The sequence below is a fragment of the Blautia sp. AF14-40 genome, from assembly GCF_003479665.1.
Taxonomy (GTDB): Bacteria; Bacillota; Clostridia; order Lachnospirales; family Lachnospiraceae; genus Fusicatenibacter; species Fusicatenibacter saccharivorans.
Genome location: NZ_QUHK01000007.1, coordinates 1 through 57,671 on the forward strand (window position 1 = coordinate 1; position 57,671 = coordinate 57,671).

49 protein-coding genes and 3 tRNA genes (1 of these 52 running past the window's edge) are annotated in these 57,671 nt (G+C 44.9%); 42 read left to right on the forward strand and 10 right to left on the reverse strand.

Going from position 1 to position 57,671, the window contains the following annotated elements; translation table 11 throughout:
• Positions 1-641 (reverse strand): ABC-ATPase domain-containing protein (locus tag DWW13_RS07050; RefSeq protein WP_243026066.1); only part of this gene is annotated, 641 nt, incomplete at its 3' end.
• Between the two features lie 140 nt (positions 642-781).
• The gene (locus DWW13_RS07055; RefSeq protein ID WP_118601010.1) at positions 782-1,795 is read right to left on the reverse strand and encodes a LacI family DNA-binding transcriptional regulator; all 1,014 of its coding nucleotides are present in this window, start codon (positions 1,793-1,795) and stop codon (positions 782-784) included.
• 352 nt (positions 1,796-2,147) lie between these two features.
• Here DWW13_RS07055 and DWW13_RS07060 point away from each other — a divergent pair, with 352 nt between their 5' ends.
• The 11 genes from DWW13_RS07060 (at position 2,148) to DWW13_RS07110 (ending at position 13,782) form a co-directional block, all read left to right on the forward strand.
• The gene (locus DWW13_RS07060; protein ID WP_118719683.1) at positions 2,148-3,548 is read left to right on the forward strand and encodes an L-fucose/L-arabinose isomerase family protein; all 1,401 of its coding nucleotides are present in this window, start codon (positions 2,148-2,150) and stop codon (positions 3,546-3,548) included.
• 5 nt (positions 3,549-3,553) lie between these two features.
• Positions 3,554-4,387, forward strand: coding sequence for a transketolase (locus DWW13_RS07065; RefSeq protein WP_118719685.1), 834 nt, complete (start codon positions 3,554-3,556; stop codon positions 4,385-4,387).
• On the forward strand, positions 4,384-5,316 hold the full coding sequence (locus DWW13_RS07070) for a transketolase family protein (protein ID WP_118719687.1): 933 nt from the start codon (positions 4,384-4,386) through the stop codon (positions 5,314-5,316). Before DWW13_RS07065 ends, DWW13_RS07070 begins: the two co-directional genes overlap by 4 nt.
• Before the next feature lie 92 nt (positions 5,317-5,408).
• Positions 5,409-6,896: an FGGY-family carbohydrate kinase gene (locus tag DWW13_RS07075; protein ID WP_118719764.1), complete on the forward strand. Its 1,488-nt coding sequence runs from the start codon at positions 5,409-5,411 to the stop codon at positions 6,894-6,896.
• Positions 6,897-7,370: 474 nt separating this feature from the next.
• Positions 7,371-7,472, forward strand: coding sequence for a DUF6783 domain-containing protein (locus DWW13_RS20125; protein ID WP_368249762.1), 102 nt, complete (start codon positions 7,371-7,373; stop codon positions 7,470-7,472).
• Between the two features lie 81 nt (positions 7,473-7,553).
• On the forward strand, positions 7,554-8,273 hold the full coding sequence (locus DWW13_RS07080) for a metallophosphoesterase (RefSeq protein ID WP_055266321.1): 720 nt from the start codon (positions 7,554-7,556) through the stop codon (positions 8,271-8,273).
• A 195-nt stretch (positions 8,274-8,468) separates the two neighbouring features.
• Complete coding sequence (locus tag DWW13_RS07090) at positions 8,469-9,125, forward strand: metallophosphoesterase (protein ID WP_055266235.1); 657 nt, start codon at positions 8,469-8,471, stop codon at positions 9,123-9,125.
• 18 nt (positions 9,126-9,143) lie between these two features.
• Positions 9,144-9,926 (forward strand): metallophosphoesterase, encoded by a 783-nt coding sequence (locus tag DWW13_RS07095; protein WP_055266237.1) that lies wholly within the window; start codon positions 9,144-9,146, stop codon positions 9,924-9,926.
• Between the two features lie 136 nt (positions 9,927-10,062).
• Positions 10,063-11,118, forward strand: a complete 1,056-nt coding sequence (locus DWW13_RS07100; protein WP_055266239.1) for an AAA family ATPase — start codon at positions 10,063-10,065, stop codon at positions 11,116-11,118.
• A gap of 19 nt (positions 11,119-11,137) precedes the next feature.
• The gene (locus tag DWW13_RS07105) at positions 11,138-12,967 is read left to right on the forward strand and encodes a vWA domain-containing protein (RefSeq protein WP_118719689.1); all 1,830 of its coding nucleotides are present in this window, start codon (positions 11,138-11,140) and stop codon (positions 12,965-12,967) included.
• A 125-nt stretch (positions 12,968-13,092) separates the two neighbouring features.
• Positions 13,093-13,782: a metallophosphoesterase family protein gene (locus tag DWW13_RS07110; RefSeq protein ID WP_055266243.1), complete on the forward strand. Its 690-nt coding sequence runs from the start codon at positions 13,093-13,095 to the stop codon at positions 13,780-13,782.
• A 112-nt stretch (positions 13,783-13,894) separates the two neighbouring features.
• Here DWW13_RS07110 and DWW13_RS07115 read toward each other — a convergent pair whose 3' ends face one another.
• Entirely contained in the window at positions 13,895-14,086 is a 192-nt protein-coding gene (locus DWW13_RS07115) for a YlcI/YnfO family protein (protein WP_118719766.1), read from the reverse strand.
• 516 nt (positions 14,087-14,602) lie between these two features.
• On the opposite strand from DWW13_RS07115, the gene DWW13_RS07125 reads away from it, so the two are divergent.
• The 9 genes from DWW13_RS07125 to DWW13_RS07165 all read left to right on the forward strand — a co-directional run bounded on the left by DWW13_RS07125 (position 14,603) and on the right by DWW13_RS07165 (position 27,426).
• Positions 14,603-18,451, forward strand: coding sequence for a PEGA domain-containing protein (locus DWW13_RS07125; RefSeq protein ID WP_118719693.1), 3,849 nt, complete (start codon positions 14,603-14,605; stop codon positions 18,449-18,451).
• 124 nt (positions 18,452-18,575) lie between these two features.
• Positions 18,576-20,495, forward strand: a complete 1,920-nt coding sequence (locus tag DWW13_RS07130) for a hypothetical protein (protein WP_118719695.1) — start codon at positions 18,576-18,578, stop codon at positions 20,493-20,495.
• Positions 20,496-20,773: 278 nt separating this feature from the next.
• Positions 20,774-21,793 (forward strand): hypothetical protein, encoded by a 1,020-nt coding sequence (locus DWW13_RS07135; RefSeq protein ID WP_147398316.1) that lies wholly within the window; start codon positions 20,774-20,776, stop codon positions 21,791-21,793.
• Between the two features lie 249 nt (positions 21,794-22,042).
• Positions 22,043-23,785 carry an AAA family ATPase gene (locus DWW13_RS07140; protein ID WP_118719699.1) on the forward strand — a complete coding sequence of 581 codons (1,743 nt, stop codon included), beginning with the start codon at positions 22,043-22,045 and terminating at the stop codon, positions 23,783-23,785.
• A gap of 123 nt (positions 23,786-23,908) precedes the next feature.
• Entirely contained in the window at positions 23,909-24,199 is a 291-nt protein-coding gene (locus tag DWW13_RS07145; RefSeq protein WP_118719701.1) for a hypothetical protein, read from the forward strand.
• Positions 24,200-24,223: 24 nt separating this feature from the next.
• Positions 24,224-25,072: a TIGR02452 family protein gene (locus DWW13_RS07150; RefSeq protein ID WP_118719703.1), complete on the forward strand. Its 849-nt coding sequence runs from the start codon at positions 24,224-24,226 to the stop codon at positions 25,070-25,072.
• 96 nt (positions 25,073-25,168) lie between these two features.
• Positions 25,169-25,561: a response regulator gene (locus DWW13_RS07155; RefSeq protein WP_055228083.1), complete on the forward strand. Its 393-nt coding sequence runs from the start codon at positions 25,169-25,171 to the stop codon at positions 25,559-25,561.
• Positions 25,558-26,262, forward strand: a complete 705-nt coding sequence (locus tag DWW13_RS07160; RefSeq protein WP_118719705.1) for a metallophosphoesterase — start codon at positions 25,558-25,560, stop codon at positions 26,260-26,262. Before DWW13_RS07155 ends, DWW13_RS07160 begins: the two co-directional genes overlap by 4 nt.
• Positions 26,263-26,682: 420 nt before the next feature.
• Complete coding sequence (locus DWW13_RS07165; protein WP_118719707.1) at positions 26,683-27,426, forward strand: hypothetical protein; 744 nt, start codon at positions 26,683-26,685, stop codon at positions 27,424-27,426.
• A gap of 84 nt (positions 27,427-27,510) precedes the next feature.
• On the opposite strand, the gene DWW13_RS07170 is transcribed toward DWW13_RS07165, so the two are convergent.
• From DWW13_RS07170 to DWW13_RS07180, 3 genes are read right to left on the reverse strand one after another with little or no spacing between them, the layout of a single operon-like run.
• Entirely contained in the window at positions 27,511-28,533 is a 1,023-nt protein-coding gene (locus tag DWW13_RS07170; protein WP_118719709.1) for a hypothetical protein, read from the reverse strand.
• On the reverse strand, positions 28,527-32,003 hold the full coding sequence (locus DWW13_RS07175) for an RNA dependent RNA polymerase (protein WP_118719711.1): 3,477 nt from the start codon (positions 32,001-32,003) through the stop codon (positions 28,527-28,529). The genes DWW13_RS07170 and DWW13_RS07175 overlap by 7 nt, the downstream gene beginning before the upstream one ends.
• Positions 32,004-32,036: 33 nt before the next feature.
• Positions 32,037-33,104, reverse strand: a complete 1,068-nt coding sequence (locus DWW13_RS07180) for a hypothetical protein (protein WP_147398317.1) — start codon at positions 33,102-33,104, stop codon at positions 32,037-32,039.
• 573 nt (positions 33,105-33,677) lie between these two features.
• Between DWW13_RS07180 and DWW13_RS07185 the strand changes: the two genes are divergently transcribed.
• The 21 genes from DWW13_RS07185 to DWW13_RS07270 all read left to right on the forward strand — a co-directional run bounded on the left by DWW13_RS07185 (position 33,678) and on the right by DWW13_RS07270 (position 51,306).
• On the forward strand, positions 33,678-34,166 hold the full coding sequence (locus DWW13_RS07185; protein ID WP_055266274.1) for an HAD domain-containing protein: 489 nt from the start codon (positions 33,678-33,680) through the stop codon (positions 34,164-34,166).
• A 19-nt stretch (positions 34,167-34,185) separates the two neighbouring features.
• Positions 34,186-35,004, forward strand: a complete 819-nt coding sequence (locus tag DWW13_RS07190; RefSeq protein WP_118666530.1) for an endonuclease/exonuclease/phosphatase family protein — start codon at positions 34,186-34,188, stop codon at positions 35,002-35,004.
• Between the two features lie 231 nt (positions 35,005-35,235).
• Positions 35,236-35,919, forward strand: coding sequence for a hypothetical protein (locus DWW13_RS07195; protein ID WP_147398239.1), 684 nt, complete (start codon positions 35,236-35,238; stop codon positions 35,917-35,919).
• Between the two features lie 96 nt (positions 35,920-36,015).
• Complete coding sequence (locus DWW13_RS07200; RefSeq protein ID WP_055228067.1) at positions 36,016-36,462, forward strand: hypothetical protein; 447 nt, start codon at positions 36,016-36,018, stop codon at positions 36,460-36,462.
• Positions 36,463-36,603: 141 nt separating this feature from the next.
• Entirely contained in the window at positions 36,604-37,179 is a 576-nt protein-coding gene (locus DWW13_RS07205; protein ID WP_055228066.1) for a hypothetical protein, read from the forward strand.
• Between the two features lie 60 nt (positions 37,180-37,239).
• Positions 37,240-37,437, forward strand: a complete 198-nt coding sequence (locus DWW13_RS07210) for a hypothetical protein (RefSeq protein ID WP_055228065.1) — start codon at positions 37,240-37,242, stop codon at positions 37,435-37,437.
• A gap of 22 nt (positions 37,438-37,459) precedes the next feature.
• Positions 37,460-37,903 (forward strand): DUF4253 domain-containing protein, encoded by a 444-nt coding sequence (locus DWW13_RS07215; protein WP_158579759.1) that lies wholly within the window; start codon positions 37,460-37,462, stop codon positions 37,901-37,903.
• A gap of 32 nt (positions 37,904-37,935) precedes the next feature.
• Positions 37,936-38,763 carry a hypothetical protein gene (locus DWW13_RS07220; protein ID WP_147398111.1) on the forward strand — a complete coding sequence of 276 codons (828 nt, stop codon included), beginning with the start codon at positions 37,936-37,938 and terminating at the stop codon, positions 38,761-38,763.
• Between the two features lie 374 nt (positions 38,764-39,137).
• Positions 39,138-39,242, forward strand: a tRNA-OTHER gene (locus DWW13_RS18800).
• A 54-nt stretch (positions 39,243-39,296) separates the two neighbouring features.
• Entirely contained in the window at positions 39,297-39,887 is a 591-nt protein-coding gene (locus tag DWW13_RS07225) for a GNAT family N-acetyltransferase (protein WP_055228064.1), read from the forward strand.
• A complete protein-coding gene (locus DWW13_RS07230) occupies positions 39,877-40,443 on the forward strand; it encodes a hypothetical protein (protein ID WP_117509817.1) in 567 nt (188 codons plus the stop codon). The genes DWW13_RS07225 and DWW13_RS07230 overlap by 11 nt, the downstream gene beginning before the upstream one ends.
• Positions 40,444-40,492: 49 nt before the next feature.
• Positions 40,493-41,803, forward strand: coding sequence for a hypothetical protein (locus DWW13_RS07235; RefSeq protein ID WP_055228062.1), 1,311 nt, complete (start codon positions 40,493-40,495; stop codon positions 41,801-41,803).
• Between the two features lie 14 nt (positions 41,804-41,817).
• Positions 41,818-42,642: a hypothetical protein gene (locus DWW13_RS07240; RefSeq protein WP_055228061.1), complete on the forward strand. Its 825-nt coding sequence runs from the start codon at positions 41,818-41,820 to the stop codon at positions 42,640-42,642.
• Positions 42,639-43,130 carry a DnaB-like helicase C-terminal domain-containing protein gene (locus DWW13_RS07245; protein ID WP_055228060.1) on the forward strand — a complete coding sequence of 164 codons (492 nt, stop codon included), beginning with the start codon at positions 42,639-42,641 and terminating at the stop codon, positions 43,128-43,130. The genes DWW13_RS07240 and DWW13_RS07245 overlap by 4 nt, the downstream gene beginning before the upstream one ends.
• Positions 43,131-43,233: 103 nt before the next feature.
• Complete coding sequence (locus tag DWW13_RS07250) at positions 43,234-45,291, forward strand: AAA family ATPase (RefSeq protein WP_117509819.1); 2,058 nt, start codon at positions 43,234-43,236, stop codon at positions 45,289-45,291.
• 207 nt (positions 45,292-45,498) lie between these two features.
• On the forward strand, positions 45,499-46,125 hold the full coding sequence (locus DWW13_RS07255) for an HD domain-containing protein (protein ID WP_117509820.1): 627 nt from the start codon (positions 45,499-45,501) through the stop codon (positions 46,123-46,125).
• A 345-nt stretch (positions 46,126-46,470) separates the two neighbouring features.
• Positions 46,471-46,593 (forward strand) — tRNA-Phe (locus tag DWW13_RS18805).
• A gap of 212 nt (positions 46,594-46,805) precedes the next feature.
• Positions 46,806-48,266 carry a DUF2828 family protein gene (locus tag DWW13_RS07260; protein WP_055266323.1) on the forward strand — a complete coding sequence of 487 codons (1,461 nt, stop codon included), beginning with the start codon at positions 46,806-46,808 and terminating at the stop codon, positions 48,264-48,266.
• A 449-nt stretch (positions 48,267-48,715) separates the two neighbouring features.
• Entirely contained in the window at positions 48,716-49,405 is a 690-nt protein-coding gene (locus tag DWW13_RS07265) for a hypothetical protein (protein WP_055266282.1), read from the forward strand.
• Positions 49,406-49,680: 275 nt separating this feature from the next.
• Positions 49,681-49,799 (forward strand) — tRNA-Phe (locus tag DWW13_RS18810).
• Between the two features lie 37 nt (positions 49,800-49,836).
• Positions 49,837-51,306, forward strand: a complete 1,470-nt coding sequence (locus DWW13_RS07270) for a DUF2828 family protein (RefSeq protein ID WP_118719718.1) — start codon at positions 49,837-49,839, stop codon at positions 51,304-51,306.
• Between the two features lie 120 nt (positions 51,307-51,426).
• Here DWW13_RS07270 and DWW13_RS07275 read toward each other — a convergent pair whose 3' ends face one another.
• From DWW13_RS07275 to DWW13_RS07285, 3 genes are all read right to left on the reverse strand, one after another.
• Complete coding sequence (locus DWW13_RS07275) at positions 51,427-52,614, reverse strand: pyridoxal phosphate-dependent aminotransferase (RefSeq protein ID WP_055266286.1); 1,188 nt, start codon at positions 52,612-52,614, stop codon at positions 51,427-51,429.
• Positions 52,615-52,816: 202 nt separating this feature from the next.
• Entirely contained in the window at positions 52,817-53,473 is a 657-nt protein-coding gene (locus DWW13_RS07280; RefSeq protein WP_226906326.1) for a glycerol-3-phosphate acyltransferase, read from the reverse strand.
• A gap of 5 nt (positions 53,474-53,478) precedes the next feature.
• Positions 53,479-54,594: an MGDG synthase family glycosyltransferase gene (locus tag DWW13_RS07285; RefSeq protein ID WP_055266288.1), complete on the reverse strand. Its 1,116-nt coding sequence runs from the start codon at positions 54,592-54,594 to the stop codon at positions 53,479-53,481.
• Positions 54,595-55,001: 407 nt separating this feature from the next.
• On the opposite strand from DWW13_RS07285, the gene DWW13_RS07290 reads away from it, so the two are divergent.
• A complete protein-coding gene (locus DWW13_RS07290) occupies positions 55,002-57,431 on the forward strand; it encodes a glycoside hydrolase family 3 protein (RefSeq protein WP_118719720.1) in 2,430 nt (809 codons plus the stop codon).
• Between the two features lie 206 nt (positions 57,432-57,637).
• Here the strand turns inward: DWW13_RS07290 and DWW13_RS07295 are convergent, their stop codons facing one another.
• Positions 57,638-57,671: the final stretch of an MATE family efflux transporter gene (locus DWW13_RS07295; RefSeq protein ID WP_118719722.1), read on the reverse strand. It continues 1,340 nt past the right edge of the window; 34 of the gene's 1,374 nt are visible here — the last part of the coding sequence; the start codon falls outside the window, past its right edge — the gene reads right to left on this strand; the stop codon is at positions 57,638-57,640.

The window sequence follows — 57,671 nt, forward strand, 5'->3', positions numbered from 1 at the left end:
TTATATTTTTTCAATTGTCTACTTGACGGGGAGCGGTTCATGAAGGCAGTAAGCCCTTTTTCTTTTAATGCGGAACGGATCGCCTGCTGATCCTCACAGAGATAGGCGACATTGGCACATGCTTTTGGATCCAGAGCACGGTAGAACAGTGATTTTTCTACGCAGCCGGGAAGAAAGTCGAAAAGAATGCGGATCAGCTCCTGCGAGGCGATGGTGCGGCCGTTAGCCGGAAAGCCGATTTCCATGTTGACGATAAGACTGCCGTCGGAAGGATTCAGAACACAGGCAGTACGCTCCAGAATTTCCTGCCCGCAGCGGCTTATCCCAAGCAGACCACTTTTGCCGGAGCCCTTTGCGCGGAACGAATACGGTGCGATAGCGCGCGCAAACTGGCGCAGCAGGTAATCCTGGAGGGCGACGCGCTTTTCATACGTATCATAGAGTGATGCCGGGAAAGCGGCAGTTCTTCCATTCACATGAACGCTGACGCGCGATGGAGCGGCGAACGGATCGCCCTGCACGTGGTCGATGGAGAGTGTGTAGCGCGGAAACTGATAGGCACCGCGGGTAGATTTATAGGCGGGATAGCTTTTGTGATTGATACTGAATAAAAGCTGTTTCAGGTCATTTGCAGATTGCATGAAAAAAACTCCTTTCAAAATAAAAAGGTGAGGCTGCCGTACAGAGCGTGTCTGAGAAAGGCTTTTCGCAAGCTGCGAGTTCCGGTTTGCGGAAATGATTTTTCAGACACGCGCTGGACGACAGCCTCATCCAAAAAGCTTTAACGTCTGGAAACACTCTGGCGCTTCACCAGTTTGGTTGCCATGCACATTTTCAGACATTCGCGTTTCGGATCGGCCACGCGGTCAAGCAGGCGCTGGACGGCAGTGGCGCCAAGCTCGCGTTTTCTGACCTTCATGGTGGAAAGCGGCGGAACCATCATATCGCACATCGGAACGTCATCAAAGCCGATGATGGAGACATCCTCCGGGATGCGGTAGCCGTTTTCACGCAGTGCACGCATGGCGGCCGCCGCGATGATGTCATTATCGGCAAAGTAAGCATCCGCGATCGGCGCTTTCGACTCGAGAAGGCGCAGCATGTCGCGGTAGCCTTCGTCCGAGGTCGGGGAAACCGGGTGGACATATGGATGTGAGGTGCTGATACCGTTTGCACGGAGCGCTTTGTAGTAGCCGTCGGCGCGTTCGGAGAAGTTGCTGATGTCGAGGCTCGAGTGAAAGTAGCCCACGTTTTTGTGTCCGCACTGAATCAGATAATTCGTGGCGTTGAACGCCCCCTGGATGTTGTTGATCAGAACGCAGTCGTAATCGAGCTCATCGTAATAGCAGTCCACGACAACGATCGGAACAGAAAAATCGCGGAACTTGCGGAAATCGGACGGAGCCATTTCGGTTGCAAGAAGAAGAATGCCCTCACAGTCCACAGCGCGGAGTGCATCGAGCTGGCTGTCAATATCCATGGTCTCATAAAAATAGGAGATATGAAGCGCACAGCCCTGGCGGGTGCATTCGGTGGAGATTCCTTCGGTCAGCTGGGAGAAGAACGGCGTGTCGGCAGCGACCTTTCCGTGCTTCTTATAATTGACCAGCTGAATAATGCGGGAGGAAGCGCCGGAGGATTCATTTTTTTTCGGCGCATAGCCATACTCGGCTGCAGTTTTTAAAACCAGCTCTCTTGTGGCATCACTGATGCCGGGTTTGTTATTGAAAACCATAGAAACCGTGGCAGGCGATACGTTGATCAGCTTTGCCAGTTCTTTCGCAGAAATATTCATAAGATTTCAGCTCCTGTTCGATAAAATCAGCCCGCATGGTGCTTTCGTTTGTTTTGTGCATGCGGGATGTTGAAATTTATTTCAGTATTTATCTGAAAAATATTAAACTTATGCATTGATTTTAATATGAATTAAAAAAGAAGTCAACTTCTGAACTGTAAAAAAAATGAAATATGAAGAAATGCATAAAAACAGCCATTCTTTTTTGTATAAATTACTAAAAAAGATTTAATAAAGCTGAATAGATGTTGACAAGTTCAAAAGAATTTAGTAATATAAGAGCCATAAAGAACAGGGAAATTCAAGACATAATTTAGCAGAGTTTAAAGAAAATTAAGTGGAGGAAATGAATATGAAATCAATTAAGATCGGATTTGCACCTACGAGAAGAAGCATTTTCAGTGCCCCGGATGCCGTAAAATACGCCAACCTGACGAGAGAGCGTTTAAAAGAGCTCGGCGTTGAATTTGTCGATATCACAGACATCAATGAGGAGGGTCTGTTTTACGATGAGGCGGACCGTGAGAAAATCCAGGAGAAATTCCGCCGTGAAAACGTAAAGGGAATTTTCTTCCCGCACGGAAACTTCGGAACGGAATATGTCTGTGCAAGACTGGCAAAGGAAATGGGGCTTCCGGTACTCCTCTGGGGACCGCGCGATGAGAGACCGGATGAGAACGGTGTGCGTCTCCGCGACAGCCAGTGCGGCCTGTTTGCAACCGGAAAAGTGCTGCGCCGTTTTGGTGTTCCGTTCACCTATATGACGAACTGCCGTCTGACCGATCCGGAATTTGAGCGCGGCATCAAGGATTTCCTTGCTGTATGTAATGTGGTAGATACCTTCCGCCACACCAGAATCCTTCAGATCGGACCGCGTCCGTTCGATTTCTGGTCCACCATGTGCAACGAGGGCGAGCTGCTGGAAAAATTCAACATCCAGCTTTCCCCGATTCCGCTTCCGGAACTGACTGCGGAGATGAAAAAAGTAAAAGCAGAGGGCAGCGAGGTAGAAAAAGTCGTTGCATACTGCAATACCAATATGTGTGTAAAGATCAAACCGGAAGAACTGGAAAATGTAGCAGCTCTGAAGGTTGCGATGAAAAATCTGACTGCAAAATATTCCTGCAATGCCATCGCGATCCAGTGCTGGAACGCGCTGCAGGGTGAGATCGGCATCATGCCGTGTGCGGCAAACTCCCTGCTGAACGAAGAGGGAATTCCGGTTGTCTGTGAGACCGATATCCACGGAGCCATCACCGCTCTGATGGTAGAGGCTGCCGGCAGAAACGACAAGAGAAGCTTCTTTGCTGACTGGACGGTACGTCACCCGGACAACGAGAACGGCGAGCTGCTGCAGCACTGCGGACCGTGGCCGATTTCTGTTGCACAGGAAAAACCGACGATCGGTTATCCTCTGGCATTCAGCCATCCGGGCGCTGTAGAGGCACAGGCAAAATTAGGTGAAATGACACTGGCGCGTTTCGACGGAGACAACGGAGAGTACTCCCTGCTGCTTGGAAATGCAAAAGGTGTCGAGGGACCTTACACGAAGGGAACCTACGTATGGGTTGAGGTACAGAACCTGAAACGCCTCGAGGCAAAAATCGTGGAAGGACCGTACATCCACCACTGTGTCGGTATCCACGAGAACGTTGTGCCGGTTCTGTATGAAGCATGCAAATACATCGGTATTGCCCCGGATTTATATGATCCGATCGAGGAAGATGTCAAAGCATATTTAAGAGGAGAATGAAAATCATGAGTGAATACAAGGAATTGAGTTGTCTGGCGTATGATCTGCGGAAGAAAGTAGTGGAAATGGTAGTTTCCGGCAAGGGCGGCCACATCGGTGGTGACATGAGTGTTATTGATGTGCTTGTAGCGCTGTATTTTAAAGAGATGAACATCAGCCCTGAGAACATGGACGACCCGGACCGTGACCGTTTTGTAATGAGTAAAGGTCATTCCGTTGAGGCATATTATGCAGTACTTGCGGCAAAGGGATTCTTCCCGATGGAAGAGGTCATCGAAAAATTCTCCAAATTCGGCAGCCCGTACATCGGCCATCCGAACAATAAACTGCCGGGCATCGAGATGAATTCCGGTTCTCTCGGCCACGGACTTCCGGTCTGCGTGGGAATGGCGCTGGCAGGAAAAATGGATAAAAAAGATTACCGTGTCTACACCGTTATGGGTGATGGCGAGCTGGCAGAAGGCTCTGTCTGGGAGGGCGCAATGTCCGCAGGAAACTACAAGCTGGACAACCTCTGTGCGATCGTAGACCGCAACCGTCTGCAGATCTCCGGAAATACCGAGGATGTCATGAAACAGGACAGCCAGGAGGAGAGATGGGCAGCGTTCGGATGGAATGTTCTTTCCGTACCGGGCAACGATATGGACGCGCTCGTTCATGCGTTTGAGCTGGCGAAACACTGCAAGGGAAAACCGACGGTTATTATTGCAAACACAACGAAGGGCTGTGGTTCTTCCGTGATGGAAAATAAGGCGGAGTGGCATCATAAAGTGCCGACACCGGAGGAAGTAGAACAGATCATGAAGGATCTGGATGAGAGAAAGGAGGCACTGTCATGAATAAGATTCCAAACAGACAGGCCATTTGCGAGGTTTTAATGAAACATGCCGAGACGGATAAAGATATCGTAGTGCTCTGCAGCGATTCCAGGGGAAGTGCTTCCCTGACACCGTTTGCAAATGCATATCCGGAGCAGTTTGTGGAGATGGGTATTGCGGAGCAGGATCTGGTCAGCGTTTCTGCCGGTCTTGCAAAATGCGGCAAGAAAGCATTTGCGGCATCTCCGGCGTGCTTCCTTTCTACAAGAAGCTATGAGCAGGCGAAAATTGACTGTGCATACTCCAACACCAATGTAAAGCTGATCGGCATCAGCGGCGGTGTGAGCTACGGCGCACTCGGCATGAGCCATCATTCTGCACAGGACATCGCAGCAATGGCAGCTATTCCGAACATGCGCGTTTATCTGCCAAGCGACCGCTTCCAGACAGCAAAACTGGTTGAGGCGCTTCTTACCGATGAAAAACCGGCTTATATCCGGGTGGGAAGAAATGCCGTTGCGGATATTTACAGCGAAGAAAATACTCCGTTTGAGATGGATAAGGCAACGGTTCTCTCGGAAGGCACCGATGTTTTACTGGTAGCCTGCGGTGAGATGGTCCGCCCGGCGTTCGATGCAGCTGCTATGCTGAAAGAAGAGGGAATCAGCGCAGGACTGCTCGATATGTACTGTGTGAAACCGCTGGACAAAGAGGGCCTGGTAGAGGCTGCAAAGAAGGCAAAAGTTGTCATTTCGATCGAAGAGCACGCTCCATTCGGCGGTCTTGGATCGATGGTGAGCCTGGTGGTCGGTGCGGAATGCCCGCGCAAAGTCGTTCATATGTCTCTGCCGGATGCGCCGGTCATTACAGGAACATCCAAAGAAGTGTTTGATTACTATGGACTGAATGCGGAAGGCATTGCAGCGAAAGCGAAAGAATTACTGAAATAATGATGTTTATGACGTTCCTGCGTGCCCGGACTGTGGAAGGCCCGGGGGTGCAGGGACGTTTCTTTATCTATAATAGTAATGGAGTTGGAAATATGGAGAAAAGGTATATTATCGGAATTGATCAGAGCACGCAGGGAACGAAAGCGCTGCTCTTTGATGGGGAGGGACATTTACTCCGCCGTACCGACCTGCCGCACCGGCAGATTGTCAATGAAAAGGGATGGGTGTCCCATGATCTGAATGAGATTTACCGGAATACAGTACAGACGGTAAAAACGCTGGTGGCAGAGTCCGGTGTTGCACCGGAAGAAATCGCCGGAATCGGCATCAGCAATCAGCGTGAGACGACGGCGATCTGGGACAAGGCGACCGGGGAACCGCTGGAAGAGGCAATTGTATGGCAGTGCGGCCGCGCAAGCGGCATTGCGCAGGAGATTGCGGAGCAGGGGCACGCAGAGGAGATCCGCGAGGCGACGGGTCTGCAGCTTTCGGCTTATTTTCCTGCTGCAAAGATGGCGTGGCTGCTTCGAAACGGCGGAGAAGAAAGACAGAAACGTGCTGCAGACGGGAAACTCTGCCTGGGTACGATTGACAGCTGGCTGGTTTACAAGCTGACGGGGGATCATGCATTTAAAACAGATTTTTCAAATGCGTCGAGAACGCAGTTGTTTAATTTGAAAACACTGGCATGGGATGAGAAGATCTGTGAGATGTTCGGGATTCCGGTCTGTGCGCTGGCCAGGGTGTGCGATTCCGATGCGGTGTATGGAACCACGACGATGGAAGGATTGTTTTCCGAGCCGGTTCTGATCTGTGGTGTATTAGGCGACTCTCATGCGGCTCTGTTCGGACAGGGCTGCTTAAAACCGGGCATGATCAAGGCAACATATGGAACGGGTTCTTCGCTGATGATGAACATTGGAGACAGGCCGATTCAGAGCAGCCACGGCGTTGTGACTTCGCTTGCGTGGGGAAGAGGCGGCAAGGTGGACTATGTGCTGGAAGGCAACCTGAACTACACCGGAGCGGTGATTACCTGGCTGAAGGATGATCTGAAGCTGATTTCTTCGGCAAAAGAGACGGAAGGACTGGCGAGGGAGGCAAATCCGGCAGACCGCACGTATCTGGTTCCGGCATTTACCGGGCTTGGTGCGCCGTACTGGGATGAGAAAGCAACGGCATCGATCAGCGGAATTACCCGCACCACAGGAAAAGCCGAGGTGGTAAAAGCGGCTCTCGACTGTATCGCCTACCAGATCACCGACCTTGCCCGTGCGATGGAGCAGGATACCGGCATGCGGATCGAGGAACTCCGTGTAGACGGCGGCCCGACACGAAACGGATATCTGATGCAGTTCCAGAGTGATATTACGAATAAACGCGTAAATATTCCGGACGCGGAGGAGCTTTCCGGGATTGGAGCGGCTTATATGGCGGGTATTTCGGCAGGTGTGTATGATCTGGAGAAGCTCGCGGGAAATATGAAACGAAGTGTGTATGAACCGAAGATGGACGATGAAATCCGGGAGAAAAAATATGCCGGATGGAAAGCGGCGGTCGACGGGGTATTAAGTAAATAGGGGACGGACGGTGTAAAAGGCCTCCCGCCCCACAGAGCACAAGTCCCCGGACAGGCACTGTTTCGGAGGGCAAGAGGCTCTGTGCGGCGGGAGGTTTTTTGCGCCTGACGGTGGGATGACGAAGGGGGGACGCGGGCATTACTGTACACTCGGCAAATACGCGTTTGTGATAAGAAAACGAAAACGCATACGTGCGTGATTGAGAAATTTGAAAAATAAAATAATCTACAAACAAAAAGGAACGATTTGGATAGAACGTTCCTTTTTTGCATATAGAGAATAAATTGTACAGAAATAAAAGGCGCTGTATAAACAGCGCGTAATGCTGATAGAATGCGAGAAAACAGCAAGAAAAAGAGGATTAAACTTGTAGTTCAATGAAGAAAAAAATAGATGTGGTATAGTATCAAGAAAAAGGGATTTCGCATGAAGGAAAGTTCAATAGAAGATGTATTAGAGCGTGTCTGAAAAATCATTTCCACAAACTGGGACTCGCAGCTTGCGAAAAGCCTTTTTCAGACACGCTCTAGAGTGTACATTATGCAAAAAAAGGAGGGACAAGAGTTTGTCCGGTAAAAAACAGGAAGTATGGTAAGATAAGCTGGTAATGGAGAACGTATGCAGATTCGTATGGATGAAAAAGGGAGGATTCTGTTTATGGCTACTTACGTTATTTCGGATATTCACGGTGAGTATGAGAGATTTATGGAGCTGCTGGAAGAAATTGAATTGAAAGATACAGATACACTCTATGTTCTGGGTGATGTTTTAGACCGGGGTGAGCATCCGATTAAGGTGGTATTGAAACTGATGGAAATGCCGAATGCGTTCTGTATCGTGGGGAACCATGAGGTGATGGCGCTGGAATGTCTGCGGTTTCTCTGTCAGGAAATCACAGATCTTGCCATCGAGAAAGTGGATGCTGAACTGTTGGACAATCTGGTTCGCTGGAAGTATAACGGCGGTGATGCTACGATCCGGGAATTTCGGGCGCTGGATCCCGAGATGCGGGAGGAAGTACTGAATTTTCTGGAGGATTTCAGTCTGTATGAGGAGCTTACAGTGGGAGAAAAACAGTATCTGCTGGTGCATGGAGGGCTGGGTGGATTCACACCGGAAAAGAGGATCGAGGAATATTCCCTGCACGATCTTGTATGGGCCAGACCAGATTATCAGAAGGAATACTTTGCGGATACAAATCTGGTAACAGGACATACACCGACGCAGACGATTCCGGAAAATGATAATCCCGGGTATATTTATAAAAAATATCACCACATTGCGATCGACTGCGGCGCATGCTTCCCGGGAGGGAGGCTGGCGGCAATCTGTCTGGAAACGGGGGAAGAGTTTTACAGTTCGGACAACAACAGGTGAACGATTTTAGACGTTCCATGATGCCAGAATCAGAAGACCGGGATTCGGAACCAGCAGAACAAGCGGGAAGATTTTTGAAACAGGACATGCCAAAACACAAGCAGGAAAGCCGTTTTGGGAAAAATGAGCGGATAACAAAAGCTTTGAAGATTGCAGGAGCTGACACGAAAGCTGCGAAAGAAAAGGAGATTTTGGATGCACTATATTATTACCGATATACATAACGACAGCTGGCGGTTCATGAAATTGCTGGAAAAAATGGATCTCAAAGAGGATGATCACCTGTATTTGCTTGGTGATTTGTTTGACCGCTGCATGGATCATCCAGACCCGGCGGGCGTGTATTTTCAGATATTGAAGCTGGGGAAAAAATGTACTGTGATCCGCGGCAACCACGATCATTGGCTTGCCAATTACATTTTCCGCTATTACGGAATGGATGAGAGAGACCGCGCCCTCCTGCAGCCGTATCCGTACAATTCCTTCCATCTTTTACAGGAACGCCTGACGGAAGTTGATTTAAAGCAGCTCGCAGAGCGCATCCTTTCCTGGCCGGTACAGGTGGAAATCGAGGTAGACAGTCAGCCGTATCTGCTTGCCCATGCCTGTACGGCAGAACCGGGAAAATGGAAACTGGACAACTATTATCTGATGGGGGATTTGTGGTACAAGGTTTTTCTTCATGAGGGAGTGCATGGATATATTTCCGTTTGCGGCCATCAGAACATGGGAAATGGATCCATCTGGAAGAATAAAAAAGGAAACGTTTATCTGTGTGACTGCGGCTGCGGCTTCGAGAATGGAAGACTGGGATGCCTTTGCCTGGAAACGAAGGAAACTTTCTACGTATAAACAAACAGAGGAAAAGCAATGAAGCGATATATGATGTCGGATATTCACGGATTTCTGGAGGCATTCGAGGCAGCTCTGAAAAAAACAGACCTTTCGGGGAAAAATCAGCTGATTCTGTTGGGCGATTACATAGATTATGGGCCAGATGGCCGGGCGATGCTGGAAAAAGTCAGGGCATTGCAGGAAAAATATGGTTCGGAAAAAGTCATTGCCCTGATGGGAAATCATGAAAAAGCATTGCTGGACTGGCTGGAAGAATATGCAGATGTCAACCGGCATATCGGCAGTGTGGAGCGATATCGCAGCCGGGAATGGCTGGCATCGGATGCAGATGGAGACTATGAAACGCTGCACAGCTTTCTGAAAGAAGAACATTTTCAAGAGTTTCTGGAAAAAGAAGCACACCTCTCAGAGGATTCCAGAAATGCAGAAGCAGTACGGCTGATGCTCGAAGATGCGGGGGATCTGATCACCTGGATGCGCCATTTTCCTTACTTTTATGAAACAGAGCGCCAGATTCTGGTACACGCCGGAATTGCCGAATGGGGCGGTAAAGACTGGCTGTGCGTGACCAGCAGGGAGCTGATGGTGGGGAAAAGAACGGTAAGCCGCGGAGCATTCTATAAGGATGTGATTGCAGGTCACATCTCCACGGCAAAAATCAGTGGAAACAGAATATATGACGGTATCTGGCATGACGGTCAGAGTCATTATTATCTCGATGGAACCACCTGGCGGAGTGGAAAAATTCCGGTGCTGGAATATGACAGTGAAACTGGAAAATACAGAGAAATATGGTGAGACACGTTGTAATGCAGTACAGTAAGATCACGGCAGGGCAGAAAAAGTGATTTAGTCAAATCAAGCAAGTGGTAAAGTGGATTGCGAATATCCGCTTTGAAAAGACACAGGATCGAAACAGAAAGGAGTACATCAGATGCATTTACCAATCAGTGTGACACAGGATGAATTATTAGAAGTATTGCTTCAGGTTGCGCCGGTGCGGCCGGTTTTTATCTGGGGTGCGCCCGGCATCGGAAAATCCGCGTTAGTGGAAAAATTCGCAGACGAAGTCGGTCTGCCGTGTGTGTCGCTCCTTGGAAGCCAGCTCGCGCCGGAGGATATCATCGGCATTCCGCAGATCCGGGGCGAGACATCGGAATTCCTTCCGCCGAAGATGATCGCCAGAAAAGAGCCGTATGTCCTGTTTCTGGACGAACTCAACGCCTGTACGCAGGAAGTGCAGAAAGCCTTCTATTCCCTGATCCATGAGCGGCGGATCGGAGAATACCATCTTCCGGAGGGAAGCATTGTGATCGGAGCAGGAAACCGTGCCGAGGACAGCGCGATCGTAAAAACGATGTCGTCCGCCCTTTTAAACCGTATGTTCCATGTGCAGCTGAAAGCGGATGTGGGACAGTGGATCAAGTGGGCGCAGGCAGAAGGACTCCATCCGTGGGTCATTGACTATATCATTCAGCGGCCGGATCACCTCTTTTCCGAACCGCCGAAAACCGAAGAACCGTTTTCCACCCCGCGTTCCTGGCATATGCTGAGCGATGCGTTGAAGGAATACCGGGCCGGGGAGCAGGATATTCCGCAGGAAACATTAAAAATGATGGCGTACGCCTGCCTCTTGGAACAGCATGCGGGGATGTTTCTTGCTTACACAAAAACACTGCGCAACACACATCTCCTGGATGACATTATCGCGCAGAAAGCAAAATGGCCGGACAAGCCGGAAAACCGGGATGTGCTGTATTTTCTCGCACAGTCCTTCCGCGCCAGACTGCTTGCAGAACTGCCGAAAAGCAAACAGGGAATTTCCGGCGGCATGCTTTCCTTTGCGTACCGCGCCAAGGGCATGATCAAAGAACTCGCAGTCATCAATTTCGAAATCGCCCAGATGACCGTCGCAGCTGATGGGGCGGAGGCACTGCCGGACTGGTTTATGATGGAAATCATCCGTGATCTGCCGCGGCTCGTCGGATGAAAAAAGGAAGGAGAAAAGGATGCCATACGTTCGAAGCAGGTATTACCGCGAAGAAGAAAAGCCGGCCGGGTACCGCAGAGTGGAGGCCGGCTTTGGTTTGCTGGAAAAAAATACACTGTTCCATCAACTGGATGGGTACATCACTGCAAAGCCCTCCCATCTGAATGCAAAAGGAAGTCTGGCCTGTGTTACGAAAGATGGAGATATCTACGTCAACATGCGGGCGAATCTGTCGCCGGAACAATGGTGCTATGTGATGGCACACAACCTTCTGCACCTGGCGTTCGGCCACTTTGACAAAGCGAGCATCCCTTCCGACTGCGAATTTGTCCCGGCACTCTGGAACAAAGCCTGTGATATCTACATTACCAGATTCCTTTATGACATCCGCCTCGGCGAGCCGATCTGCGCAGATCCGGCGGAAGCATATCCGATCAAACTGAACAGCGAGCAGAAAATTTATGAATATCTGTTGAAACACCAGGATAATGGTGCGCAGATCTGCGGGACAAACTCTGAAAAATTAAAGGATATGATCGGGGTAGAACGGCCGATCGTTTATAAAAAGGGAGAAAGAAATGCATATGCTGAAAAATTTTCCTATGCAGTCACTCATTCCATCAAATCTGCACTCTGCGATGCGGGAGGATACGATCTTAAAACGAAAAAGAATACCGTCATTTCCAGAGCAGCAGAATGGTTCCTGTCCCATTATCCGCTGCTCGGAGGTCTTGCAGCTACATTTAAAATTGTGGAGGACATTGAAATGTGCCATCGGTATGAAATCCATATTGCAGCGGTTGACGCAGAGCAGGGAATCATTTATGCCAATCCGTCGTGCGGATTTTCGGAGGAAGAGTGGATTTTTGTTCTCGCGCATGAATATCTCCATGCCGGACTGCAGCACCAGAAACGGTGCAATGGGCGTGACTTCTTTTTGTGGAACATCGCCTGCGACTACGTCATCAACGACTGGCTGCACGAAATGGAGATCGGCAGAATGCCGCCGGATGGGCTGTTGTATGATGAAACACTTCACAACAAATCGGCAGAAAGTATCTATGATCTGATCGTGAAAGAGATCCGAAAGTACAAAAAACTAAACACCTTCCGGGGCTTTGGCAGAGGTGATATGTTTAACGGAAACAGACCGCATTTTACTGGAAAAGAAAACGGGGTCAGCCTGGATGAACTGCTGAAAAATGCACTGCGGGAGGGATTGGATTACCATCAGGAGCACAATCGTGGTTTCCTGCCGGCCGGGCTGGTGCAGGAAATCAGGGCGCTTGCGATGCCGGTCATTCCCTGGGATGCCGCGCTGGCGAAGTGGTTTGACGTACAGTTTCCACCGCTGGAAAAACACCGTACCTATGCGCGGCCGAGCAGACGGCAGGGTGCCACGCCGGACATTCCAAGACCAGGATATGCGTATTACGAGCAGGATCTGGAGAGCCGGACCTTCGGTGTGGTCGTGGACACGTCCGGTTCCATGAGTGCAAAACAGATCGGTATGGCACTTGGCTCCATCGCCAGCTATGCCGCGGCGAAAGATGTTCCGTTCGTGAGAATCATTTTCTGTGATGCCAAAGCGACGGATGCGGGATATCTGGCACCGGAAGATATTGCCGGACGGGTAAAAGTCACGGGACGAGGAGGAACCATACTGCAGCCGGGCGTGGATTGTCTGGAACAGGCGAACGATTTTCCAAAGGACGGGCCGATTCTGATTATTACGGACGGGGAGATTGAGAATGACCTGAAGGTAAGACGAGAGCATGCATTTCTGCTTCCGAGAGGAAACCGGCTGCCGTTCCGGGCACGGGGAGAAGTGTTTTATTTTCGGGAATAGTGCGGCGTAGTCTGTGTCTCTGCAAGAAGCGATAGCAGCGGCAGAGAAAGCGGACAGAATTTGCGGATGATGTTTTGCGATACTTTAGAGAACAGAAACAGAGAACACGAGAGGAGACGCTGAGAATGAGCATTGTCATTACAGGCGATACCCATGGCACCTTTGATATTGAAAAAGTTGTACGCTATTTTAACGAGCACGAAGACGAGTACACCCGGGATGACTGTCTGATCATCTGCGGAGATGTCGGCATCTGTGGCTTTTCCGCAGCATACGAAGCGAATACGAGAGCCGTTTTCCGAAGTCTGCCGGTGACGACACTGTTTATCGACGGAAATCATGAGAACTTCGAACAGCTGAATTCCTACGCCGTGGAGCAGTGGAACGGCGGAAAGGTGCATATCATTGAGGACAATATGATCCATCTGATGCGCGGCCAGATCTTTACGATTGACGGGCTGAAATTCTTTACCTTCGGAGGTGCTTACAGCATCGACAAAATGTCCCGCGCGGAGGGAATTTCGTGGTTCCCGGAAGAAATTCCGTCACGGGAAGAGTACGAAGAAGGATGGGCAAATCTGGAAAAAGAAGATTTCCAGGTGGGCTACATACTGACCCACACAGCCCCAAGAGATGTGGCCGCGGCAATGGGGTATGGAGAGCTGTCTGACGATGAGGTGGAACTCCGCCAGTACCTGCAGCGCGTGGCGGATGAGACAGAATTTCAGAAATGGTATTTCGGACACTTTCATGAAGATGCGGAAGTGGAAGAGGTGTTTGTGTGTCTGTATGATGAGGTTGTGGAGTTGAGTTAGGACAGGATCTTGTCCTGAAAAAAATAAGAAGCATGGTAAGATAAAATAGAAGCAGAGAACAGCCAGAAAATGCACATCGAACCATAAAAATCTGCTTTGAAAAAAATAAAAGTTAATTGTGTTCTTCTGACGGGGCGTCCATGTGATCCAGCGCATACTCACACGCCTGAATCACAAAACTGGAAAAGGTAATGTCCTGGTCAGAATCGGAAATTGCCTGCTCGATCTGATCGATCAGGTGAAGGGGGAAACGGATGGTTTTATTTTCCGTTTCCTTGCGATTGCCTTTTAACTGAAATGCCATATCAAACTCCATTCTGCTGCCGGAGAATATAAGAACGGAGCATGCTTCCGGATCTTATGTGGAAACTACGGGCAGCATAAAACATAACAAAGGTGTTTCAAAAAAAGGTTCGACAAAAAAATAAATTTTTCGAATCTGCGAAATCGAAAAATGAAGAAAAAGCTGTTTTGGGGACAGCTTATTTCAGTGCGCTTTTTTCTGGCTGTATTCTGATTTTAAAGAGTACTGGAAGCCCAGTCTGTTTTATTGTATTGCATAACTTGCTTGAAATATGCATTGCAAAATGCATGACAAAATATATTGCAAATAAAGGGAGGATGTATTACACTAAAAGAAATACAACAGAAGAAGGAGGAAAATGAAATATTCATTGCTCTGCTCAGCTAATGATTGGATGCAGAGCAAGAAAAGCCGCTTTTCCATTGACGGAAGGCGCCAGGGATCCTGAAGACAGCATAAGCGGCAGACATTCAGAGAAAAAGGATCGAAATTTTACATTTACGAGGGAGAAGACGTATGAAAGTGTGGAAGAAATTACAAGTTGTCTTTCTGGCACTGCTTTTATGCACCGGAATGATGACACAGCCTGCTCTTGCAGCATCGCTGCTTCAGGATGGAATCGAAGCAGCCTTGACAACAGACAAAGAAACTTACCAGCAGGGTGAAGAAATCAAAGTTACTTTAACTGTAACCAATACAAATGATACAGCAGTAACGAATCTGTCACTGGAAAATGTTTTGCCGGAAAATTTTGTGCTGGCCGAAAATACGGAGACAACAAAAAAGATGGAATCTCTGCAGGCTGGAGAAACCGTTACGTTGACAACGGTTTGTACGGTAAAAGCATCAGATGACAAGAAGGATGATGAAAATAAGGAAAATCCTTCTGGAGATGACAAAAAGAATCCGACAGATAATGAAAAGCCAGGAAATGGAAACGTAGCAAATGACACGAAAAATCCTGGTACGACAACGGGCAGCAAGGATTCCGGAACGACATTAACAAAAGATCAGGGAACTGGAAACGCAAAGCAAAATGGCCAGTCCTTAAAGGCTGAGAAATTGAAATCTGCACCGAAAATGGGTGACAACACCAAAATTATTGTTTGGGTTGTACTGCTGGTGCTGGCAGGAGCAGCCATTGTTGTTGCACTGAAGAAAAAAAACAGAAGAAATAAAATGTTGGCGTGGTTTCTGTGCCTGATTATGACGGGAAGCACCGTTGCAGGCGTATTTCCGGAACGGGCAAGAGCAGAAGCACAAAGTGTAAACATAGGAAAGGTCATGGAGCTTTCCAAGAATATTCTTGTGGATCAGACTACCGTGGAGCTGAAAGCAAAAGTTGAATATACCTACGTGAAGTCAGATGATCCATCGGACGACACCAAAACATATACACGCGGTGAGTGGGTGCAGATGCTCGCTGAAAAGGTTGAAATGAACCTGGATACAGATCCGGATTCCTTAAACCATTATTATGCGGATACGGCAGGAAATGCGTATGGAGCAGCAATCGAAATCGCAGAGAAATATGGAATCCTGCCGCCACCGGATATCGAAGATCTGGAGCAGGATATCCCGTTTTTCTATCCAGATGAACCGGCAACACGTGAATTTGCGGCTTATACGGCAGTACATGCAATGGGATTCAATGGAATACATTCGTATGATACGAACAGTTGGACAGATTGGGATAGTATTACATATCAAAATGAAGCAGCAATTGCAGTAGGGAAAGGATTTCTGGAATTAAATACAGAAAACCAGTTCCAGCCGCATGCGTTGCTTTCCAAGAAAGATGTTAAATCGATTTTCTGTGAAATTGATGAAATCAGACAGGAAGACACAACAATTGGTGAAGAGCCGCATGATAATACACAGTACGTAGATGGTGTATTGAAAAAAGAACTGGAAAATATCACAGATTATACAGTTGTAGAGAATGCGGATGGAACCTATACAGTTACACTTCCGAAAACAACCGAGACAGAAAAAATCGGAGAAGGAAGTGTTATGATCCTTCCTGCGAATGAAGTTTATATTTCAGGTATCGCGCTCAAAGCAACTACGGTAACAGAGGATGGCGAGAAACTGATTCTGACATGCATAAAGCCAGAATTATGGGAAGTGGTCAGCAAAATTGATTTTGTCGGAGGCGGTACAGCACTTATCGGAGGAGCTGCTGACACGGATGAATACGGAATTGCAACACAGGCTAATATAGGAGCAGGTGGTGTTATTGATGTTGGCTACGAAAAGAATTTTGAATTTAATATTGGTTCGAATGATGAAGGAAAAGGAAAAATTGATTTTGAAATTCCTGAAATTCTGTGCGTTGTAAATGTTGACGTTGGAGTAAATGGTGTTTCGGTAAATGAACTTAAACTTGCTGTCACGGAAAATGCAAATGAAGATATTACGGCGGAAAAAGAATTTGCTGACAGTGGTCAGGTAGAATTAATGCGTTTTCCAATTACAATAGGGGCTACCGGTTTTACCTTTGATGTTGTACTTTTCTGTTCATACAAAGCAGATGGATCCTTACATATTTCATATAGCGTTGAATCAACACAGGGATTTGAATATAAAGATGGAACATGGAGAGGCATTTTCGATTTTCATCATGGTGTTGATACCCTTGAGGTAAAGGGAAATATGGAAGGCGGTATTGGCATAAAAGGTCTGTTGACTTTGTACAGTGTTTTTGATTTAGCAGGCTATTATGCAGATTTAGGCTTAGGCGTTGAGGCAGAATTTGCATACCATGATTTAGAAAATGGAAGTCTCGCATGCGAGGATATCAAGGTATATCCATACTCAACAAATGGACTCGATACAGATTCCCTGCTTGGAGATGTATTGAAGAAATATTTCGATTTTGATCTGGAATTCAAACCGCTTCAAAATGATGAAAACAACAACTTGAGAATAAAAATGCATAAGGAAAATGGAGTCCGCGTTGAAAAATGTACGTACGCCAGCGGCGGTATCACAGGATATGTTTACTCGAGCAAAACACGTTTGCCGATAGAAAACGCGAGAGTCAGAATTTCCAGAAAAGTCAGAGCAGGCAGCGGCAATGGTGGAAACAGCGTAGCCGGAGGCGGCAGTGGAGGCGGAAGCCATGGAGCCTGGAACCTTGAAACAGAAGAAAATGAAATTGCTGTTTTTTCAGGAGGAGCTGGAGCCTGGAGAGAGGAAGGAACAGAAACAGAAAGAATTCTCTATACCGATGTGTTTGGCAAGTACAGCACCAAAAATCTGCAGGATGGAACTTATGAAATTACAGTATCCGCAACGTCTTATCAGACGTACAAGGTTGCGGAAGTTCTGGTTCAGAAAAGTGAAATCAGATATGTAGAAGATATCTATATGGTGGAGCGCCATGATGATTTTAATACAGGTTCTGTAGAGGGAACGATAACCGATGCAGTCACGGGAGATGGTATTACAGAAACAGCCTACATTGTACGCAAAGGCTGGAACAATCAAACGGGTGATGCTGTGACAGAAGGAGTATTTGAAAATGCAGACTATACTCTTTCAATGGAAAATGGAAATTATACGCTTGAAATCAGCAAAGAAGGCTATGTGACGAATTACAAAAATATCACAGTAGCGGGAGACCAGATTGAAACAGCAAATATTGTTCTTGTACCGGGAGATGGGGACGGTGAAACCGCAGGAGAACTCCGCATCGTATTAACCTGGGGCGAAGAGCCGTGGGATCTGGATTCTCATCTTGCATGCTACTCGTCGGACAAACCGTATCATATCTGGTTCGGACAGACAGATTTCGAAGGAAATTCTGTTGGAAACTTAGACGTAGATGATACAAGTAGTTATGGTCCGGAAACCATTACAGTACGTAACGTAAAAGCAGACGAAAAGTTCAGCTATTTCGTACACGATTATACCAACAGTTACAGTGAAGTGGCCAATGAAATGTCTCTTTCCGGAGCAAAAGTTCAGGTTTACCTCGAAGGCAAAAACATTGCAACATACACGATTCCGACAAATCAGCCAGGAACCTTATGGCATGTTTTCGATTTCGATGGAGCGACCAAAACCATTAAATCTGTAAACACGCTTGAATATCAGAATGACCCATACACCATCGGTGGAATTGATCAGGAAATGGATGATGTGGATGACACAGAAGAGATTGAAATGTACGCTGGAAAGGTACGAAACAAAAAACAGCCAGAGCAGAAAGTGGTTGTTGAGGAAACTCCATTACCGGAAACAACATCAGAGAGCGTGATTTCGGAGTCGGAAGTAGCAGAACCTGGTGAAGCAGTATCCAAATCAGAATCAGAGCCAGATGATGAAAACGTGGCAGAAGATGAAACGGTAACTCCGTAATACAAAGAAGTTTAAAATGTGGTGAATCAGTAAATCTGATGCACCACATTTTAAACGAATCAAGTAAGTGGCGAAGCGGATTGCGAATATCCGCTTTGACAGGCAGAATAAGGAGCAGGTACAGATGAAAAAATGGATCCGCGCAGTATTGGCAGGCACAATCATTCTGGCATTGATTCTGTTTGGAATTTTTGCAGCTCAAAATACACAGAAGAGTACAAAGCCGGAACAGAATCCGGAAGAACAGAATACAAGTGTATCGGAAAACAGCACATCGGATGAGAGCACAGCAGAAAACAGTACGGATGATCCTGACATCATTGTAAAAGACAATGTAAAGGTGATTACCAATGAGATGAAATCAGAAGATCAGCCAACGGAAGTTTCTGACAACAGTCTCACCTTTGAAAAAGATCCTGGTTACCAGACCGGAGATGTTCTTGTTGCGGGAGAAATCAGTGCAGCGCCTTCTGGATTTATTCGAAAAGTAGTGCAGATAGAAAAAACGAATCAGGGTTACCGGGTAGAAACAGAGCCGGCGACCCTGCTGGATGTATTCGAAAAGGCACATATTATCAAACAGTTCCGGCTGACGGAGGATGGTGCAAGTGAAACAGGAAATAACAGCGCTTATATTATTAAAAGACTGTCCGAAGATGAATCGGAAGAAGAGACAGAGGAAGAAAACAGTGATTACGATTACAGTGTCTCAATCAATGTTGAAGAAGAACCCGTTCAGTTTTCAGGAGAGGCAGGATGGGGATTCTGGCTGGAACTTCAGATTGATATCGAAGACGGTGAAGTCCAGTGTGGAATTGCAGTAAGGAGCAAAGCCGGTATTTCCCTGGAATGCGGCGCAAACAGCGAGAAAGAATTTGAAAAGGAAAAAACCGTTTACGAACGAAAACTGCCGAATATCGAGTTCAACGCCGGTATTGTACCGATTGTTATTACAAATCATCTGGAAGCCGTTGTCGGGGCAGTGGGAAGTCTGGAGGGCGGTATTCACAGCTCTTATGGTGCAACAGCCGACAGCACCCTGGGATTCCAGTATGACAGCAGAACAGGCAAAGTAGAAGAAGTCAAAGAAGGAAATCTGAATTCAGACGGACTTGAGTGGAGTACGGTTGAGGTGAACGGAAGGCTGGAAGCATACATTGACATCCGGCTGAGCGCAAAATTATATGACAGCGCTGGCCTGAATCTTTCCGGCGGAGCAGTTGGAAAAGCAGGAGGCCAGGCAAAGGTATCCATGAAGGACGACCTGGGTGGATATGCGGGCTCACTGGAGCTTTCCATCAGCCCGAGAATCAAAGGAAAAGCAGTGGTTGATATCCCGGTCATTGATAAAAAAATGCAGGAAACAGATCTTTTTGACCGGACCTTTGATCCAATCTGGTCAAAACACTGGGAGTCAAGTGCAGACTGGCAGAAGGATATGGAATGGACGGAAACTGGAGAGCAGGGAGATATCTATGTTACACGGTATGGAGAAGTAAATCAGTGTGACAGCACGGCATTCCAGTTTGAAATCCCAAAAGGCTGGGAAATTCAGACGGAGGAAGTTGGCGGTTCCATGGATGCGGTCAGAGAAAACGTTGTTCTGACAAACGAGAGAGGTGTTACCGTTTCGTTTTGGTACTGCCAAGGCGCGCTTGGCGGCTATTCGCGTGATATGCTGAAGGCACAGGTTTCACAGGCAGACACTTCTAATTTCGTGCCTGGATATCCATGGGGAACCGATCGTGACTGTTCAGATCTTGGCGAATTTATGGTAGCACGAGTACATATCACAGGCGAGATGATGGCTGGCATTGATGATGATTATGTTCCTGTAGACAGCACGTTGTTCGCAGTGATACCGACATCCCGTCTTGGCGAGATTGAATTTGCAGGTCAGGCTGAGGACGTAGACGAATTTTCTTTTGACTATCCGACACCAGTTGCATTTATCGCAGAAGCACCAGACGGTACATTTACAGAAAAAGAAGAAGAACAGGTGATTCGCATTTTGAAGAGCTTTAAAGTGGCTGAATTAGATTAAGAGGTACCCCGGAGGGCAGGAAGAGATGAACTGTGTTCCGGGGTATTTCAACATCACGTAAGATAAGATGGAAGGAAAGTGTTATTTTAAAATCTTGTGAAATCAAAGAGTGAGGATTTTTTGGAAATTACATAAAAAGAAATAGTAAAGAAAAACGAGCTGCGATATAATGAATGTGATGAAAAAATGAGTAACGAAAAATCAATAAAAATATGGAAAAGAACATAGAAAACATGGATTTTTCGGGAAACAGAAAGAAAAAGGAGGAGTGTTTCGAGATGGAAACAAAGAACAAAAACAAAAAGACAGTCATCATGCTTGCTGTAATTGGTATTGCGATTGTCTGCATTTGTGTCATCGGAGTTTTTGCAAAGAAAGCGTATGACCGTCATCAGGAGGAGCTTCGCTTACAGGCAATTGAGACAAAAAACAGTGAGATTGATGGGGAATATCAGAGATTTGAAAAAGAAGAAGACAGAAATAAAAAACTGGAAGCATTGAAACAAGAGATGGAGAGTGCGGAAAAGTATAAAAAGACAGAAGGCGATTATGAGGAATGTTCTGCACACTATGAAAAAATTATTGCGCAGATGAAGAATTCCTTTGTCTCCGAATATGACGACACGATCAAAATAATTGCGGATAAAATTGGTGATGATGTTGAAAAAGTGGACGATAAGGAAGCACTCAAAAACGCTACCAGCGAATTTACGACATTCAAAGATATCTTGAAAAATGACTTCGAAAATTATAATACCGTTGAGCAGGACAGCTTTGACAAATATAACAGTACGATTGATGATTATGTAACAAAATACAATGATAGAGTAACTGCTATTGAAAAAGCCGAGGAAGAAGCTCGTAAGAAAGCTGAAGAAGAGGCTAAAAAGAAAGCTGAAGAGGAAGCAAAGAAGAAAGCAGAAGAAGAGGCTGCTGCTAAAGCTGCTCAGGAAGAAGCAGAAAGAAAAGCTGCCGAAGAAGCTGCTGAACAAAGTTCCGGATCATCTTCAAGTGGTTCTAGTTACTATGACGACAGTAATGATTATAGTTACAGTGGCGGAAGCTCAAGCTCTGATTATTCTGGTGGTTCTAGCTATGATTCTAGTTCTGGAAATGATTACAATGGTGGATCGAGTTCATCTGGTGGAAGTTATTATGGAAGTTCTGATAATATTAATCTTTGGCAAGAAGATAGTAACGGAAATAGAACTGAAGGTTCTTATAATCCTTCAACTGGTGATTCTTGGGATTCAAATGGAAATTATGAAGGAAATGTAAATGATTGGCTTTGGGATTAATATTTATAATTAAGTAATATAAATTTTTAATTAAATTATTTAAATAGGAAAAGTTTAATGCTTTTATTTTGCTTTCCTATTCAGCTCTTTTTAGTGACAGGAGCCAATATAAGATCATAAAAAATTGGACAGATTAGAAACCGATAAGAACCATTGCCAAAGCAAATAAAACCAGCTAAAATAGAGATCAGAACATAAGCACAGCTGCTGGTGTCAAAAGCCGCAAAAGTTGGAAAGGAAGGTTTCAAGATGAGAAATCCAAAACTCCCGACCGGGATTGACAACTTTAAAAAGATTCGCAATGGAAATTACTATTATGTAGATAAAACTTCCCTCATAGAACAGATTTTAAATAACGGAAGTGAGGTCACGCTTTTTACGCGCCCACGCCGTTTTGGAAAATCCCTGAATATGAGTATGATTCAGCATTTCTTTGAAATTGGAACGGATCCAGCACTTTTTGACGGCTTGAAGATTTCTAAGAATACAGAGATTTGTGAACAATATATGGGAAAATATCCCGTTATTTCCATCAGCTTAAAAGGAATTGATGCCGATTCCTATGAAAAAGCCCGTGCGCAGCTCATAAAAACAATCAATCGTGAGGCAAGAAGATTTCAATTTCTTCTGGAAAGCGACAAATTGAGCCGGGTTGATAAAGCACTTTTTTTAGAACTTCTGACAAGAAATATGGAAGAAGACACCATTACCAGCAGTCTTCAGGAACTGACAGAACTGTTGGAAGTTCACTATGAACAGCAAGTGGTTGTACTGATTGACGAATACGATGTTCCGATGGCAAAAGCCCATGAAAATGGATATTATGATGAAATGGTATTGCTGCTTCGAAATATGTTCGGAAATGTTTTAAAGACAAACAGTAGTCTTGCATTTGCCGTTTTGACGGGCTGCCTGCGCATTGCAAAAGAAAGCATCTTTACCGGACTGAACAATTTCAAAGTATATTCGATTACAAATACAGAATTTGATGAAACCTTCGGTTTTACAGATGAAGAAGTAAAGACCATGCTGCATGACTATGAAATGGATAACCGATACGACGAGGTAAAAGAATGGTATGACGGATACCGATTCGGAAAAGCAGATGTGTACTGTCCGTGGGATGTTGTGAATTACTGCAATGATCATATTCATAATCCAGAGGCCGAGCCGGAAAATTACTGGATGAATACAAGCGGGAACAGTGTGATTCATCATTTTATCGACAGTATCAATGAACCGGATATGCTCACAAAAACAGAACTGGAATGGCTGATAAATGGAAAAACAGTGATCAAACAAATCGATGAAATGGTTACCTACAATGACCTGTATTCGACCATGGATCATCTGTGGAGTACACTTTTCATGACTGGATACCTGACACAGCGCGGAAGAGAAAGCGATGGCCGCTATTGCCTTGCAATTCCAAACCGGGAAATTCGAAATATCATAACAGAACGGATTCTTACACTGTTTCAGCAGGAAGTGAAAAAAGACGGAAAAATGGCAGAACAGTTTTGCCAGGCACTGCTTGGGGGAAAATCAGCAGAGGTGGAAAGCCTTTTGAATTTGTATTTGCAGAAGACGGTCAGCGTACGCGATACCTTTGTGCGGAAATCACTGAAAGAAAATTTCTATCATGGAATTCTGCTTGGAATCTTAAGCTATAAAAATGACTGGCGTGTATCTTCCAATCGAGAATCGGGAGAAGGATTCAGCGATATTGTGATTGAAACGGGAGATGCAGAAACAGGAATTGTGATAGAAGTGAAGTATACAGATGAGAAAAAAGATCTGGAAAGAGATTGCCGGAAGGCATTGGAGCAGATTCGAGATAAAGATTATACGCAGACACTGTGGCAGGAGGGCTATAAAAAAATGGTGCGGTATGGGATTGCATTTCATTTAAAACAGTGTTGTGTGATGAAAGAAGAGATGCAGCGTAAGCGGAATCGAGAGGGGGCTCTGAATAGTTACAATTTGTTATAAAATTCAGGGCAGAGATATTGCCCTGAATTTTATATACGGACAAGTTTCTGTCAACATTTTCCGTTCGATATGAGATAAAATGGCAATATTCAAAAGAAAAAGCCTACCATGAGGAGAAAAAAGATGGAAGAAAAGACAGCAAACATGGCAGAGAATATTCGCGTTACATTCACCGGATTCCACTACATAAAGGATGGTGATTATCCAAATGACTTCGAGGTATGCTTACTGATCCTGAAAGACAACAGCTTATCAGCCGGCTGCTGGGATACAGGATTATATGCCACGGAAGGCGGCAAGCAGCCAGGTGCATTTCGACAGGCAAGGGGCTGTTTTATCGATGCGGACTATGTAAAAGCCTGGACGAAACTGGAGGATAAGGTGTATGATTTTCATCAGAACAGCATTGTGTGATTAGAATACGAGAGGAAAAGTGCAATGGACAAAAGAAGTAATAATATCGTGATATTTCAAGATTCTATGGATTTGATAAAAGCAAGCCAGAAGTTCCAGCAGGCAGTTCAGTTTTCGATTCAGAACCAAAAGCTGTATGTTCCATCGCAGGCAATTGCACTTCCAGAACCTGGAAAATCACCTTGCAAAACGATTGTTTCATCTAAAAGAAGCTTCGAAGCCGCCTCTGCATATGCAAAAGCCGGAAAACGAGTCTGTGTCCTGAATTTCGCCTCTGCAACCAACCCCGGCGGTGGTGTAACACGGGGAAGCACAGCACAGGAAGAATGTCTTTGCCGATGCAGCACACTTTATCCATGCCTGGACACAGAAACGATGTGGCATCAGTTCTATCAACCGCATCGGAAAGCAGGTGATCCACTCTATAATGATGATCTGCTGTATACACCAGGAATTGTCGTATTTAAGACCGACACCTCTGCGCCGGAACGAATGGAAGAAAAAGACTGGTATCAGGTAGACATCATTACCTGCGCAGCCCCGAATCTCCGAAAGAAACCAAGCAATGCCATGAACCCGTCTGCAGGAAATGCGCCGGTTAAGATTAGTGAGAAAGCACTGTACGAACTTCAGATGCAAAGGCTGGAACGTGTTTTTCGGGCGGCAGCATCGAACGAAGCGGAAGTTCTGATTTTAGGAGCGTTTGGCTGCGGCGCTTTCTGCAACCCGCCAAGAATTGTAGCACGGGCATTTCGGAGCGTACAGGAAAAATATGCATCCTATTTCGACACGATAGAATATGCGGTGTTCTGCAGCAGAAACGACACGCAGAATTATGATGCATTCAATATGGTGCTTGGAAGTAGAAAATAGAATCTAAATGGTGTTCTGAAAGAACACAAAAGCGAACAGAAGATACGAGCGTATGAAAAGCACAAACAACAAAAATGAGAGGGACGGCTGTAGAATATGAAAGTTCTGAACTTCGAGGACAGTGTTTATAAGGCAAATGCAATTCGAAAAATATTAGGTAATCGCTGTGGTGTGGCATCGGTTGAGCAGGTGTCTAATGTGGAAGATGGTCTGAAAATGTTGAAAGATGCAGAAAACGCAGGAGAGCCGTTCAATCTGATCATCACAGATATGCATTTTCCAATGAGGTCAGGAGCCATCAGCGACACAGAAGCGGGAGAAAAATTAGTTCAGATTCTGCAGGCGCAGGGAAATCAAACCAACATTATCGTATGTTCTTCAAGGAATATGAAACTTCCAGGTGTGTATGGATGTATCTGGTATTCGGAAATCAGTGACTGGGAAGAAGAACTTTGTGATCTTGTAAGAGAGATGGAAAAAAGCAAATGATTTATGCGATGAGTGATATTCACGGACAATATGAGCTGTTCAGGAACCTGATGGAGCAGATACCCCTTGGAAAAGATGATACACTCTATGTACTGGGTGACGTAGTCGACTGGGGGCCGGATTCCATGAATACCTTGAAATATATGATGGCAAACCCTAATATCATTCCCATTATGGGCAACCATGAGCTCATGGCTCTTCCGTGTCTGAAACTTCTGGTATCGGAACTTTCGAAGGACTTTCTTCATAAACTGTCATCACAGGCACATCAGTCCTTTGCAGAATGGACGTTGAACGGCGGAATCAGCACAATTCAGGAGTTCTTGAAACTTCCGCAGGAAGAGCGGCGACAGGTAGTGGAATATATAGAATCATTTCGTCCGTATGGGAAGAAGATCATAAATAATGGGGAATATTGGCTGATTCACGCAGGGCTGGAACATTTTTCGGAATCAAGGCGGCTTGAGGAGTATTCCGTGGAGGAACTTGTGTGGAAAAGAACCGATTTTGACATCGCATATTTCAAAAACATTACTGTGGTAAGCGGACACACTCCTACGCAGAATATTCTTGGAAACAGCAGACCAGGATATATCTTTAAGAAAAATAATCTCATTGCGATCGACTGCGGAGCAGGCGAAAACAATGGAAGACTGGCGGCGATTTGCCTGGATACAGGGGAAGAATATTATGCAGAATAAAATGCATCAGAACAAATTAGGTGGGCAGAAGAGAAATACTTTATGGTGGAAAATATGAGAACAGTATTGCGATAAAGTTGCAGAGAAATTTCTTGTTTTCGCTTGCAGAATAACGGAAAGTGCGACATAATTTGAGTAAGAATATTGTGGTGGTATAAAGAAGCGGTCTTAGCGTCTATGCAAATCTTGGCTTAGGCGGAATGATTGTTGATACAGATGAAGTTGTTGCCAGGGCAGAACTTTTCAAAGGCGAAACCTTTACAGCAGAGTAGGGAAAACAGTCAGAAAAAGAGAAAAACAAATGAGCCAAAAGAGATCTAGATTTAATTAAATAGGCAGGAAAAATTTGCAGAAGGTACAGAAGGAATTCTTTGAAAAAAGGACATATTGGTACCTTTCACAGAAAGGCGGGCTATAGAAATGAACCTAAAAATACTAGAAACAAGTTTGAATTTGCGAATAGAAACTAAACTTGGAAAAACAATTAAAGACTATAAGCATTGTGAAGAAGTTGGTAAAATTCAATATGAACAATGTGCTGACATTATTGCAAATGTTGAAGATATGAACTGCGATGCAACCGATTATAAAAGGTATTTAAAGGAGTACAATGCTATAGAAGCGTTAGAAGATTATCAGGAGAGAGGCGTTTCTTGTTATGTGAAAAATACATTAGCAGTTGAAAAAATTTCTTCATTTTCAAAACCACATTTTTTACATGTTAAAATTACAGGAGAAGATAAAAAAATAAATCTTATTATTTTTAGAGTTTTAGTATCTGATTCATCAATAGAGGATTTTAAAGATAGAAAAAAACAATTTGACAAAGTTATAAAGTATGTCGATGATTTAGAAGATAAAGATAATTTGATTTTAACTGGGGATTGGAACCACGGAGTGATAAATGAGAATGGTATATATAGCAAGGAGTGTTCAAGATATTATTTTAATTACCAATATATTGTAAGATCCTTAGAAGCTATAGATCTTACTTTGATACCGATTGACGGATTCTCATATAAAAACTATATGAAAATAGATCATTTGGCTGTTTCCAGTTCTATTGCTGTAGAAAAAGCTGATTATGTAGATTTGTATAAAGATAAATATGCGCAAATAGGAATTCCAGACCATAGCTGTATTTGTGCGGAAATTGTAATATAAAAACAGGAAAATCAGCTTCTTGTCATTCAGAGATATTCAAGTAATTAATCCAAAGGTGGCGGCTCGACACCGCCACCCCCTCAATTAGTTCTTCAAGCATCTCAGACTCTTAGCCCCATGCCCCATATCCTGGAGAATCCAATATTTAGACGTATCAACATCACAAGCCTGTGATGGCTCAATCAGATGGAAGTCAAAATAGGAGAGAAATGCCTGATTGATGGAAAATTTGATAAAATTCCATTGATTTTCTCGGCTGTAAACTTCCATAATTTGTTCCTTCGTTTCCAGCCCCCATACGCAGCGTGGGAAATACCAGGTGCTTCGCACTCCTTTTGCATCATCAATACCATACCAGTTGAGAAGCTGCTCTCTATGGAGCCATATAAATGTTTGACCTTTGGGATGGTATTTTTTACTTAAGAGATACACAGCTATATTTTTGAGTAAGCGTTCGCGTGTTTTTTCATACAGTGTGTGTATTTTGCCATCCGAATCAGCTTTCAGACTGTATAAATAAGAAAAACGTTCTTTTTTATTTTTCACAGGAGTGCCGGAAGGATCTTTTCGAAAGACCAAATACTGTTCTTTTAATGGCCCACGATTGAGTGCCTGGGCAATTACGGAATTCAATGTTATTTGATTTTCCCGATAATCGTTGACGGACAAAGTTTCGGTCCATTTGGTCTCCAGTTCCTTCCAAAGATTTTCTTTTTCCTTCTCGGTTTTCTCACAATGTGCCATCCAATATTTTTTAAACCATCCGTCTGCCTCACGAAAATAGTCTGTCCCATTTGAAGTTTGTCGGCGGGAAGTGGGATTACTTTCCGGAGAATCCGCATGATCAAAATGGAAGCCAAGCCAGCGTTGTAAAAAGAGTTTTGCATCACTCAAAAGTTCAGGGCGAACAAACCCATCTGAATAAATTTCATCTTCACGGTAAGTGTCAAAAATATATCCTCTTGCAAGTACAACCAGAATCTGTTCAATTCCATATAAACCGCAGTCCGTACTGAAATTTCCAGTAAGTAATTTAGGCTGAATTCTTGGCGAGCTTGATTCGGGATTTGTTATATATGCTTCGAATTCCGCTCTTTCATTCAACATGTAGTATCACTTCCTTTCAAATGAGAATCGATATCTTCCCACACAAATGCATCCCAGAAGAAATTCCGGTTTTCAGAGCTTGTTCTTGTGAGCTTATGCAATGTGGTAATAAGCTGTCCCATATCGACAGATGAATGGTCAATCAGTTCTTCCAATTCGCGGAGACAAATACGGTAGAGCTTGCGTTGTGCATTTGCATCATTATTTACGTAAAAATTACGGGCAGCGTTGTCCAGGTGTCTGATGAAGTCCGAATTTGAAGCCACATAGGAAGAGATGGGCGGAAGTTCTTCCTTAGGAGCCTTTTTTGACTTTCTTTTCTCTTCTGACTTTTCCATTTGTTTTATCGCTTTTTCTTTTAGAACATCAAAAGGGGCATCCTGTGTTGGCACCTTTATACAGGAAAGGATTAACCATAACGTTTTGTATCCCTGCTGATAAAAATGAAACAGCAGTTCTCGCTCCGTTTCATCAAGGGAAGCTTCTTTGAATCCATTTCCAATGATGTACTCCAATGCCTTTCCACGATGATCAGAAGGCTGAAGAAGCCATTGCTCCTGAAGAAGACGTGTGCGCATGTCCTGAATGGAATTGCTTTCCGTAATATGCTCTTGTATTTTACTTTTTAAGGCTGGAACCGTAATTCTTTGAAGCTGAATCGCAGTTTCTTCATCATAAATTTGAAACAAATTTCTCAGAAGATTTTCCGGTGCATAGAAAACCTCTTTTTTTTCTTCTCTTATAATAGGAAGAAGAGAATGGATGTAAAAGAAATGCGTGGATAAAATCTCACGGCATTGCGTTTCAAAAATTTTGATCGCTGCACTATTTTTAGCAGATGTTTTTTTCGGCGCAAGGAACAACTTTAAGGTATTATCGCGGACTTTTTCTTTCGTTTTGTATTTTTCCAATTCATCTCTAAAACGGCCAGGCAATTTGTTAATACAGGTTCCATAATCTGGAACAGAAAAAGTTGCGTTTGTCCGACAATCCTTTGCGGAAATCGTGAACTTCTCTTCGTTGGAAGATTTACTGTTTTTGACAGTCAAATTGCTGAAATAATAATTTTCTTCTGAGCGCAACTGTTTCCATTTTTTCAAAAACGTCAGATAGGAATTCTGATGCGTTTGCTCCTTTAGAATGGGATCTAAATTAGGGTGCTTTCCATTTTTGGCTGCATCAATTTCCAAACCGGTCAATAAGGTACAATGTTCACACGAAGGAGGAACAGGAGCTGATGAAGCATTTGGCTTTGTCACAAGTACCTGGTTCGTGGAATTTGATGATGAATTTAACGGTTTGCCATACTCGGTCTGCCCAATGGAAATGGATGCATTGGAAATCAGTCCGATCCGGTTGGAAAAGGTATTTTTGATATGTTCGAATGGAACATGTGCCTTTAATTCAACAGCAGGAGAATCCAAAGCAGGAATTGTGATAATGGGAAGAATACGGTATGGATACGCTTCTGTATCGTAGCACCCAGATGCAACTGCGTTTACAACATCCTGATCAAATATAACGTTAACCAAATCGCCGTCAAAATCAGCGCCGCCTAAACATAAAGGAGCAACGGAACCTCGTGGAACCATAACAATACCAGTTAATTTACCGAAATATTTTTGATAAATTTTAAGATGCTTTTTAAAGGAATTATAATTTACATGTCCTATTTTTGTGTAATGCGCTTCATCGGTATTTGTAAAACGCCGCATAATAAACTGTTCATTTCTTGAAAGATGCGGGCTTCTGAAAAAGGCATAATAGGAAAGATAATCCCATTTTTTGTCTAACTGTTGATTTGAGGTCATAGGAAGATAGAACCGATCAAATAAATAGTATGTGAAAAAGCCGCCCATATCGGTCTCTTTTTCCAGCAGGCTTACAAGCAATGGCAGCAGATCCCGGCACAAATACCGTGTTTGGCCTTCTACAAGCAGTTTTCCGCTCACCAGTTTTGTTAAAAGCCCTTTTTGAATGTTCTGCAATTGCGATTTTATATAGATATCATTTGCAAGAGCAGGATTCTTAAAGAGAGCCTTTTTCCATACCGGCGATTCAGTGTCAGCAAAAATATTTTCTAATTCATCCGTGTCGTTTGCCTCATCGTCACTGACCATGTTTTCAGTATCCAGCAGACCATCACAACTTTTTAAATAATTAATGGGATTTTTAATAAAGGAGCAATGGCTGTTTAAAATATGCTCAAATTGTGTTTCAGAAAAATCAAGGGTATTAATCATCTGATAGCTTAAATGCGTATATTTTGACTGTCCATAAGGTAAATTAGTACCCGAAATATATAATGCATGATCGTATTTTTTTAATGCATTGCAATAAAATTCCATCGGATCAATGGTTTTACCCTCTTTTTTTGCAGCTTCACAATACTGCTTTAACCAGCTATATGCCTTAAACATACTTTTGGTAACAAAAACATGGGCTTTATACAGGTCACGTTTAAATCCAAAGGCATCAGTATACAAGTTTGTGTGTGAATCGTTATCGCTGTTATGTTCCCTTAAAAATGCGTGAACATCAACCTCATGAAGCATTCCTTTTATAAAGGGGAGCCTTATTTGAAAAGAGGTTGCGTCGGATGTTCCAAGAGAAGTATTGACATAACATGAATAGGTTGGAGTGATAAAGCCAGAACCATCGAAAGGAGTATCTACATAGAAAAACTCTTCCGTTTTCGGTTTTAAAAATTGGTAATCTATTGTTTCATCTGAATCCGTTGTTTTTTCTGCTGTTAATAAGGGGACATTCCGCTGATAATTATATCCAGTCGCTGGTTTGTTTTCACGTTTACCGGAGGCTATCCGTTCGTCCTGCACAACTACAAATGTCTCAGGAGTAAGACGTAATTTTTCAGAATCAATTCTTTTGGAAGAAGACAGATACAATCCCCGGTAGGCATAATATTTACTTTCTGCTATTTTGATTTTATTTCCGAAAAAATCAATTCCTAAATTGAGACGGAGATTTAATTCATCGTAAAGAGTTTCATCAATGAACGAAATCCTGCTGTGCCGGGTCATGTTTCCACTCTTATCAAATGCAGACATATGGACAGTTTTGCCAGAATCTGGAAAATAAAGATCAAACCCATGCTCGATCAGATCCTGCGCATCTTTCTGAAGAAATTCCTGATCTTTCAGTTTCCATTTGGGATCGGAAGATTTGTCAAAGGAAAGAAAGATATCCTGAAAATCAACGATAAGGAATTTATCATATAAAGTTTTCTCCGTGACCTGAAAGGAAGAGCCCTGTCTTTTCTTCAGAACTTCATAAATTTGATGAAAAAGAGGACAATCCTCTCGCGTGATTTCCTGTGTGACCACGTAGCTGTGAACGGGGTCGGAGAAATCCAGTTTGAAACATTGATCGTTTTCAGTGGGCTTTTTGGGAAAATAATCAAAAAGAGATTTGGCGTTGAGGGTTATGATTATTTGTTTGGTATTTGTCATATATTATCTCCCACAATTGAGAATTTTGTAATTTCAATTAATAGTGACGGTTGGGTCTTGACGCCAGTCAATCTTGGCAAGTGCAGCAATTAATTCATTCCATTCGGTGGATGCATCTTCGGAGTTATGGTATTTTTTAGTGAAATCAGCAATTTCAGCGACATCAATTTCAAAAGCTAAATTTTCAAAAACAAAACTTTTGTCATGCAATAGTTTTTTCCTTAACTCAATAAGATTTAGATTGTTCGATTCATCGTCTGAAGAATAGTTCAATTTTGTTATTTTAAAACATGTCCATATTAGTCCGTTTGTATAAAGAACTCTACCGTACCATAAAAGTTCACCTAATAATTCGGAGAGATCTGCATCAAAAGGAGAATAATCCGAATTAGTTTTAGCTTCTTTGATGAAAAAACGATTAACTTTTTTTTGAACAAAAATGGTAGAATTTTCTTTTAAATATTCTTCCATATTTATTTTGATATTTTTTGCATTGTGTGTAAAAATAGGGGACCATTGTTTCGTGTCGACCAGCGAGGGGAGTGCGTTTTTGGGATCCATTAGTTCGACTGTAGTATTAGGAGAAATATCGTTCAAAAGTTTTTCTTCATCCTTAATCTTGACCTTTGCGTCTGAGCAAATATTTTTTAAAACTTTCTGGAAATAATAATGAGTGGTTGGCTTGATTGGGATGATTTTTAAAATGTTGTTAGTGATATTATATGTTCCGGATTTAAGATTAGGCAATGTTTCATCCTTTTTTTTACATTCGACGCATCCATAAAGAAATTCAAGTTGATTATCCTCAGAACCATTAGTTGAATCAAATCGCTTATCTAAAATTGCTATATCTGGAAAAGGTAAATCAATGTCGGATTCTTTTTTGTAACCGCCTAAGAGCTGTCTTCCAGGAATAGAGTTTGCCTTGCGTGCGCTTGCAATTAATTTTAAGGAAAGCTTATAGTCTTCTTCTTTTTTGGAGCATTCAATCATTTGTAATAACATATATACCCAAGGATATAAAGCTTCCTCTTGGGCATATTGTTTATCCATTAATTGTAATTCCTCAAAATAATCTTTTACTGTAAATTCAATATTCATGTTAATCTCCATGTTGATCTCCATTCTGCCAAGTTAAGATGGCTAATCAGATTTCTGACACAATTAGCATTGTGAGCAAGGCATTTTTAGTGATAAGAGGGATATGCCATTGCTCAGTTTTAGTTTTGAAAGTTGCAAAGTCTTTTTATTACAGGAACATCTATAAAAATAATACCCCCGGAAAAGTAATATTACAAGACGACAATCAAAATTTGTCGAATATTTTTCAGCAAAATAAGAACTTGTCGAATTTAAACTTGTATGCATTCTGATCGTGCGCGTCTAGGAATATCTGAATTCAACCATTTCTATTTAACGCAGCGCACAATGGAGTATTATTTTGAAAATCTTACAGGAAAGAGAGGTGCATGAAAATGATTGTGGACAGTAGAAAAATAGAATAGAAGCAAAGACAACAGAATACAGCCAGTGTACTGTCTGTCTAGTGTGAAAAAGAAGACAAGAACAATACAAGACAATAAAAATAACACCCCCGGAATTTTGTCAGAAGCAGTCGGATATATTTGATCTATTCGGCTGCTTTTTTGCAAGGGCAGGGAAAGGGGAACACAAATGGGCAAAAAACATAAAAACTTTGTAGTATTTCTGGATGTCGATGGCGTCCTGAATACCAGGACCACCGTCCAGCAAACCCCAAAAGGATATCAGGGAATTGACGATGCGCGCGTGGAGGTTCTGGCAAAGACAATCAGCAAGTTTGGCGGAGCGGATATCGTTCTGTCATCTGACTGGAAGGAACTAGAACCCACAGATGAAGATTACAGATATCTGGTTTCCAAGCTCGCCCGATATGGCCTGATTATATCGGGACACACGCAGGACAGGATGTACAAAAGAGGTGCCGGAATTGCAGCATACCTGGAAGAACATCCAGAGATCAAAGAATATGTGATTCTGGATGATTGCAGATTTGATTTCCAGAGTTATCCAAAACTTTGGGAGCGGCTGCTGCTTACCGAGGGGATAGAGCATGCTCGGTTCGCAGCCGGAACGCCGGCTGTGGAGACGATGGTATTTCTGAATTATGTAAAATTATTTTAACCAAATGGAGGAAAAGCAAATGAAGAGCAAAGTAATTGGATGGAACATCAATCAGCGCAGTGGTATGGGAAAGGGGATTCCACAGTTTGTGATCGATGAACTGATCGACCAGAATGCAGACATTATTGTGTTAACAGAACTGTTTCAGCACAGCACGATTGGCTATTTCTGGGCTGAGATGGAGAGAGCCGGATATCAGCACGCAGTCACACAGAATAATGGAACAAATGAAGTTGGAATTCTCTGGAAGAGGGACGTATACACTTTTCATGCAGTGGATGATTCGGTGGTTACAACGATGAAAAACAATCATCCGAATTTCCTGCTGGTGGATCTGGAAGACCAGAACGGACAGTTTCTTACCGTTGCCGGATTTCGGATTCGAATGGTGGATTACAGCCAGCGTGCCGAAGAACTGAAAATTGTTGTGAACAAGGCAAAGGAAAAGAAAAATCCAGTGCTTATGATTGCAGACTGCAATAACCTGCGGCGGGAGACGACGGAGACAAGCTGGAATCTGCAAGTGGTTGACCATATTCTTTCACAGGGTGGATTCGAGAGACACACGCCATGCGGTCAAAGCATCTTTGAGGAACACGCAGACAGAGGATATGCATATGAATTTGCAGAAGATCATTTGATTACACGCGATATTGTAGTTGAGCTTGGAGATTATGAAAGAGAATTTGTAAGGCGCGATCGGATTGCGTATCCGTGGGGGAAAGATTTTCAAACCCATGATAAAGAACACCGCCGAAGAGTATCCGTGGAACCTGGATTTCCGGACCATGCGATCGTAAAGGGATATCTTAGTACAGAGAAAGATCAGAAAAAGTAAATCTGATGAAGCTGTAGAATATAAAAATAACACCCCCGGAAAAGTGTGACCGTTGTGTAGCAAGATGTTTGCTGATGCAGCGGTTACACTTTTTATGGGGCAAAAGGAAAGGAGGAGAATGAAAATGTTAGGAAAACTGCTTACCTTTTTGCTCACACTGTTCCTACCCTTTTTAGAAGGAACAAATATTGTATGATAAAATCGCGGATTAAAGAAAAAGGAGGAAGCGAAATGATGAAATTTGATAATGCAAAATATAGAACCGTACTCAATCTGATCAAGAAAACGGGCGAATTCAAGGGGAAAGCAGTACCCAGTAAGGCAAGGCTTCATGAGATGATTGGCGACGCACTTGGGATATCACATAATACGGTAAAGGACTGGGAAAGAGCAACATCAAATGGGCCAGATCCGAGAATTCCAGGCTTGCTGGAACAGCTGGAAGCATATCTGGAATTACCGGAGGGTGGACTGCGGGAAAGAACAGCTGAACCAATTAAACTGAATGAAGAGGAGAGAAAGATCATGAATACAACAACTGATTTTCAGAAACAGCAGATTATGGAGTGCTATGAAAGACTCAGAAAATTTGTCAGCGACATGGATATTGAGGATGAAAACGTATATTACGACATTCGCAATATGATCGAGGTGAAGAAAATTGCATTGCCGACAGCAGTATACAAGGCAATGATGAACTTCATGGATCAGGTCGTTGAACCATATGTATTTGAAGATACGACGGAGATCTTTTCCGAAGAGGAAGCAAAGCGCAATGAGAAAGGAATTGTGGAAATAAAGTCGGAGCAGGCATTTCAAAAGCTGATGGTTCGATTTATGGAGAAGCTGTCAGAACTGGATGCGAAGATCGAAACGTTTGCAGAGAGTGAGTTAAAGCCTTATCTCGAACGATAAGGCCGTGAAACAGGGCGGAGAGATATTGTCGATTTCGGTCGGGATATCTCTCCCACAACAAAGACAAGATCAGAAGAAAAAAGTTGGAGGGACAAAATGGGAAAACAAATTCAATTTACTAAGAAAGATGCTTATCATACCCCGGGCAAGGCAAAACGGGAGCGGATCAAAGTTACAACCATTCAAAAAGCCCATCTGCTGAAGAAATTCTCGAATGTCCTGCGGGATAACAAGGATGGTATCAGTTTCTGGTTCAATACAGAAAGATTCATGACAACGGCAAGAAGATATAATTTTGTAGCCTCCAGCATCCTGCGGGATATAGAATTATCAGAATATATTGAAGAGGATGAATCAGTGAGCCTCAAGACAATACGGAGATTGTTAAACTATTGTCAATACCCGGAGGAAGAGGAGCTTATGGTTGGAATTCAGGCGATCAAACATATTGGCAAGGCGTTATACGGGGATGAAGATGCCTTCCTGGAGGTCATTGACGAGGAAAGTCTGTGCTGCATGGCAGAGCAATATCTGGCAATGTAAGAGCCATAAATTTCAGAGTGCGGAAGTTCGGACAAAAGTCTGACACCAGAAGGACAGTGAGTCATGATAAGATACTGCACAGAACTTCAGTCTGTGCAGTATCTGAACCCACATGCAGTATCAGTACAGGAGGAAGAGCATATGAAAAAAGAGAGCATGGAAGTCGTAGGAAGAATTGTAAAACGCGAGAGGGAGCTATTTGGCATTCGTGTAATAAAAAAGGACAACACATCAAAAGTGCGTCAGATGTACCCGGAAGCATGGCACATGTTTTACTTGTTAGAGAATGAAAATAATCTGGTTCCGCCGCTGGAAATCCAAGGTACGATGGAGGTGCTGAAAAATGATCAGATCCGCCTGCTGTGGTTCATTCATCCCATCATGATCAATGAGTGGAATATGGAGAACTGCATTTTGTTTGCCAATGAAGTAAACAGAGAGCTTGGCAACGGCGGCCGTTTCTGGGTAGATACGGAGTATTTTGATTTTGCGTATGAAGAGCGTTTTGAAGAAGAAATGCTGCAGCTTAGTGGGATGAATGTATTAGAACGGCATATGTTCGAATGGCCGCTTGGACAGTTCCGGGATATTCACATTCCGCTTATGATGCTTCTGCAGGGAAAATGGGGAGCTGAAACAGCCATTCGGTTTATCAAAGAACTCAGAGAAAATGGTTTCGTCGAAAATGAAAAATACGATCTGTTTCCGGATGCGTGATTTGAGAGCTGTTTTGGAAATGCAGCGAAATAAATGAGTACAAAGAATGGAGAAAGAAAAATGGCTAAAAAAGTGGATTACAAAAAATATAACTGCGTATTAGAGATGAGCAAATGGATGGGAAGCACACCGAAAGCCTTTAAAGCGGCAATCCTGAAAGAGGCTGTGCGCCAGAATGCGAACAGCGGTGGGAAGGTGGAAAAGAAGGAAATAAGAGCATGCAGAGCCGAAAAGCATAAGAAAAGGACATGCAAATAAAAATATGGTGGAGGCGAAAGATATGACGACAATTATCTGTGAGATGGATTCTATGGAGTTGTGTGTCTGGAAGGAAAAGCATCTGCAAAGGGCATGCAGCGGAGATGAATGGATTTTCCGGGAGAAAGAAAAAGAACCGGAAGGCATCCGGGTGAATTTTGATGTGACGCATGCATATGAGATATTCAGCTGTCTGGGCAGGTATTGGGGCGATTTCAATTCTTGCCCGGACAGCGAAACCATGGGACGGGTGGCAAAAAGATGGGAAGAAAAATATGGATTAAAGCTGGTGGAGCTTTCGCATGATACGCTGACCTTTCAAAGTGATCGTCGGATTTCGAAAAAGGAGGCGGTCGAGATTACAGAAGAAACGGTGGAGCTTTGTGCAGAAGTTGTAAACGGAAAAGAAAATCAGCAGATCGAGACAATCAGCAGAACAGGGAGGATTACATTATGGTGGGATTAGTGCATAGCTTAAAAAATAAAAAAGAGGTTTTTATGAATGTAAATGATCTGGCAAAACAAGTTTCTTCAATCATCACACCGCAAACCGACAATTTTTACCGCGATATCCGCATCTATGGTCATTTCTTCCACAATACAAACGACACGATGTGGTGGGGCGATGTAGGAATGAAATTTCTGACGCGCGCTCCGTTTGATGTCCGGTGGCTGCGAGAGGAAAGATTAGACGATCCATATGGCGGATTTCTGTATGACGCCACGGTAGAAGATAAAGCCCTTATTATGTTTAAACATAAATACAACCAGGAAAAATATGATAAACCTGGGGCTGATTTTTCATCCTGTTCCTACGAATTTTTCTATTCCAATCATCCGTTTTTGCGAACCGGATTGTGGAGTGGAACCATGCGTCCACGCTATGCGTATGTTGTCGATTTGAAAAACAAAAGCTTCAAACTGGCATCCCAATGGAAAACAAAGGTACCGCCTTACGACACGAAAGAGAAGTACGAACGCACGGAGCTGAATGAAATTTACAACACGCTGCAAAAGGAACTGGATGGAATCGCAGATCAGGTGCAGGCAGAATATCTTGAGATGCAGCGGAAAGCAGCCAGAGCAGCGTATGTGAGGGCATGTTTTGATCCGGTTAACGGACGTGAGGATAAAGAAGCCTTAGAAGAATATTATCGTGCCGAGCAGGAATTTGTGAAAGCTTTGTATACCTTGGCGGAAGCTGTCCTGAAAAGAAAGGAATGCACAGTGATTTATGATTTTCTGTCGGAATCCGGTACACTGACCAATAATAGAATTTCTATGCTGGCATTTCTTGCGGCAATTGAGAAAACAAGAATCTGGTAATGGACAGAAACTTCCCGATGTAAAAGAAAGGCAACAGAAGAAGTGGCCAAAAGAGTGTCCACATGCAGGAACGGTTCCATGATAAGATAAGGCATACCCGGAAAGTAAACCACAAGTTCAATGCAAATGCCGGAGAGAAGTGGAATAATAGGAGTACATCAGAACACCGGCGGATGCATCAGAATACCGAACAGATCAGGAGGAACAACTCGATATGACGTTGAACGAACTTTTCGCAATTCAGGAAGCAGACGTAACAAAAGAATTCCTGTTGAAAGCCGGCTGGAGTGAGATCGCAGAAGAACCGGCGGAGCAGGCTGGTTCCTGACGGAGTGGAATCACATAAGGAATACAAAAGTTAAAAGAGAAATATGAGTGAGGTAGCTCAGCCATGGTAGAGCAGAGAAACCAAGCCGATCATGGGTGTGGTCGGTACAGCAAAAGATCTATTGTCGCTGGTTCGATTCCAGCCCTCACTCCTGAAACATGAAAACTCACAGTCAACGTACAAAAGAATGGAGACGAGATCACAAATGAACACAGGATCTGCAATCGAAACTGAAAGATTATTCCTTCTCCCAAGCCGGACGGACAGAGACTCCGAGGCATTTTTACAAATGCTGCGGGATGATGGCGACTTCTACATATTCTGCGGAGTCAGCCCATCCGAAAAACATGTGATGGGGTTTGCCAACTACTTTGAGAGAACCGATCATGAGCTTTGCACCTATTCCATTTTTCCCAAACAGCAGAAAGACAAGTTTATTGGTTACGTAGGCGTACATAGAGAAATGGAAGACGAATACGAAATTGAATTTTATATCGCCAGAGAATACCGAAGAAACGGCTACTGTGAAGAAGCCAGCCGAGAGCTGATTAATCAGCTCTTTGGTGATGGGGTTTCTGCAAACGGAAAGAATCTTTTCATCGATAAGCTGTATGTGACAACCCAGACAGAAAATGAACCAACGATCAGCCTGCTGCGGAAGCTGGGGTTCAGAGAAGTAGAGGACGGCCCGGTCATGGTTGTGCTGGGTAACATTTTCGAAAAAGAAGATAATTTTTTCGCACACGAAGTAGTAAAACTGGTACTGACAAAGGAGGAGTTTTCTGATGGCAATTAAATTTGAAGAACTGAGAAAATATGTTGCACGCAATGTCCGCTTATCCATCTGTTTTGAGGATGGTTATTACCACGATTATCTGATGATGTCAGACATTCCGGAACAGAAATATGCCGGCTTTTACATCTATGGAGTCGGAATGGTGGATGTGGAATTTTCCAGAGATGTCTATACGGCTTTGCCGGAACCGGAAGGAGAATGTTGGTGCAGTAAAGATGATACAATGAATCCGGCGATGGAACTTATGATTTCGGAAGAACCGCGGGATATCAAACGGAGTGTGGAACAGAAGCTTTTGTTCCGGGATCTAAAACCGTATCTGCAGATCGGCAGACATTTTTCTATCGTAAATCGAAATGACTGGTCATCTGAATACTATGAATATCGGAGTGAGATACCGGAGAAATACGATGATATGTATGTGTACGGCATCGGAATGGAAGAGTGTCCACATGTTGAGAAAATGTGGATGGATGTTCAGTATGAAACGGTTCACAGAAAGCAGATGGTGATTGTGCTTTCCAATCAGCCGAGAGAAGATCTGAGAACAGAATAAAAGAGAACTTTTTATGCAACGGAAAAAGGAAAGGAAGAGAGCCAGAGATATGGATAGAGATCACACGTTTGATTTACCAGATTTAACAGAAGACTTCTGGAAAACCGTTGTGTTTGCACAGGAGGATCCCCCTTCTGGAATGGGCGGCCCGGGATGTGTATGTCTGCTCAGCAAAGAGGGAAAAGAGTATATTTTCGGATTTGAAGAGACACCATTTTACAAAAGTACCGAGCTTTTCCCGATCTTTGAGACGACCGATGAAAGAATTGGTTATCGTCATAAATATAAAGCAGAAGATCACGGCTGGAAATATCTGGAGAAAGAAAATGCACTGATCCGGGAAGACATTCTGGATGAGTACAGCAAAGCGGCTGCGGAGGCGAAACGGGAAAAGGAAAATTTCTGGCATTTTTATGCCATCGATCTGGCCGGCCGGGCAATTGGCGTGGAGCATCTGGAACGATATGATTACATCGGAAGCGTTCTGTACAGGGAAAGAATGGATCGGGAAATGGCGGAACGCCGGAAAAAACGCGAGAAGGAGAAACTGACGGAGAACGAATTTAACTGGAAGCCGATGCATGTGAACAATATTCCGGATAATTCTGAGATGGGCGTTTACGCACTGTTGATGAGAAGGAATGACGGAAAAATCAAGGGTGTAAAATACTCGATTCTGTATCAGTACGAGGAGCACAGCCCGATGCTGATATACAGTGATGCAAAGGTGGAAGCCTATATTCTTTTCTACGCGGATTACGATGATATCATCGGTCCGTGGGATTATCATTCTGTCAGCAGACAGGAATGTGCAGAGCTTTACGGAAAAGAAAATCATTTTCCGCCGGAATTGGCATATTATGACTGGATTACGTTTTCAGATGGTGATATTCATAACTTCGGCAGATTTCTCCGCACATTCCAAAGTCTGGAAGAAGCTAAAGCATATGCGATGTATTATGCGAATGTGAACAGCGGCGGAATCAACAAGAAAACAATTCTGAAACAGGAGGAGGAATCCAGAATCGAAGATCATGTGAACCGTATTGCACATTACGAAGCATATCAGATGTATCGAAAATATTATAAAGAAATTCTGGATGCTATCAGCGAAGAAAACTGTTTCCCGGATTCCTGCAGCGGAGGCGGTGTATATCTGCGGGAGGCAATTTTAAAGAAAGTGCCGGAGATCACAGAAGAACAGCTCAGGATGATCTGGAGAGAACTTCCATTTGTGATTGAGAAGAGAACGCAGGACTGGATTGAACGGGAAAAGCAGTTCAGTGAAAATTATATCCGAAAGGCCAAAAAGCGGAAACCCGGGAAAACGAAAAGAACCGCAGATCAGATCGGGAAATAAAGGAGAGGTGCAATATGGGTATTTTAGAATTTCTGGAATGTTTTGATCCACTGACGGAAATCTGCGTTGAAGATGCCACGGAAGTCGTGTTTGAAGGAAGGGCAGAAGATTTTCCTGAAGAAAAGGATAAGGCCTATATCATCGTTCCGTCTCGCACAAACAACAGAGATGGCGTGATTAGGCTGTTTGTTTCGAAACAGGAATATTTGGAGAAAAAGTGCGGGCAAAATAAAATATATGTACTGGATGCACTTTTGGCTATTCTGTATTCTGTTATGAGAAAAAATTCTGAAGCAAAACAGGTATTTCTTACCATGGTGGAAAAAGCGGAGGACTATAATGAAATACTGCAGAAGTGGGAAAAAGCTCCTGAGAAAGAAAAAGAGCCGCTTGAACGGGAAAAACAGGGGAGATGGAAAGCTTTTCTGGAGGAAAAAGAGCATCTTCTTCGGGAAATGAAACAAATAGAACCACTTTGGGATATTTCGGGTCAGTGGATCGGATACAGCCAGGAAGAGCTGGAGTATTTTGCAGAGTATCTGGTAAGAAGAAAGAACATGCTTCTGGAAAGAAAACACACGCTGGAAGCACAAAGCTGGGCACAATGCCATGAAGATGAACTTTGCCAGATCATGAAAGCGGACTACCCAAATGAGGGGATTGCAGCGTTGGCACTGGAAAAGCAGTATGGACTGGATGAACAGCAGGCCAGAATGATTTTCGATTTGAGATTTCGATTCATGTTTGGAACAGCCAGAGATCTGGTAGAACGAGACAATATGGTAATTGGACGTATGCTTGAAATTTTTCTGAAAGATGAGGGAGGGGCAGAAGGATGATTTTCCTGGCGGGATCTGCGGCGAGCGGAAAAACGAAAAAAGCGGTTGCATATGGCTGGAAAGAGCGAAAAACCAGCGAGGATGGAGTTCTCCTTTTTTCACTGCAGCATGAAAAGAAGGAGATGTGGAAGATTCTGCAGAGCATGTACGGGCAGGAGGAGCTTTCCAAGATAGAAATTGATGATACACCAGCGATGATGGTGGAGAGAATGGCAGAAATCATAGCGCAGAAAGCAGAGAATGGAGCAATTTCTGTTTTTGTGATTGATGAAGTGCCGATGATGACAAGCAGAAAAAATTTTGCCGACAGAAAAGAAGAGCTGCGGTATATGATTGGCTTGCTGGGAAACTGCGAGAAAAAAGAACATGTTGTGATTGTAGCCGTTATTCCAGTGTCGAAATACTGTACAGAAATGCAGAAGAAAAAAGAAGTAAGTACCTGTTATGGAGAAATAGAAAAACCAGAAAATTGTCTGGTTTTCGTATAGACAAGAACCTGTCCACATATGGGATACGGCAGGTGGTAAGATAGCAGGTAGAAAGAGACAACAGAAGGATTACCAGTAAAAGCTCCAAGGGAGGTAGCAGCGAATGATTCTTTACAAATACACAGCAGACTGTTCAAAACTGAATCTGGAACAGGAGGATTCAACGAAGGAAGGATATGAGCGTCTCTATTCCAGACGGAGTGATGCTGCGGAATGGAACAGCAAGTTTTACACTGCCTACCGTACAGAAAAGAAGTTTTTCATTATGATCAGTGATATTCTGAATGGTCAGATGACGATTGTGGCTGCACTTGAGATGGAAGTGGTTCCCCGGGTATGTGTGGATTGTATTCAGAAGATACTGCCGGAAATTGAGTTGCTTGCGTATGAGGAGATCACAAATGATGCGTTTTGCAAAGAACTGGTTCGGGCAGAACGGAATAACTGGACGGAGTGTTACAGCGGGTCGCTGAAGGAAAAATTAAAACTTGCGATAGAACCAGAACATCACAGTTTTTTTGAACCTGTTGCGTATCAGGTAAGTGAACGGATTTATACCGCTCAAAATATGACCAGACAAAAGCAGGCGGAGCAGATGCAGGAAATTATGGCATCGGAAAGCTTCTATGACGAAATGGAGCGGATTTACGCCCCGGAAAATGAAAAACGTTTTGTTGGGCATCCGGTTCATTATCTGATCACAGCCGGTGACAAAGCGGCTGCGGATGATATGATAGATCTTCTGATTCCGGCACTGCTGGAGAATCAACGATTGCTGAGCGGCAGAGTTTACGATGTGCAGAAGATGACATACAAGGCAGAGCGGGAAGATAATTTTGACAATATTTTCTCCAGTGCTAGAGGCGGAACAGTGATTCTGAATCTGGAAGGTGAAAAGAGTACAGGAATGTATGCCACCGGCAATTATGATCTGGCGAAAACACTTGGGAAGAAACTGAATGAGTATGGAAATTCTACATTGTTTATCTTTGTGGACATTTCCGGAAGCCGCAGCGTATCGGATGAGACGATAGCGGAAATTCTTTCCAACGCGGATCTGATTCAGATTCAGGAAGGCCAGGGAGATCTGGAACGGGCGACGGGCTATTTGAAACGTCTGGCGGATAAGACAGAGTATCACGACTACACGATAGAAGAGCTGACGCGGTATCTTCCGAAAGAAAAGAAATTGTATTCTGTATCGGATATCTTTTCTGCCTACAACAGATGGTACGGAAGCGGATTAAAAACGCATATTTACAAGGCCTACAAACAAAAAGACCTCGTCAAAATTCAACTGAAAAAGAAGACAGACAAGCCGTATGTGGAGCTGCAGAAAATGGTAGGCCTGTCGGATGTAAAGAAAGTGACAGATGAGATTCTGGCGGCGGCCAAAATGCAGAAAATGCGGAAACAGATGGGTCTTCCGGGGGTTCAGTCATCCATGCATATGCTGTTTTCCGGAAATCCAGGGACAGCAAAGACAACCGTGGCGCGTCTGCTATCCCAGGTCTTGAAGGAAGAGGAAGTGCTGAAATATGGCCACATTGTAGAGTGCGGCAGACAGGATCTGGTCGGAAAATATGTCGGCTGGACGGCACAGATTGTTGAGAGTAAATTTCAGGCGGCGCGTGGCGGCATTCTGTTTATCGATGAGGCGTATTCTCTTGTAGAAGACAACCGCACGTATGGCGCCGAGGCGATCAATACCATTGTGCAGGAGATGGAGAATTACCGGGATGAGGTCATTGTCATTTTTGCAGGATATCCGGAGAAGATGCAGGAGTTTCTGGAGCAGAATGAAGGTCTTGCAAGCCGCATTGCCTTTCACCTGAATTTCCCGGATTACTCACCGGTAGAACTGACGCAGATTCTGGATCTGATGCTGGAAAAATCGGAATACCGGATGGACGAAAGAACAAGGGAAAAATGCTTTTCCATCTGCGCCGATGCATGCCGGGAAGAAAATTACGGCAATGGACGGTTTGTCAGAAACCTGCTGGACCACGCTATCATGCGCCAGGCAGACCGCCTCATTCGGGAACATCAGAATGGTACGCTGGAAAAAGAGGAGGCCTGTCTTCTGACGGCGGACGATTTCGAGATGATCGGCCTGAAAAAGAAACCGCAGAGCCGGCAGATCGGATTTTGTGCCGGGTGAACAGCATAAAAAATCAGCAAAAAAAATTAAACCAGCGGTTAAGTGCAGAAAACGAAAGCATGTGATACAGTATATACATGAAGATTGCGGGAGTGCAAAGCACGTAGCAATCTGGTATCAAAGGGGTCAAAAAACCTTTTGACCCCAACGTCTATATATAACAAAACACAGATATTCACAAAAAGACCAGAAAGGGGGAGTGAACACATGAAGTTAAGCGAGCTGTTGAATGTGTTGAAAACAGCAGAAACTGCGGAAGAGATGGATGTGAGACGAGAAGAAATCGCAGCGCTGATTCCGGCCGTACGAACCATGTTTGGCTATGATCAGAAGAACAGTGCACATCAGTATGACTTATGGATGCATTCCCTCCATGTGGTCTGCAATCTTCCGCGGAGGATGGAAAATGACATGGTCTATCTGGCGGCGCTGCTGCACGATATCGGAAAGCCGGAAGCGCAGTTCAGGGGAAAACGCGAGGGTGATCCGGACATGCATTACTACGGTCATCCCGAAAAAAGCATGGAAATCGTGCGCGACGTCGTGGTCCCGGAGCTGGACCGGCAGGGGTATGTGATTCCGTGTTTCGATGTACAGGAGCTCCTGTATTATGTGAAGTATCATGATGACCACGTCAGTGTGAAATTAAAGCACGTCAGACGCCATACGAAAATGGCCAGCTTTGCGATGTTTCAAAACCTGATGCTGCTACAGCTGGCAGATGCCAAAGCACATATCCAGATCCCTGTTATCGCCGAACGGGCAGAAATCTGCGGACGGCTTGCCGGGGAGGAAGGCAGACTTCTCTATCAGAAAATTCTGGATGGGGAGTAGGCTGATGAGCCGAAGCTGTAAAAAAACGCCCGTCAGCAAAGGCCGATGCAAAAATTTCCGTTGGGCAAAGCGCGCGGCAAATAAGAGGGTTCGACGGGCGAAAACACTGTGGGGAAAATCAAAAGCATTTCGAAAAATTTCTGAGACATGGGATATCTGCGACTGGAAATTTTACGGTGAGAGACCCTGAAATCCGAATCGGGAAGAAAAAAATCACTGGGGAAAATGCTATTACAGAAAATGATCTGGAAAAGATGCATGAAACCATGGATGAATTATGAATCAAGATCCCGAAAGGAAATCCTGAGCTGGGGACAGAAGACAGAAACACTAAAATAACAGAATAAGGCGGTAGTTTAACGGGCAAAACCTGTGCAGAAAAAAAGGGTTCATGTTTGTGGAACACACAGCAACTTTTTGAGGAGAATAGGGAGGCACAGAATGCAGGTTCAAGTCCTGCCCGCCTTACGCGAGTGAGGTAGCTTAAAAGAAAGAGCGCGAAAAAACGGTCATGTGCGTGACCGTAACGGCAAACTTTTTTCCAGTGGTAATGGCGAAGATGCCGGTTCAAATCCGGCCCTCACTCAGAAAAAAACAGAAGAGCAAACGAGAAAGAATGGAGTCCACAGATCCAGAAAAGGATGTATGGAGAAAACAGTGGAAGGAAAGGAGCGGCAGCGATGGATTTTGCAGAATGGATACGGGAGCAGGCGACAAAAACTTATACAGAAAATGGAGCAGCAGCACGGAACACAACCGGCGATGCGCGGCTGGATCTGTTTGCGACAATTGGATCCCTGCGCAGAGCGGATCCGGAAAGAATTGAGCTTCTGTTTGCGGAAGCATATCAGGCAGACCCGCTGTTCGCGTTGAAAATCCTGTTTTATGCGCGTGATATCCGGGAAGGTCTCGGCGAGAGACGTGTCTTTCGGATTCTACTACAGTATCTTGCCGAGTACCATCCGCAGGCAGTCATTGCCAACCTTGACCTGATTGGTGTTTTCGGCCGTTTTGACGACTGGTACTGCCTGATCGGAACTGGCGTTGAGGACGAGATGTGGAGTGCCATGAAGCAGCAGCTGGAAGCAGATCTGAAAAACTTCCAGGAGGGAAAAAGCGTTTCCCTGCTTGCTAAATGGATCAAAACGGCAGACTCTAAAAATACGGAGACGAGAAAACTCGGCATTCTGACGGCGCAGAAACTCGGCTATCCGGTTTACAACTTCAAAAGAATCGTCCGTTCCCTGCGGAAATATATCGGCGTGCTGGAAGTGAAAATGTCAGAAAGAAAGTGGGAGGAGATCGTTTACCCGGAGGTCTCCGGAAGAGCCATGATGATTTACAGGAACGCATTTCGAAAACATGATGAAAAGCGTTTTAACCAGTATCTGGCGAAGGCACTGGATGGAAAAGAAAAGATTCATGCGGAGACGCTGTACCCGTACGATCTCGTGGAAAAAGTTCTGTATGGACGTCAATGGAATCAGGTATTGGAGGCGCAGTGGAGGCAGCTGCCGGATTATGTGGCGCAGGAAACGAATGCAATTGTCATTGCAGATGTTTCCGGTTCCATGAGTGGAAGACCCTTGGCGACATCCATTGGTCTTGCTATTTACTTTGCAGAGCGGAACCGGGGCGCTTACCACAATCTTTTCATGACGTTCAGCCAGAAGCCGGAATTTGTTTCTCTGAGAGGGGAAACCCTGTTGCAGAAAATCAAATACGTCGAGCGTACGGAATGGGGGATGAATACTAATCTTCAGGCTGCATTTGAGCGGGTTCTGGAAACAGCGATGGATCACGATGTACCGCCGGAAGAAATGCCGAAAGCGCTGATCGTTGTATCTGACATGGAGATCGACAGATGCGGAGACCGCAATTGGATGTTTTATGATCATATGAAAGAAAAGTACGAGTATTGCGGCTACCAATTGCCGAATATTATTTTCTGGAATGTAGACAGTCGAAACGATATTTTCCATGCCGACAGTCGGAGAAAAGGTGTCCAGCTATACAGCGGCCAGTCGGTTACGACATTCCAGAATCTCCTGAACAATATTGACAGCACACCGGTCAAATCGATGGAAAAAGTGATTGAGAGCGAGCGGTACGCATGCGTCAGAACTGGAAATGCGGCATAAAAAGGACGGAGGAGGATCCGAAGAACCGAAAGATCCTCCTCCGCCCTTTTTTGCACATGAAACATTGAAAATAGAAAATCTTTCGTACTTGTTATCCTTTTTTTCGATATACACTCCGAGATCGTATCATTTGCAAGAAAAATTGGGATATGATGGATACGGCTGAGGGACTGGAAGGGAAAAAGGAGTTGAAAAAAATATTAACGATAGCTGCTATTTCGTTCAAGATATCTTGAATTATATCAAGATATCTTGATATAATCATAGAATAGAAGGAACAGTGTTATAAAGTCAACTTTAATAAAAAGAAAAATTCACAAAGCAAGCAGAAAAGATATGAAATACATAGAGGAAATGTTAAAGTTAGCAGTATGGATAGAAAGCTTTCAAAAGATGTAAAGCTGATATTGGAAAATAGAATGTAGAAGAATAAAGGAAAAGAGGACACTATGGCATCAAGCATGATTCACTTGGCAATTGTACAGGAGATGAGAAAGGAAGTCTCGTTTCGAGATATCAACCGCCTGTTTCTTGGGGTGATTCTGCCGGATGGGGCGGTGGCGGGAAATAGCCATTTAAAGAAGAAAATCTGCAAAAATACCAGATACACATACGATCTCGAATTTTTCCGCGACAGATACGGGAAATACATGGAGAAGGATGATTTATATCTCGGCTATTATCTTCATCTGATCCAGGATATGCTATATCGGAGATTTATGTATGGGGATCATGGCTGGAATTCGAGCGCTCCTGGAAATGTAAAAAAACTGCATCGGGACTACGAGATATTAAATGAATATATTTCGAAAAAATATGGCCTTTCCCAGGAAATGATCCAGGAGCTGGATCTTACAGAAGATCCATTGGCACAGCTTGCTGAATTCGATGTGAAAGGTCTTATAAAAGAAGTCCGTGGGGAATTCGTCCAGAGAAAAGAAGAGAAATTGTCCATCCTTACCAGACAAATGGCCGACGAGTACATCGTACGCGCGACGGAATTCTGCGTGGAAGAGCTAAAGGCACTGTCAAAAGGGAAATCAGGTCTGGACAGTACTGTGTGGAGCTGGGAAAAACCAGAAAACATATCACATCAAAAATTAAACCAGAAGTTAAATGCAAAAATCGAAAATATGTAATATAGTATATACAGAACAAAGCACGGACATTCACAAAAAGAACAGAGACGTGCAGAAAGCAGGAATGCAGCAGACACATTTATGAGTGCAGACCGCAGGCATACAATGTGGGATGTATGAAGCCATGGATGAATTATGAACCAAGATCCCTGAAGGAAATCCTGAGCTTTAGAGAGAAGGCAGAAAAATAGCATCTCCACCGATGATATAAAGCAAGTCAGAGTGGAACAGCATTTGATACACATCAGTATCCACAAAAAAATGTGGCTGAAAATAAGGCGGTAGTTTAACGGGCAAAACCTGTGCAGAAAAATGTTTCATGTTTGTGGAACGTACAGCAAATTTTTCGTAGAGGATAAGGCACAGAATGCAGGTTCAAGTCCTGCCCGCCTTACGCGAGTAAGATAGCTCAAAAGAAAGGAGCGGCAGCGATGAGTTTTGCAGAACAGATGCGGGAGCAGACAACAAAAACTTATACGGAAAACGGAGCAGCAGCACGGAACACAAGCGGCGATGCGCGACTGGATCTGTTTGCATCGATTGGATCCCTGCGCAGTGCGGATCCGGAAAGAATTGAGCTTCTGTTTGCGGAAGCGTACCGGGCAGACCCGCTGTTCGCGTTAAAGATCCTGTTTTATGTGCGTGATATCCGGGAAGGTCTCGGCGAGAGATGTGTCTTTCGGATTCTGCTGCAGTACCTTGCCAAATATCATCCGCAGGATGTCATTGCGAATCTCGATCTGATTGGCGTTTACGGCCGATTCGATGACTGGTACTGTCTGGTTGGAACCAGAGTCGAAAATGAGATGTGGAAAGCCATGAAGCAGCAGCTGGAAGCAGATCTGAAAAATTTCCGGGAGGGAAAAAGCGTTTCCCTGCTTGCCAAATGGATCAAGACGGCAGATTCGAAAAGGGAAGAGACGAGAAAGCTCGGCATTCTGACGGCGCAGAAGCTCGGCTATCCGATTTACAACTTCAAAAGAATCGTCCGTTCCCTGCGGAAATACATCGGCGTGCTGGAAGTAAAAATGTCAGAAGGAAAGTGGGAGGAGATCGTATACCCGGAGGTTTCCGGAAGAGCTATGATGATTTACCGGAACGCATTCCTGAGACATGACATGGAGCGTTTTGACCGGTATCTGATGAACGCACTGGAGGGAAAAGAAAAGATTCATGCGGAGACGCTGTATCCGTACGATCTTGTAGAAAAAATACTGTATTTCAATCCGTGGGACGAGATAATGGAAGCACAGTGGCGCCAGCTGCCGGACTATGTGGCGAAGGAAACGAATGCGATTGTCGTTGCAGATGTTTCCGGTTCTATGTGGATAAGACCCATGGCGACAGCGATTGGCCTTGCCATTTACTTTGCAGAGCGGAACCGGGGTGCTTACCACAATCTTTTTATGACATTCAGTGAGAAGTCAGAATTTGTTTCCCTGAAGGGGGAAACGCTGGAGCAGAAAGTCCAATGTGTTAAGAGTGTTGGCTGGGGAATGAATACGAATCTGCAGGCTGCATTTGAACACGTTCTGGAAACAGCACGGGATCACGATGTTCCGCCGGAGGAAATGCCGAAAGCACTGATCGTTGTCTCGGATATGGAGATTGATGCCTGCGTGGACGAGAACTGGATGTTTTATGATCATATGAAAGAAAAGTACGAGTACAGCGGCTATCGGCTGCCGAACGTTGTTTTCTGGAATGTGAACAGCCGACACGACCTTTTCCATGTCGACAGCAAAAGAAAAGGGGTTCAGCTGTACAGCGGAGAGTCGGTTACGACATTCCGGAATCTCCTGAGTAACATCGACACCACACCGGCGGAAGCGATGGAACAGATCATCGAAAGTGAGCGGTATGCGTGTGTCAGAACGGGGGATGCGGAAGAAAAGATGTAACGTTGTGAGTGGAAAACAGGATGCAGGGGAATAAAAGAAAAACGGACACTGTGTTTCAAAGATGAAGCAGTGTCCGTTTTTTATTATATGATATTCAAGAAAAGTTGATAGGTGAAAAAATCATGCAAAATACTCTTTCGCCAGTTTCTCAAACGCCGGCAGTGCCCGCTCAATCTGTGCGGTTGTCACGCAGTAAGCGATCCGCACAAATCCCGGTGCGCCGAAATCGTCGCCCGGAACGAGGAGCAGTTCGTATTTCTTTGCTTTTTCGCAGAAAGCGTATGCATCCGTTTCCGGAGATTTCATGAAAAGATAAAAAGCGCCGTCCGGGTGAACACAGGTAAAACCATAGGAACTCAATGAATCGTACAGCAGGTCGCGGTTCTTTTTATAAACAGACAGATCGGAAACCTGACCGGCACATTTGGCGATGACATGCTGAATCAGGCTCGGTGCGCAGACGAAACCGAGGGCGCGTCCGGCTCCGCAGACAGCGGCGTAAACGGTTCTGGCATTTTCTACTTCATCCGGTACAAGAACATAGCCGATACGTTCGCCCGGCAGAGACAGCGATTTACTGTAGGAGTAGCAGACCAGCGTGTTTTTATAATATTTGGTCAGATAAGGAACTTCCACGTCCCCATAGACGAGTTCGCGGTACGGTTCATCGGCAATCAGATAGATCGGATGGCCGTAGGCAGCGGATTTTTCTTCCAGAAAAGCAGCAAGCTGACGGATACTTTCCTCCGTATAAACAACACCGGACGGATTGTTCGGGGAGTTGACGAAGACACCTTTTGTGTGCTCATTGACAGAAGCGGCAAGCTGGTCAAAGTCGATCTGGAAGGTGTCCGGATTTGCCGGAGTCTCTGCCATTTTTGCACCGGCGGACTCAATGAAGACGCGGTATTCCGGAAAATATGGAGTGAAGACCACATATTCATCGCCCGGAAGGGTCAGTGCGCCAAGGACAATGCGGAGGGAAGCGGCAGCACCGCAGGTCATGTAAAAGTTATCGGCGCCAAAAGAAGTGCCAAAGCGTTCATTCAGGTTCGCTGCAATGGCAGCGCGGGTGTCGGCATCTCCCTGTGCGGAAGTGTAACCGAACAGATAGTAGTCATCCCGGGAATCAAGCAGTTCTTTGATTGTCTCATGAATGGAAGCCGGAGCCGGGACGTTTGGATTTCCGATGCTGAAATCGAAAACATTTTCCGCACCGATTTCGGCGGCACGTTTTTTACTGTATTCAAAGATTTCACGGATGACCGATTTTTTGGTACCAAGAGTTACCATTTTTTCTGAAAGCATATGAAATATCCTCCTGAAGTTATTCTGGCGGGTTTTCAGCAGATTTACAAGAGGTTCCCCTTCTGGTTCCCATGTGTTTGCGATGTATGCGCCATTTGGGTGTGCATGGACAGCCGAGGAGTCTTTTTGCATAAACGATATTTAAAAATGTTTTCCGAATTTTACAGGAAAAGATAAAAAATGCGGAAAATCCGGGAGAATGTTAATGTTTTTTCTGTTTGTCCCTTATTTTAGCAGACAGAGACTGAATTGTAAATGAAACATTTTCGGATTCATACCGTCGGAAGCTGAAAAAGTGGCGGTAGCAGACGACCAGTGACACGAGCAGACTTCCGAGCCGTACGGACGGCAGAAAGCGGGAAATCTGTGCGGCGGCAGCGAAGCCTGCAAAGGAAGCAATTGAGCGCAGATTGTGCGGCTGGATAATCAGAATCAGCGAAAAGGTAAGGTAAAACGCTGCCAGCAGAAGTGCCGGCCGCAGGTCCGGCAGGAGACCGAGCAGTACGCCGAACGAGACAGAGATTGCCTTTCCGCCTTTCGAGAGCTGCAGAAACGGCCACGCATGACCCGCCACCGGGGCGAGCAGAATCAAAGCAAAAAGCCACGAACCCATCGAAACAGCAGAGCTGTGTACTGCCAGAAACACTGGCAGAAAGCCCTTCCCAATATCGCACAGAACGCAGAACAGTCCGACGCGCGGTCCAGCCGCGGAAAATGCGTTGAATGCGCCGGGATTCTGGTCCTCATTCGTGGTTCGGACATCCACATGGCAGAAGTGCTTTGGAATCAGATACGAGTACAGCACACTGCCGGAGAGATAGCCGAATAAAAGATAAAACAGATAAATCGTCATCCTCATAAGTATTACTCCGAAACTAATTTTTCTAACAGATGCGTAATCGCCGTTCCTGCCTGCGGATGGCTGTTTTCCCGCTGTGCATCGCGCATCGCAATCTGACGCGCATCATCCTTTGCAAGCGAAATACCGGCATCTGCCAGTTCTTTCTGATGCGTGCCGGTCACGGACATTCCACGGGAGACAAAGAAGGCGCGGTTTTTCGTCTCACACCCGGGAATCGGATCGGTATGGATCAGCGGAACGCGCCGCACAATCGCCTCCGTACTGCTTAAGCCCCCGGGTTTTGTAAAAAGAACATCAGCGGCAGCCATATATTCCGCGACATGACGCGTAAAGCCGACGACGTGGACATTTGAATTTTTATGGAACTGCAGCCGGAGAGAACGCGCCCGTTTCTTGTTATTTCCACAGATAATCACAACCTGTTCGCCGCTTTTCAGGCGGGAAACGAGCTCATGCGCGAGCAAATGCACCTTGCCGAATCCCATACTGCCGCTCATGACGAGAAACAGTGGAGCATCTTCGGGAAGACCGAGATGGCGGCGCACATCTTCTTTCGACGCCGGGCGCGAAAATGCGGGCCGGACCGGAATGCCAAGCGGAAGCAGCTTTTCTTTCGGGATGCCGTATGATGCAAATTCCGGGATCAGGTCTTTGTGCGGAATGACATAATCATCGCAGTTTGTCTCCTCCCAGAACGGAATGCAGGCGTAATCTGTAGCGATGGCGACACATGGAATGGTCAGCAGCCCTTTCTGTTTCATCCAGGTCAGTGTCTCCGCCGGATAAAGGTGCGTTGTGACGACACCATCAAAATGATTTTGAACGATATAATCGGCGAGTGCATTTCCAAGCCGCGCATTCGCATAATAAACCGGTGATTTCCCCGGGACACGGCGTACCAGCTCTCCGAGCTGATAGGCAGCGCCGAATCCGGCCGGAAAAACGGAGACGAGTTTTACATAAGCTCCGCCGACCAGCGCGGACGTATGTTTTCGCCCGAGCCGCATCAGGTCCAGCACTTCAGCTTCGTGGTGATGAAATTCCAGACTCTCTTTTAAGGCGAAGGCCGCCGCATTGTGGCCGCCTCCGGTATTGCAGGATAAAATCAGTACCTTCATAAGAAAAACTCCATTCTTTTGTTGTATCTCCGCAAGAAACAGGATCACGGAATTTCGATGGTTTGCTTTTAGACACACTCTAGTATAGAACGCTGTTATTTTTGGGGCAATCCACAAAAGGAGAAAAGTGTCTGATATAAAAGGAAAGTGATAAGCAGCAGAAATACCGGGGAGACGCAGACGGAGCATTCACCTGCGGATCAAGATATGGAGAGAAAGGAAAGAAAACGACTGGAGCCTGAAAAGTTGGTAAAATGGAATAAAACTGAAAGAAAAAGGAACGAAAAACAGGATAAAATGCTGAAAAATTAATTGACATCCCATCCAAAACTTCGTATCATAAAGACAGAATGGGGCGCGTTCGGAAAGCGATCTGCGCACCGGAAAATACAGGAGGTAAGCTTAAAATGGGTAAATGGCAGAGAAGTCTTTACCAGCCGGTTCTGCCGCTGGGAAAAGACGGAAAAAGGGTAACAGGAAGCGCGGAACATATCGCACTTTCCAGAAAAGCAGCAGGCGAGGGTATGGTTCTGGTAAAAAACGAGAACGACACACTGCCGCTCGCAAAAGGCACAAAGGTAGCCTTATTCGGAAAAGGAACGATTGATTACGTAAAAGGCGGCGGCGGAAGCGGTGACGTTACCGTTGCGTATATCCGCAACTTCTACGAAGGCATGAAGATCAAAGAAGCCGAGGGGGAGGTTTCTCTGTTCCATGAGCTGCCGGAATTCTATGAGAAAAATGTAAAAGAACAGTATGCTGCAGGCGCTGTACCAGGCATGACAAGAGAGCCGGAAGTACCGGACGAGCTGGTAACAAAAGCAAAAGCATTTACCGATACCGCAATCATCACCATCTGCCGTTTCTCCGGCGAGGGCTGGGACCGCAAATGCCAGATCAACGATGAAGGCTATGAGCTGTTTGAGGATGAGAAAAAACAGATCGAGCTGAGCGCCAGCATCTTCGAAAACGGCGACTTCTGCCTGACAAACGGCGAAGCAGCCATGGTAGAAAAAGTAAAAGCAAACTTTAAAAATGTCATCGTTGTCATGAACGTCGGCGGTATGGTTGATACCAGCTGGTTCAAAGACTGCAAAGAGATTCCGGCGGTGCTGATGGCATGGCAGGGCGGCATGGAAGGCGGCCTCGCGGCAGCGGACGTTGTAACAGGCGACGTCAACCCATCGGGTAAACTGGTTGATACCTACGCAGCAACCCTCGAGGATTATCCATCCACCGAGAACTTCCATAAATCCGTTTATTACGTGGATTACAACGAGGATATCTACGTTGGTTACCGTTATTTCGAGACGATTCCGGGCGCAGCGGAGAAGGTCAATTATCCGTTCGGCTTCGGTCTTTCCTACACCAGCTTTGAGACAGAAGTTCTGGGGGCAGAAGAGAAGGATGGAAAGATTGTTGTAAAAGCAGCTGTTACCAACACCGGAAAACGTGCCGGAAAAGAAGTTGTACAGCTCTACTATGGCGCACCGCAGGGCAAGCTTGGCAAACCGGCCAAAGAGCTCGGCGCTTACCGGAAAACAAGACTGCTGCAGCCAGGCGAGACACAGAGAGTCGTTCTTTCCTTTACAGTGGAAGATATGGCATCTTTTGATGATCTTGGAAAGGTTGCAAAATCTGCCTATGTTCTTGAGGCAGGAAGCTACGTCTTCTACGTTGGAAACAATGTAAGAGATGCGAAGAAACTGGACTTCACCTACGATCTGGCAGAGGCAGAAGTGACTGCACAGTACACCAGCCTTGCCGCTCCGCATAAGCTGGAAAAACGTCTCCTTGCGGATGGAACCTACGAAGCGCTTCCGACCGATAACGGCCCTGTCGAGGAAGAAGGACTGGAGCGTCAGGATAAGCTGACTCTGGAAGGTTTCCTCCCGGCAGTCAAAGCACAGGAGAGAAAGAGCTTTGGCGAGCTTATGGAAGCAGCAAAGACGAATCCGAACCTGATGAATGTGGCCGAGGGAAAAGAAACGCTCGACGAGTTTGTAGATAAGCTTCCGACAGAAGCACTCATTCATCTGCTCGGCGGTCAGCCGAACACAGGAGTTGCCAACACGTTTGGCATGGGAAATCTGCCTGAGTACGGCATCCCGAATATCATGACCGCAGACGGACCGGCAGGCCTTCGCATTCAGCCGCAGTGTGGCGTCAACACGACCGCATGGCCGTGCGCAACATTGCTTGCCTGCACCTGGGATCCGGAGCTGATCGAAGAGATCGGTAAAGCCGGCGGAGAGGAAGTCAAAGAAAACAACATCGGCATCTGGCTGACCCCGGCTGTCAACATTCACAGAAGCCCGCTCTGCGGAAGAAACTTTGAGTATTATTCCGAGGATCCGCTTGTAGCCGGAAAATCCGGTGCGGCAATGGTACGCGGTATGCAGTCCGAGCATATCGGGGCAAGTGTGAAACACTTCTGCTGCAACAACAAAGAAACAAACCGAAAAGACAGCGATTCCCGCGTTTCCGAGCGTGCGCTGCGTGAGATTTACCTGAAAGCCTTCGAGATCATCGTAAAAGAGGCAGATCCATACACAATCATGTCGTCCTACAACCTGATCAACGGCGTTCAGGCATCTGAGAACAAGGATCTTTTGACCGGTATTCTGCGCGGTGAGTGGGACTTTAAGGGAATGGTAACGACCGACTGGTGGACACACGGCGAGCATTACCGCGAGACAAAAGCCGGAAATGATATCAAGATGGCAAACGGATACGAGGAGCGCGTACAGGAGGCATTTGAGAAGGGATACATCACCCGCGACGAAATCGCTCTTTGTGCAAAACGAATCCTGACCATGATTCTTCGCATGGACTGATGTGGATGCATGTGAATAAATAAAGAAAAGTGTAGATAACGCATAAAAAAATCGTATGCTGTTGTGGAAAAAGCAACAGCATACGATTTTTTACTTTCCGGACAGGATTCTTTCCTGTTTACACGGCAATGATCTGTAGCAAGACTCTGGCGACCGCAGCTCACGAAAAGTCTTTTGCAGAAACGCTCCGGGAAAGAAACCTGTTTTCAGGCAGTAGCCTTCTGTAGCTCTGCCATGATC

Coding starts and splice junctions, on each gene's coding strand:
- DWW13_RS07080 (WP_055266321.1), top strand. CDS start 7,554: ATGGCTACTTACGTTATTTCGGATATTCACGGTGAGTATGAGAGATTT.
- DWW13_RS07135 (WP_147398316.1), top strand. CDS start 20,774: ATGGAAACAAAGAACAAAAACAAAAAGACAGTCATCATGCTTGCTGTA.
- DWW13_RS07075 (WP_118719764.1), top strand. CDS start 5,409: ATGGAGAAAAGGTATATTATCGGAATTGATCAGAGCACGCAGGGAACG.
- DWW13_RS07220 (WP_147398111.1), top strand. CDS start 37,936: ATGAATGTAAATGATCTGGCAAAACAAGTTTCTTCAATCATCACACCG.
- DWW13_RS07230 (WP_117509817.1), top strand. CDS start 39,877: ATGGCAATTAAATTTGAAGAACTGAGAAAATATGTTGCACGCAATGTC.
- DWW13_RS07100 (WP_055266239.1), top strand. CDS start 10,063: ATGCATTTACCAATCAGTGTGACACAGGATGAATTATTAGAAGTATTG.
- DWW13_RS07160 (WP_118719705.1), top strand. CDS start 25,558: ATGATTTATGCGATGAGTGATATTCACGGACAATATGAGCTGTTCAGG.
- DWW13_RS07290 (WP_118719720.1), top strand. CDS start 55,002: ATGGGTAAATGGCAGAGAAGTCTTTACCAGCCGGTTCTGCCGCTGGGA.
- DWW13_RS07270 (WP_118719718.1), top strand. CDS start 49,837: ATGAGTTTTGCAGAACAGATGCGGGAGCAGACAACAAAAACTTATACG.
- DWW13_RS07285 (WP_055266288.1), bottom strand. CDS start 54,594: ATGAAGGTACTGATTTTATCCTGCAATACCGGAGGCGGCCACAATGCG.
- DWW13_RS07055 (WP_118601010.1), bottom strand. CDS start 1,795: ATGAATATTTCTGCGAAAGAACTGGCAAAGCTGATCAACGTATCGCCT.
- DWW13_RS07275 (WP_055266286.1), bottom strand. CDS start 52,614: ATGCTTTCAGAAAAAATGGTAACTCTTGGTACCAAAAAATCGGTCATC.
- DWW13_RS07155 (WP_055228083.1), top strand. CDS start 25,169: ATGAAAGTTCTGAACTTCGAGGACAGTGTTTATAAGGCAAATGCAATT.
- DWW13_RS07200 (WP_055228067.1), top strand. CDS start 36,016: ATGGGAAAACAAATTCAATTTACTAAGAAAGATGCTTATCATACCCCG.
- DWW13_RS07125 (WP_118719693.1), top strand. CDS start 14,603: ATGAAAGTGTGGAAGAAATTACAAGTTGTCTTTCTGGCACTGCTTTTA.
- DWW13_RS07245 (WP_055228060.1), top strand. CDS start 42,639: ATGATTTTCCTGGCGGGATCTGCGGCGAGCGGAAAAACGAAAAAAGCG.
- DWW13_RS07205 (WP_055228066.1), top strand. CDS start 36,604: ATGAAAAAAGAGAGCATGGAAGTCGTAGGAAGAATTGTAAAACGCGAG.
- DWW13_RS07165 (WP_118719707.1), top strand. CDS start 26,683: ATGAACCTAAAAATACTAGAAACAAGTTTGAATTTGCGAATAGAAACT.
- DWW13_RS07130 (WP_118719695.1), top strand. CDS start 18,576: ATGAAAAAATGGATCCGCGCAGTATTGGCAGGCACAATCATTCTGGCA.
- DWW13_RS07265 (WP_055266282.1), top strand. CDS start 48,716: ATGGCATCAAGCATGATTCACTTGGCAATTGTACAGGAGATGAGAAAG.
- DWW13_RS07140 (WP_118719699.1), top strand. CDS start 22,043: ATGAGAAATCCAAAACTCCCGACCGGGATTGACAACTTTAAAAAGATT.
- DWW13_RS07260 (WP_055266323.1), top strand. CDS start 46,806: ATGGATTTTGCAGAATGGATACGGGAGCAGGCGACAAAAACTTATACA.
- DWW13_RS07065 (WP_118719685.1), top strand. CDS start 3,554: ATGAGTGAATACAAGGAATTGAGTTGTCTGGCGTATGATCTGCGGAAG.
- DWW13_RS07250 (WP_117509819.1), top strand. CDS start 43,234: ATGATTCTTTACAAATACACAGCAGACTGTTCAAAACTGAATCTGGAA.
- DWW13_RS07195 (WP_147398239.1), top strand. CDS start 35,236: ATGATGAAATTTGATAATGCAAAATATAGAACCGTACTCAATCTGATC.
- DWW13_RS07110 (WP_055266243.1), top strand. CDS start 13,093: ATGAGCATTGTCATTACAGGCGATACCCATGGCACCTTTGATATTGAA.
- DWW13_RS07235 (WP_055228062.1), top strand. CDS start 40,493: ATGGATAGAGATCACACGTTTGATTTACCAGATTTAACAGAAGACTTC.
- DWW13_RS07070 (WP_118719687.1), top strand. CDS start 4,384: ATGAATAAGATTCCAAACAGACAGGCCATTTGCGAGGTTTTAATGAAA.
- DWW13_RS07180 (WP_147398317.1), bottom strand. CDS start 33,104: ATGAATATTGAATTTACAGTAAAAGATTATTTTGAGGAATTACAATTA.
- DWW13_RS07060 (WP_118719683.1), top strand. CDS start 2,148: ATGAAATCAATTAAGATCGGATTTGCACCTACGAGAAGAAGCATTTTC.
- DWW13_RS07095 (WP_055266237.1), top strand. CDS start 9,144: ATGAAGCGATATATGATGTCGGATATTCACGGATTTCTGGAGGCATTC.
- DWW13_RS07150 (WP_118719703.1), top strand. CDS start 24,224: ATGGACAAAAGAAGTAATAATATCGTGATATTTCAAGATTCTATGGAT.
- DWW13_RS07225 (WP_055228064.1), top strand. CDS start 39,297: ATGAACACAGGATCTGCAATCGAAACTGAAAGATTATTCCTTCTCCCA.
- DWW13_RS07215 (WP_158579759.1), top strand. CDS start 37,460: ATGACGACAATTATCTGTGAGATGGATTCTATGGAGTTGTGTGTCTGG.
- DWW13_RS07240 (WP_055228061.1), top strand. CDS start 41,818: ATGGGTATTTTAGAATTTCTGGAATGTTTTGATCCACTGACGGAAATC.
- DWW13_RS07170 (WP_118719709.1), bottom strand. CDS start 28,533: ATGTTGAATGAAAGAGCGGAATTCGAAGCATATATAACAAATCCCGAA.
- DWW13_RS07175 (WP_118719711.1), bottom strand. CDS start 32,003: ATGACAAATACCAAACAAATAATCATAACCCTCAACGCCAAATCTCTT.
- DWW13_RS07210 (WP_055228065.1), top strand. CDS start 37,240: ATGGCTAAAAAAGTGGATTACAAAAAATATAACTGCGTATTAGAGATG.
- DWW13_RS07090 (WP_055266235.1), top strand. CDS start 8,469: ATGCACTATATTATTACCGATATACATAACGACAGCTGGCGGTTCATG.
- DWW13_RS07280 (WP_226906326.1), bottom strand. CDS start 53,473: ATGAGGATGACGATTTATCTGTTTTATCTTTTATTCGGCTATCTCTCC.
- DWW13_RS07115 (WP_118719766.1), bottom strand. CDS start 14,086: ATGGCATTTCAGTTAAAAGGCAATCGCAAGGAAACGGAAAATAAAACC.
- DWW13_RS07185 (WP_055266274.1), top strand. CDS start 33,678: ATGGGCAAAAAACATAAAAACTTTGTAGTATTTCTGGATGTCGATGGC.
- DWW13_RS07145 (WP_118719701.1), top strand. CDS start 23,909: ATGGAAGAAAAGACAGCAAACATGGCAGAGAATATTCGCGTTACATTC.
- DWW13_RS07255 (WP_117509820.1), top strand. CDS start 45,499: ATGAAGTTAAGCGAGCTGTTGAATGTGTTGAAAACAGCAGAAACTGCG.
- DWW13_RS07105 (WP_118719689.1), top strand. CDS start 11,138: ATGCCATACGTTCGAAGCAGGTATTACCGCGAAGAAGAAAAGCCGGCC.
- DWW13_RS07190 (WP_118666530.1), top strand. CDS start 34,186: ATGAAGAGCAAAGTAATTGGATGGAACATCAATCAGCGCAGTGGTATG.